Below are 57,671 nucleotides of genomic sequence, written 5' to 3' on the forward strand. Positions count from 1 at the left end.
GAACCGGCTTCGGGACCGGCTTGTGCGTCGGCGTCTCGACCGGCTTCGGGACCGGCTTGGGTGTCGGGGTCGGTGTGGACACCGGCTCCGACACCGAGGTCTTGGCCGGGGTCGGAACCGGCTCGGGCGTCGGGGTCTCGACCGGCTTGGGAACCGGCTTCGGGACCGGCTTGTGCGTCGGCGTCTCGACCGGCTTCGGGACCGGCTTGGGTGTCGGGGTCGGTGTGGACACCGGCTCCGACACCGGGGTCTTGGCCGGAGTCGGAACCGGTTCAGGCGTCGAGGCCGGTTCGGACGTCGGCGTCGGGACCGCCGGTGTGGGTGTGGGCGTCGGGGTCGAGACCGGCTCGGGTGTCGGGGTCGGTGTCGGAACGGGGGCCGACGGATCGGCGAGATGGGACAGCGCGGCCCGGTAGGCCTCGGCCGCCAGCGGGTTGTCCCGGCACTGCCACACACCGTGCGGGCAGTAGTCCGTGAGCGTGTTGTACAGCGCCTTGTGCTGGTCCATCCACGCGAGCATGTCCTTCATGTACGTCGCGTTGTCGCCGTTGCGGTAGAGGCCCCACTCGGGATAGGAGATCGACTTGCCGTGGGCCTTGGCGAAGTCCACCTGCTCCTGGAGCCCGTACGGCTCCTTCACCTGTTCGTCGAACGAGAGTCCCGACGGCTGGTCGTACGCGTCCATGCCGATGATGTCGACCGTCCCGTCCCCCGGATAGCACTCGGTCCAGGGAATGGCGTCCCGGCCGCGGTTCGGGGCGAAATCGAACCGGAACCTCTGGCCCGGCACCGACCGCATGGTGGTGACGATCCTGTTCCAGTACGTCTTCCAGGCCTCCGGGTCGGGACCGCAGCGATGGGTGTACGTGATGCCGTTCATCTCCCAGCCGAGCACGATGACGGTGTCGGGCACCTTCAGCTCGACGAGCCGCTCGGCGAGCGCGCGGAAATGGTGGTCGAAGGCGCCGGTCTCGGCCTCGCGCAGCAGTTGGCGTACCTGCCCGTCGGAGAAGCCGTCCTCGTTGCGCTCCATCATCGGGACGTTGAGGACGAGCATCCGGTCGGCCTGCCGACGGCGCCAGTCCGCCCAGGCGTCCAGGAATCCGGGAGCGCCCTCGATGTTGCTCCAGCGGTCGCCGGGCAGATACGTGTGTCCGACCCGCAGTTCGGTACCGCCCAGCCACTCGCTGAGCTGCTCGATACGGGCGATGCCCTCGGGACCGTAGTCGAGGTAGGCGCCGAACGCCGGCCGCTCGGGGCGGCCCTGTCCAGCGGGCCGCGCGGGCTTCGTGCCGCCCGCCACGGGCCGCGTGGACGCGGTACCGCCCCCGACGGGCCGCGTGGAAGGGGCGCCGCCCGCGACCGGTCTCGCGGACGGGGCGCCGCCCGCGACCGGTCTCGTGGACGCGGCGGCGGCCGGTGCCGACGCCCCGGTGGGACCCTGCACCGGCACCGCGACCGGTCTCGCACCCGTGGCCCGGGCGCCGGCGGCGGAGGAGTTCGTGGGCGGTTTCGCGGCCGCGGGTGCCGGAGCCGGCAGATCACCCGCGCCCACCGCCCCGGCGCCCACGGCGTGTACCGGACCGGACGTGAGGGCGACCGACGCGACGATGCCGGCCGCGATGAACGCCAGCCTTCCGCTCCGGGGCCGCTGCTGCTGTGGGGCCATGCCTGCTCCTCTCCCTGCTTGGTCCTCGGATTCACCTTCCGATTACTGACACTCAGTCATATGAATTCCGATTCAGCCAACCGGGGTTCCGCCCTTCCGTTCTGATGATCACTCGCAGGGGTGACTCGCCCGGTCACGGAGCCCGCCCGATGCCGAAGGAGAAGCCCGTGCACCGACTCGACGACCGGGTCCCCGCCGTGCTGCTGCGCATCGACCCGAATCCCTTTCACCACGGAACGCTGGGGGCCGTGCGCTCACTCGGCAGGGCCGGTGTGGAGGTGCACCTGGTCGCCGACTCCGAGGGAAGTCCCGTCCGCAGATCGCGCTTTGTCAGCCAGACGCACCCTCCGCCGCCGCCCGGCTCGTCCGTCGCGGACATCGCCGCGGTGTTGCGCCAAGTGGCCGCCCGGGTTTCCCGGCCCGCCGTACTGGTCCCGTTGGATGACGTGAGCGCCCTCGCGGTGAACGCTCCGGGCGGGGAACCCTGCGCCGGGTTCCTGCTGCCGCGTCAGCCCCGCGGTCTCGCCGAACGCGTCGCCGACAAGGCCGAACTGGCCGCCGTATGCGAGCGCGTGGGCGTTCCCCACCCGGTGACCCTGATCCCTCGGAGCCCGGCGCAGGCGGCCGCCGCGGCCTGGCAGCTGGGGCTGCCGCTGGTGGCCAAGTGGAGCCGGCCCTGGCTGATCCCGGCCGGGAGGAACCTGCGCAGCACGGTGCTGGTCCGCTCCGCGCGCGAGGCCGAGGCCCTGTATCTGCGCACCCCGGAGGCGGGCAGCCCGCTGCTGCTCCAGACCTATCTGCCGCCGGGGCCCGACCGCGACTGGTTCTTCCACGGGTACGTCGACGGGGCGGGCGTGACGCACGGCGGCGGCGCGGGCCGCAAGCACGGCGCCTGGCCTCGCGGGGCGGGCCTGACCACGGTGGGCCGCTGGACGCCCAACCCCCGGCTGGAGGACCTCGTCGGGCAGCTCACCCGGTCCCTCGGCTACCGCGGCATCTTCGACCTCGACTTCCGCAGGGACGACACGACGGGCCGCTACCACCTGCTCGACTTCAACCCGCGTCCTGGCGCCCAGTTCCGGCTCTTCGAGGACGCCGAGGGCCTGGACGTCGTACGCGCCCTGCATCTGGACCTGACGAACCGTCCGCTGCCCGCTCCCGCACCCGTGCCGGACCGCGTGTTCGTGGTGGAGAACTACGCGCCGCTCCACGCCCTGCGCCACGGCGGCCCGGAGCGCGAACTGGCCTGGCACGCGCCGGACGACCGCGCGCCGGGACGGGCGCTGTGGGGTCTGTGGGCCCGCCATGTGGCCCTGCGCCTGGCCCAGCGCGCCGGCCGTGTGCTGCGTGTACGGGCCGTCGTACCGAGGACGACCGGGATAACCGCCGACGCTTCTGGGGCTTCCGGTGCTCCCGGGGCTCCCAGTGCCTCCGGGGCTCCCAGTGCTTCCGGGGCTCCGGTGAAGGCGGCGCCCTGGGCTCCGGCGCCCGCGAGTGCGGCTGCGGCTGCGACCGTCATTGCGGCGATCGGAACGGGGACGGGCGGAACGACGGCGAGTGGAGCGGGGACGGGTGGAGCGGGAACGGGCGGAACGGCGGCGGGCGGGGTGGGGAGAGCGGGTGCCGGGGGCGGGGAGAAGGCCCTCGTACGACCGCGCTCCGGGCCAGGCACCGACCGCCCCCGCCCGCGTTCCCGCGCCGGCCGGACGCCCACCCCGGCTTCCGCCCCCGTGTCCGCGCCCGTGTCCGCCCGCCCGACCGCCCCACCGGCGGGCTCCCCGGCCCGCGCCGCCACCGACGACGAGAGAGCGAGCAGTTGCTGATGTACGACCTCCTGGTGGTGGGAGCCGGACCCTACGGCCTGTCCATCGCCTCCCACGCGGCGGCCGCCGGGCTGAACCTGCGCGTCCTCGGCCGCCCGATGGCGTCCTGGCGTGACCACATGCCCCGCGGCATGTTCCTGAAGTCGGAGCCGTGGGCGTCCAGTCTCTCCGACCCCGCGGGCCGCCGGCGCCTGGAGACGTACTGCGCGGGCCGGGGTGTGGCGGCCCGGCACGGCGAGCCGATCCCGGTCGAGATGTTCGCCTCGTACGGCCTGTGGTTCGCCCGCAACGCCGTGCCCGGCGTCGACGAACGCATGGTCGTCCGGGTCCGGGCCCGCCCCGGCTCCTTCGAGGTCCTGACCGGCGACGGGGAGACGCTGCGTGCCCGCACGGTCGCCCTGGCCGTCGGTGTGCTGCCCTTCGTCGAGATGCCGGCGGCGCTGAACGGCCTGGGTCCCGAGCTGGTGTCGCACAGCAGCCACCACAGCGACCTCTCCCGGTTCCGGGGCCGGGACGTCACGGTGATCGGGGGCGGCCAGGCCGCCCTGGAGACGGCCGCCCTGCTCGCCGAACAGGGCACCCGGACCAGGGTCCTGGCCCGCGCCCCCGGGCTGGCCTGGAACGACGTGCCGCCCCCGTGGGAGCGGCCGTGGTGGCGGTCCGCCCGCGCCCCGCACAGCGGTCTGGGCTGCGGCTGGCGCAACTGGTTCTACGCCGAGCACCCCGGCCTCTTCCGCAGGCTCCCGGAACCCACCCGGGTCCGGATCACGGCCGACGCGCTGGGCCCCGCGGGTGCCTGGTGGCTGCGCGACCGCGTCGAAGGGCCGGTCGATCTGATGCCGGGTCACGAGGTCGCGTCGGCCCGCGGCTCGGCCACCGGGGTACGGCTCGAAACGGTGGACCGGGACGGCACACGGGCCCGTCTGGAGACCTGCCATGTCATCGCGGCCACGGGGTTCAGGGCCCGGGGCGAACGGCTCGGCCTGCTGGACGACGAACTGCGCGAGGGACTGGCGGCCCTACCGGACGGTTCTCCCGCGCTCGGGCGGGACTTCGAGTCGTCGGTGCCGGGACTCTTCATGGCGGGCCTGATCACCGCCTCCGCCTTCGGCCCGGCCATGCGCTTCGTGCAAGGGGCGGGCTTCACGGCCGACACCCTGGTGCGCGGCGTGCGGCGGCGGCTGCGTACGGGTCCGGGCCCGGGCGACGGTCGGATCCCCGCGCCCGGAAGAGTCCTCCGGCAGGAATCCGCCCCCGGGCCGGGCACCGGCCGGTGACTCCGCCGACGCACCCGCCCCGGCGTTCCCGACGCCGGGGCGAATGCCCGGACCGCCTCCGGGGGCCGGACGCCTCACGGGTGGACGGACCGACGCCGGGCGCCGACCGCCAGGCGGGTCTACGGACCAGCCCCGGGTACCGACCACCAGCCGGACGGACGAACCGACTGCGAGTGCAGGACACCGGGCGGGAAGCGGCCCGGCTCCGGAGGCCGGACGCCTCACGGGTGGACAGACCGACCGGCCCCGAGTGCCGACCACCGGCCGGGTGGACGGACCAGCTCCGGGTGCCGGGCGCGTGGACGCGGGCGGCACCCGGAGTGGGGTGTCACGGGCGGGAAGCGGCCCGGCTCCGGCGGTACAGCAGGCTGCCGCCGGCCAGCAGGGCGGCACTGATCGCGGCGTTGGCGATCATTCCCTCACTGCCGGTCTCCGCCAGCGTGGGCGGGGTGTGCGCCGTGGGCGGCGCGGGAGGCTGCTCGTGGACCTGCACGGGCGGGGTGTGCACGACGGGCGTGTGCGGTGTGCGCGTCTTCGGCGGCTGCGGAACCGTCCGCGGGGGCGTGTGCGGAGGGGCCACCGGCGGGGTGCAGTGGTGCGGGGTCTTCACGTGGCCGTCGGGCGTGTGGTGGTGGGCGCACCCGTTGCCGAACACGGGGTTCAGCAGACCCACCACGTCCGCGGAGTTGCCGCAGAGCTCGACGGGGATGTCGATCGGGGCTCCGGCCTGGTCGCCCGAGAGAACACCGGGCGAGCCGTGCGTCACGCCGTGGGAGGAGGCGCCGCTCCAGCCGCCGTGGTGGGCGTCCGCGCCGCCGTGCCCCTGGCTCACATGACCCGGGTGACCGTGACGGGAGTCGCCGTACCCGGAGTCGCCGTACCCGGAGGGACCGTGACCCGAGTCGCCGTAGCCGGAGTGGTGGCCCGAGTCGCCGTAGCCACCGTGTTCACCGCCGTAGCCGCTCTCGCCGCCGTGGCCGCGGGCCGGGTGGCCGCCGTGCTCGGAGCCGTAGCCGCCGTCGGGGTGACCGCCGTAACCGGCGTGCCGGCCGCCGGAGTCGCCGCCGTAGCCGCCGTGCTCGGTGCTGTGGCCGCCGGGGTGGCCGCCGGGGCCGCGCGTGTGGTCGATGCCGCCGTGAGCGGCGCCGCGTCCGGGGTGGTGGGCGGAGCCGGTGTCGTGCTGGACGGGGTGGTGCGGCGCCGTGTGCCTGCCCTGCGAAACCGGGCCGTTGGCGCAGGAGTTGCCGAAGGCCGGGTTGAGGGCGGCGATGACGTCGACCGTGTTGCCGCAGACGTTCAGCGGCACGTTCACCGGAACCTGGACGTTGTTGCCCGACGCCACGCCGGGTGAGTCCGAAGCGGTCGCGGTCGAGTGGGAGTCCGCGAAGGCCGGACTGGCGTACAGGGACATGATGCCTGTCGCAGCCGCGGCCAGGACCACTCCCCTACTCAGGTTCTGTCGCACTCTTGTTGTCTTCCTGCTGGGAGAAGTGAGGAAGCCGGCCCTGGGGTCCGCGAGGCGGTCCAAGGCCGGCCGTGGCACAGCCGGAGGCGGCTGAAGTGCCGGAACGTCAGTGGTTGGCGCAGCCGTTGCCGATCGCCGGGTTCAGCAGGGCGAGCACGTTGACCGAGTTGCCGCACACGTTGACGGGGATGTGGATCGGAACCTGGATCACGTTGCCCGAGAGGACACCGGGGGAGTTGGCGGCGACGCCACCGGCACCCGAGTCCGCGAAGGCCGGGGCGGCCATGCCCAGTGCCATGATGGCGCCGACGACGACGGAAGCGCTCTTCTTGAGCTTCACGTGCTTTCCCTTCTCTGCGGTCATGCCCCTTTGTCGGCCGAAACCGAGCGAGCTCACTTGGGCGGCTCGCATCATGACCTGCCAGGCTGTAAACGAGGGACCGACCGCCGAAGAAACTGCGGAACCCGCACCCATCGGGAATTCACTCGAATCGCCCCGTCCGGAATCGGCACGGAAGCTTCACAACAGGAGAAACGCTCCTCCCGAAGAAGAAGCGTTTCACCCCGCGCGGGAATGTCAACACGACGGAACTGGAATTCATATATACGACGGGAAGACGCGCCTGGGCCCGGACCGCCCGCCTGAACCCGACGTGCGGCCCGGGCCCAGGACCGAGGGTCAGCCGCCGACGGCGCCGTTGCCCGAGAGGACCGGGATGTTGTCCACGACGTGCGAGAGCGGCTCGTCGCCCTTGGCCTGGGTGGAGTTCTCGGCGCACTGCTGGTTCTGCGGCGCGGACAGGACCGGAACGTCCTGGGCGCCGACCTGCGCCAGCAGGCCGAGGACGTTCTGGGCGTTGACCTTGGCCGGCAGACCGACGCAGAGCTTGTTCAGGGAACCCTGGGCGAGCGAGAGCTGGGGGCTCATGTCGCCCTTGGTCAGGGCGTTGCCGTACGACTGCTCGGCACCGTTCCCGTTGACCGTGGTGACGCCGTTGTCGTTGCCGATGGCCAGCGCCTGCGGGGCGAGCGCCGCCGAGACACCGACGACGGACGTCGCGATCGCGGCCATGGCCATTGCCTTCTTGAACATTTCTCCGGGTTCCTTTTCTGCGGGTGAAGCGTATTCCTGCCTCCCCTTCAACCGGGGCCGACGGGATTGGTTGCTCACCGTCACCCGAACGGATCGCTGAACCCTCCAGAATTCACCGGACCTATGGCCTGAGCATTTGCCCGCCACGCCGTTCACATGGGCCATTGGGGTGAATCGCAGCAACCATGCGGCCCGGGGCCAGTTGTCCAGATCGCTCCGGTGGACGGGGTTACTCCAGAAGGGATCAGCAAGTGATCAAGAAGGTTATGGCCGCTGCGGCGATCGCCGCTTCCGTCGTCGGAGCCTCGGCTGCGGCCGCGCCCCAGGCGCTGGCCATCGGCAACGACGGGGGTGTCACCACCGCCAACGGGAACGCCGCCTCGCAGATCTACGGCAACCAGGCCACGTACGGCAACATGAGCCCGCAGATGGCCCTGATCCAGGGGTCGCTGAACAAGCCCTGCATCGGCCTGCCGGCCAAGCTCAACGCCCAGAACGTCCTCGGCGCCGCGCAGATCGGCCTCCAGGACGTGCCGATCCTGTCCGCGCCGCAGAACCAACAGTGCACCGAGAACTCCACCCAGGCCAAGGGCGACGAGCCGCTCTCGCACATCCTGGACAACATCCCGGTCCTCTCGGGCAACGGCGCCACCCGCAGCTGATCCCCCCTCGCCGCGCGCGGCGGCCCGCCGGTTCGACCGGCGGGCCGCCGCCGCTGCCACGTCCTCGACGGCGGCGGCGAGCGCCGGCCCGGACGTCTCCCGGGCCATTCGGGGGACACCCCGCAACCACACCTTCCGCAGCACTGTTGATCATGGCGCGACTCCGCTCGGAGTCCGCTCTCCGAAAGGGCAATACGAACATGAAGAAGCTCTGGGCGACCGCAGCCATCGCCGCTTCCCTCGTCGGCGTCGCGGCCGCCGCCGCGCCCCAGGCGCTGGCCATCGGCAACGACGACGGTGTGACCACCGTCAACGGCAACGGAGCCGTCCAGAAGTACGGCAACCAGGCCACGTTCGGCGACATGAGCCCGCAGCTCTCGCTGGTCCAGGGCTCGCTGAACAAGCCCTGCGTCGGCCTGCCGGCCAAGCTCAACCTCCAGAACGTGGCCGGCCTGGCGCAGATCGGCCTCCAGGACGTGCCGATCCTGTCCGCGCCGCAGAACCAGCAGTGCACCGAGAACTCCACCCAGGCCAAGGGCGACGAGCCGCTCTCGCACATCCTGGACAACATCCCGGTCCTCTCGGGCAACGGCGCCACCCGCGGCTGATCTCCTCCGCGTCAAGGAAGGCGGGCCGCTCCTCGGAGCGGCCCGCTTTCGCGTGCCCGGCGGGTGACAGCAGGTCAGCGGGCCACGCAGCCCTCCGCACAGCAGGTCAGCGGGCCACGCAGTCCTCCGCACAGGTGTCCAGTTCGCGGGCCTGTCCGATCGCGGTGGCGAGGGCCGAGACGTCCTTGTCCTCGGTCACGTCCGCCAGGGAGCGGGCCCGCGAGGCGAGTTCGCCCAGCGACGGGATCCCGGGCAGCGGACGCCGGCGGGAGTCGCCGGAGTGCAGGGCGTCGGCGAAGTAGGCGGCCACGGCGGTGACCTGGAAGGAGTTCGGCGAACTCCAGACGCCGTCGCTCAGGTCGCCGGTCTCCAGGCTGCCGGTCTCCTCGTGCGGGGCGCGGGAGTCGGGGTCGAGCCAGCGGACGGTCGCGGTGGCCAGGTGTCCGGAGGCGCCGGGACGGGTGCGGACGGCGTACAGGGCGGTGACCGTGTGGCCGGGGCCCACCTCGCCGCCGTCCACCTTGTCGTCGCGGAAGTCCTGGTCGGCGACCTTGCGGTCGTCGTAGCCGATCAGCCGGAACTGTTCGACCGTCTCGGGGTCGAAGGCGACCTGCGCCTTGGCGTCGCGTGCGGTGAGGTCGATGTTCTGCGGGAGCTGGTCACAGAAGACGGTGAAGGCGTCGTCGCGGCCGGCGACGTACGTCGTGTGGCCGTCGCCCTTGTCGGCGAGGCGTTCCATGAGGGCGTCGCCGTAGTCGCTGCCGACACCGACGCCGAACAGGGTGATGCCGTGCTCGCGACGGGCGGCGGAGATCCGTTCGAGAATGGTGTCCGCGTCCGTGTCGCCGGTGTTGGCGAGGCCGTCGGAGATCAGGACGACGCGGTTGGTGGCCCCCTCGCGCAGCCCGTGGACGGCGGTCGCGTACCCGGTCCGCACGCCCGCTCCGAGGTTGGTCGAGTCGGTCGGCTCCAGGCCGCCGATCGCCCGGTGGACGCGGGCGCGATGGCCGCCGAGCCGGGTCATCGGCAGCACGGTCTCGGCCTCGTCGCTGAAGGTGACCAGGGCGACCGAGTCGTCGTCGCGCAGCCGGTCCGTCATGACGTCGAGGGACTCCCGGGCCAGGTCGAGGCGGCCCGGCTCCGCCATGGAACCCGAGATGTCGATGACGAAGGTGAGGGCGGCGGGCGGGCGTTCGCGCTCGCTGTCGGCGGGCCGGGTGGCCAGTCCGACCCGGACGAGGGACCAGCGTCCGTCGTCCGTGCGGGCGCCGTCGACGGACACCGAGAAGCCGTCACCGTCGGGCCGTCGGTAGTCCTGGCGGAAGCTGTTGACGAATTCCTCGGGGCGGATCGTCGCGGGGTCGGGGACCCGGTTGTTCGCGAGGGTGCGCCGGGCATAGCCGTACGACGCGGTGTCGACGTCGAGGGCGAAGGTGGAGAGGTAGTCGGGCGACGGCCGGACGTCCGGGGCGTCCGACCGCTCGCCCTCGGCATCGCGTCCGGCCGCGCCGCCGGTCGGCTGCGCGGGCGCCGGCAGCGGGAGGTTGTTGCGGCCGCCGGACTTGTCCGGGCCGTCCGTGGAGTTGCCGCCGCCGCCCGCGCCGCATCCGGTGAGCAGCAGCGCGCCCGCGACCGGCAGGGCGAGCAGCGCGGCGGCGGCCCTGCGGTGGGCGGTCGTCCGCGTGCCGCCGTGCGGGCGGCCCGCGCCGGCCGCCTTCCGTAGGTGCTTGATCCCCATCCGTACCCCCTCGGCGTACGGCCCTTGTGTGGGCCGACCTGTGTGACTGTGACGGCCGAGGGGGCCGTGATGTGCGCTCGGATGTGTTGCGGAAGGATTGCGAAGCGGCCACGGTGAGGTGCCGCCGAGACCGGTGGGTGATCTTCCGGAGACCTACGACACGATGTCCTTGCGCCGGAAGCCGCGGAAGGCCAGGGCGAACAGGACGAGCGCGTACGTCACGGAGATCGCGGCGCCCTGGATCATCCCGTCCCACTGCGGTGTCGGCTGGATGGCGTCGGCCCAGGCGAACTGCCAGTGGGCGGGCAGGAAGTCGCGCCAGTGGCCGAGGGCGGTGACGGCGTCCAGGACGTTGCCCACGATGGTCAGGCCGACCGCGCCGCCGACCGCGCCGAGCGGTGCGTCCGTCTTCGTCGACAGCCAGAAAGCGAGCCCCGCGGTGACCAGTTGGGACACGAAGATGTACGCGATCACGGCGAGCAGCCGCTGGGCGGCGGTGCCGGCGGCCAGCGCGCCGCCGGTGGGGATCTCCAGCGGGCCCCAGCCGTAGGCGGCGGTGCCGACGGCCAGCGCGACGACCGGCAGCAGGACCATGGCCGCGAGGCTGAGTCCGAGCGCGACGGTGAGTTTGGACCACAGCAGTCGGGCTCTGGGCACGGGTGCCGCCAGCAGATAGCGCAGGGAGGACCAGCTCGCCTCGGAGGCGACGGTGTCGCCGCAGAACAGCGCGACCGGGATCACCAGGAGGAAGCCCGCCGACACGAACAGGTTCACCGCGGCGAAGTTGGCGCCGGAGGCGGTGGCGGTGTCCATCAGGGTGATCCGGTCGTTGCGTCCGCCGGGCTGCCCGCCGATCGCGAACGCGACGAGCAGGACGAAGGGCAGGGCCGTGAGGACCGCGCCCATCACCAGGGTGCGGCGGCGCTTGAGCTGGCGGACGAGTTCGACGCGCAGCGGCAGGGTGCGGCGCGCCCGGTACCCGTCGGCCGTCCCGGTCCGCTCCAGGAGCGTGCTCATGCGGAGCCTCCGATCAGGGTGAGGAACGCGTCTTCCAGACGGCGGTGGGGTCCCACCGACGTCACCGGCACTTCGAGGCGTACGAGTTCCACGACCAGGCGTTGCGCGCTGCCGCCGGGGTCGAGGCGGACCAGGAGTCCGTCCTCGGTCGCGACGGCCGAGAGCACGCCGGGCAGTGCGTCCACCTTCTCGACGACCGGCGCGTCGAGAGGTGCCCCGGTGCCGACGAGCAGGGTGTCGCCGGAGCCGATGATCTCGGCCACCGGTCCTGCCTGGACGAGCCTGCCGCGGTCCATGACCACGAGGTGGGTGCAGGACTGCTCGACCTCGGCGAGGAGATGGCTGGAGACGATGACCGTGCGGCCGGCCGCGGCGTAGCGGATCATCACCTGGCGCATCTCGCGGATCTGCGGCGGGTCGAGGCCGTTGGTGGGTTCGTCGAGGATGAGCAGGTCCGGGAGGCCGAGCATGGCCTGGGCGATGGCGAGGCGCTGGCGCATGCCCTGGGAGTAGGTGCGCACCGCGCGGGCGAGGGCGTCGCCGAGGCCGGCGATCTCCAGTGCCTCCTCCAGGTGGGCGGCCTCGGGGGGCCGGCCGGTGGCCTGCCAGTACAGCTCCAGGTTCTCCCGGCCGGTCAGGTGCGGGAGGAAGCCCGCGCCCTCGACGAACGCCCCGACGCGGGAGAGGACGGGCGCGCCGGGCCGGATCGCGTGCCCGAAGACATGGATCTCGCCGGCGTCGGGGGTGATGAGGCCCATGAGCATGCGCAGGGTGGTGGTCTTGCCCGCGCCGTTGGGCCCGAGCAGTCCGAGGACCTGGCCCTTCTCCACCCGGAAGGACAGGTCCTGGACCGCGTACCGGTCGGCGGACTTGGCGTAGCGCTTGCTGAGGCCGGTGATCTGGAGGGGGACGTCGGCGCGTTCGGGGTCGGGGGCCGGGGCGCTCGTGCGGCGGCGGCCGGTCACCAGCAGGGCGAGGGCGGCGAGCGCTCCGGCGAGGGGCAGCCACCACACCCAGGAGGGCAGTGGCGTGGCGGCGGTCTTCACGGCGGGGGCCGTGGGCACCTGGAGGCTCCCGCTCCGCAGCGACACGGTGTACGTGGCCGGGGCGGCCGGGGAGGCGTAGCCGAGGTCGGTCGAGGCCAGGACCAGGCGCAGCCGGTGGCCCTTCTGGACCGCGTGGTCGATGGCGGGCAGCGTGAGGGTGACGTCCTTGCCCTTCTTCGCGCCCTCGACGCGGACCGGGGTGACGAGCTGGGAGGGCAGGACCTGCTGGGTGCCGCCGGGGCCGACGTCGTACACCTTCGCGAAGAGGACGGCGTCGTCGGTGCTGGAGCGGACGTGCACGGTGACGGTCGGCGAGCCGGTGATCCGCAGGTCGTCGCGCAGGGGCGCGGACTGGAAGCGGGCGTACTGGCCGGGGAAGTCGAGGGAGACGCCGACACCGAGACTGGAGAGCTGGGAGAGGCCGCCTGAGCCGCCGAGTCCCGGCAGGGCGGAGATGGCGGGCGGGCTGGCGCCCGCCGGGTTCTGGAAGCTCTGCTCGCGGCCGCTCAGCGCGACGGTGCGGCGGCCGCTGTCCAGTCCTGGGTAGGTGTCCGCGCTCGCGCCGCGCAGCAGGACGGCGCCGTCGGTGGAGTCGACGCCTCCGGTGCGGGTGACGCGGAAGGCGGGGCCGGTGGAGGCGTTCTTGTCGTCCTTGAGGTAGTGGTCGAACCACGAGACGACGCGGGAGGTGACGCGGTCGCTCTCCATGTCGCCGCCGTCGTGTCCGCCCGCGATCCAGTCGACGTCGACGGGAGCGCCGTTGGCCTTGATCGCCCTGGCCATCGCGTCGGCCTGGCCGAGCGGGAAGAGGGAGTCGGACTGGCCCTGGGTGATGAGGGTGGGGACCTTGACGCGGTCGCCGACGGCGGAGGGGCTGCGCTCCTCCAGCAGCTTCACCGCCGCCGCGTCCGGCTTCCCGGACTCCGCGACCCGGTTGTACATCGCGCACAGCTCGGGCTCGAAGTGGGCGCAGCCTCCGCCGGAGTTGATGAAGATGCCCGCCCAGAGCTTCTTGAACACGCCGTTCGGGAACAGGGCGTCCGCGAGGTTCCAGTACGTGATCGAGGGGGCGATGGCGTCAACGCGCGGGTCGTTCGCTGCGGCCAGCAGGGAGAGTGCCCCTCCGTACGAGGCGCCCGCGACGCCGACGCGGGGGTCGCCGCTCCCGTCCAGCCGGACCTCGGGGCGCCGGGCGAGCCAGTCGACGAGCCGGGAGACGTCGGCGACCTCGCCCTTGGGGTCGTTCAGCCCGATCCGGCCGGTGGACCTGCCGAAGCCGCGGGCCGACCAGGTCAGGACGGCGTATCCGTCGCGGGCGAGTTTCTCCGCCTCGTCGCGGACGTCGGCCTTGCTGCCGCCGAAGCCGTGCGCGAGCAGGACGGCGGGGCGGCGCCGTGTGGCGGGTCCCGCGGTGAAGTACGAGGTGTCGAGCCGCACTCCGTCCATGGTCATGACGCTGTCGGCGCGGTGCACGGCGGGCGTGTCGTCGGAGGCGACGGCCGTCCAGGTGCCCGCGCCGGCGAGCACGACGAGGGCCGCGGCGCCGGCCGCCCATCTCCCGCGGGCTCGCGCCGTCGTGCGGGCGGGGAGGTGCCCCCGGCGCGGCCCACGCGGCCGGGGCAGTCGAAGATCCATGCCTCAACGGTACGGGCGGGCACCGACAACGGGGGCAGCCGCCGGGCTGAACCGGCACCCCTCCCACGGGAGTACGGCGGGTGCCGCGTGTACCGCGTCCGTGGTACGAAGCGCCCATGGAGCTGCGCCGCGCCGCCACCGTCCGGGAACTGACCGCCGCCGAGTACCTCTTCGACCACCCCGTGCGTCCCGAGTGGGCCCGGCGGTTCCTGGAGGCGCAGGGTCACCATCTGTTCCTGGCCTACGAGGGCGAGGTGCCGGTGGGGTTCGTCAGCGGTGTGGAGACGGTCCACCCGGACAAGGGCGCCGAGATGTTCCTGTACGAACTGGCGGTGGCGGAGGCGTTCCGGCGGCGGGGCATCGGGCGGGCGCTGATCGGCGGACTCGCGGCCCTGGCCCGGGAACGCGGCTGTTACGGGATGTGGGTGGGGGTGGACGCCGGGAACGACGTCGCCCTTGCCACGTACCGCAGCGCGGGTGGCAAGGACGACGGGATGTGCACGGTGGTGACGTGGGACTTCGGCTGACGCTCCGCGGGGAGGCGGGGGGCGCCGGGGTGGCCCGGTCCGGTCAGACCTGCGCGTCCTCCGGGATCGACACCAGCCAGCGGGTGTCGCGGCGCGGGCGCAGGTAGAAGGCCCAGTACAGGGTGGCGACGGCGGTGATGCCGCCGGTCCACAGCAGGTACTGCGTCTCCTGCTGGGTGAGGACGTAGGCGAGGACGACGATCAGCAGGATCGGCATCGCGGGCCACAGCGGCATCCGCCAGGCGGGGGTGTGGCGGTGCTGGCCGCGCCGGGCGAGCAGGGCGGCGACGGCGACGAGCAGGTACATGGCGGTGACGGCCACGCCGGTGACGCCGTACAGGGTGTCGAGGTTGACGAAGCAGAGGGCCGCGCCGGGGACGCCGACCAGCAGGGTGGCGACCCAGGGGGAGCCGAACCGGCCGAGCCTGGACAGGCCGTTGTTGACCGGCTCGGGCCATGCCTTGTCACGGGCCGAGGCGAACAGGACGCGCGAGTTCTGGATGACCATGACGATGCCCGCGTTGATGATCGCGAGGGCGACGCAGAGGCTGACGAAGGTGCCGACGGCCGAGTTGGACCAGGCCGTGACCATGCTGCTGATGTCGCCGCCGGTGAGCTCCTTGAGGTCGGAGGCGCCCATGGTGATGGCGACGACCGGGACGAGGATGACGACCGTGGAGATGGCGAGGGTGGCCAGCACCGTGCGGGCGACGTTGCGCCGCGGGTTCTCCAGTTCCTCGGAGAGGTAGACGGCGGTGGAGAAGCCCTGGGTGGCGAAGAGGGCGATGGCGAGCCCGGAGATGACGAGCATGGCCGTCACGGGGTCGGTGTGCGCGCCGGTCCCGGCGACCTGCATGGAGGTGAGGCTGCCGAGGCCGCGGTGGGCGTGGGTGAAGCCGAGCAGGGCCACGACGCCGGCCGCGATGACCTCCAGGACCAGGAAGATGCCGGTGATCCAGGCGTTGGCGCGCAGGTCGAGCAGGCCCGCGACGGTGGCGAGGAGCATCACGCCCGCGCCGGTCATCGCCGGGTCGAGGTGCACCAGCGGGGCGAGGTAGTCGGCGGTGCCGATGGCGATCACCGGCGGGACGATCATGACCACCAGCAGCGACATCACGAAGACGAGCCAGCCCGCGAGCCGTCCGGCCATCGTGGAGACCATGGCGTACTCGCCGCCGGCGCTGGGGATGAGGGTGCCCAGCTCCGAGTAGCAGAACGCCACGGCGATGCAGAGCAGCGAGCCGATCGCGATCGTGAGGGCGGTCGCGGTGCCGAGTGAACCGAAGAGGTCGGGTATGACCACGAACAGCGTCGAGGCCGGGGTCACGCAGGACAGCGTCAGCAGGGTGCCGCCGACGACGCCGATGGAACGCTTGAGCGTCTTCGGGTTCCCGGTCGCCGTTGGGGCGGCGACCGGGACGGCGGTCTCGACGGGGCGGAGCGTGTCGGTCATGAAGCGTTTCCGATCAACGTGCATCTGAGGTTCGGGCGGGAGCGCTATCGCCTCCGGCGGCTCGCGTCGTACTTCGTTCTCGTCCGCTCCCGCGCTGATGGAACCTTGACGGAAACCGTTGCGTCAATGGCCGTTTACCTACGGAATCCGCAGGTGCGAAGCGATGCACGTCACATAACTTTCCCAGGCGGCAACGCCATCCTGTTGCAATCATCAATACGCGACAGACCGTGACCTTGCTTTCAAAGGGAACCAAGGCACTGCACCTGCACTACCCGTTTCGTCACCGTGTCACGAGAACCGCAGCCGGCGTCCCGAAAGTCACCGGAATTGGTCCGCATTCCGGACGCGGTAAATGCATGGACATGTCAGTCCCTCCCACTAGAGTCCTGGGGCAGGGACGAAGCACGGACAGGGGTGGGGAACATGCGGTACAAGCGGGGCGTGGTCTGGGCGGGGGTGGCCGCGGCGGCGCTGGCCGGGACGGCCGGATGCGGTGCGGAGACGACGAAGCAGGCCGCTCAGGCGGTCAGTCACGCCGACACGATCATGGCGGTGCTGGGGCGGGCCACCGACCGGACGGAGTCCCTGGGCTCCGCCGAGGTCAAGATGACCACCACGATCAACGGCGGCGCCCCCATTGCCATGGAGGGCACCTACTCCTGGGGCCACGGCTACGCGTACGACGTCCACCTGGACACCAGGGCCGCGCAGATGGAGACGCTGACGCACGACCCCTCGATCCACGCGCTCTTCGTGGACGGCGCCTACTACTACGACATCGACCCGCAGCCCTCCGGCCCGCTCAAGGGCAAGGAGTGGATGAAGGTCGACGGGTCGGCCGTCTTCGGCAGGGCGGGCGCCGAGGCGGTGCGCGGGGACTCGGGCGCCGGCAGCCCGGTGTCCGGCATGAAGAGCCTGAAGTACGCGAACGACGTCGAGGACCTCGGCAAGGAGACCGTCGACGGGAAGACCACGACCCACTACCGGGCCGTGATCGACAAGAACCGGCTGGGCAAGGTCAAGGACACCCTCGCGGGCGGGAACGACACGGTCTTCGGCTCGGTGGCCGGCACCGTCGACACGGTCACCATGGACGTCTGGGTCGGCCCCGAGGACCTGCCGGTCCGCTTCAAGGAGGTGCTCGGCACCATGACGGTGACCATGGACTTCGAGAGGTTCGGTGCCACCGCCGATGTGAAGGCCCCGCCCGCCGCACAGACAGGTGATGTCACCGAGCTCCTGAAGAAGGCCGCGGCGCGACAGCGGTAGGCCCGCGCACGACGGTGCCCCGTCCCTCGCGGCGAGGGACGGGGCACCGGTGGGCCCGAGGGCCTCAGTGGTTGCGCGGGAAGCCCAGGTCGACGCCTGTGGGCGCCTCGGACGGGTCCGGCCAGCGGGTGGTGACGACCTTGCCGCGGGTGTAGAAGTGCGTGCCGTCGTTGCCGTAGATGTGGTGGTCCCCGAAGAGGGAGTCCTTCCAGCCGCCGAAGGAGTGGTAGCCCACCGGCACCGGGATCGGCACGTTCACGCCGACCATGCCCGCCTCGATCTCCAGCTGGAAGCGCCGGGCGGCGCCGCCGTCGCGGGTGAAGATCGCGGTGCCGTTGCCGAAGGGGGACGCGTTGATCAGCGCCACGCCCTCGTCGTAGGTGTCCACGCGCAGCACGCACAGCACCGGACCGAAGATCTCGTCCTTGTACGCGTCCGCCGTCACCGGCACCCGGTCGAGGAGCGAGAGGCCGATCCAGTGGCCGTCCTCGTAGCCCTCGACCGTGTAGCCCGTGCCGTCGAGGACGACCTCGCAGCCCTGGTCGGCGGCGCCCTTCACGTACGAGGCCACCTTGTCGCGGTGGACGGCCGTGATGAGCGGGCCCATCTCCGAGGCCGGGTCGTTGCCGGGACCGATCTTGATCTTCTCGGCGCGCTCGCGGATCTTGGCCACCAGCTCGTCGCCGACGGAGCCGACCGCCACGACCGCGGAGATCGCCATGCAGCGCTCGCCGGCCGAGCCGTACGCGGCCGAGACGGCGGCGTCGGCCGCGGCGTCCAGGTCGGCGTCCGGCAGCACCAGCATGTGGTTCTTGGCGCCGCCCAGGGCCTGGACCCGCTTGTGGTTCGCGGCGGCGGTGGTGTGGATGTAGCGGGCGATCGGGGTCGAGCCGACGAAGGACACCGCCTTGACGTCCGGGTGCTCCAGGAGGCGGTCGACGGCCACCTTGTCACCGTGCACGACGTTGAAGACGCCGTCGGGCAGACCGGCCTCGGCCAGCAGCTCGGCCAGCTTCATGGCGGCCGACGGGTCCTTCTCCGACGGCTTGAGGACGAAGGTGTTGCCGCAGGCGATGGCGATCGGGAACATCCACATCGGGACCATGGCCGGGAAGTTGAACGGCGTGATGCCCGCGACGACACCCAGCGACTGGCGGATCGAGGACACGTCGACCCGGGAGGCCACCTCGGTCGACAGCTCGCCCTTCAGCTGCGTCGTGATACCGCAGGCCAGCTCGACGATCTCCAGACCGCGGGCGACCTCACCGAGCGCGTCCGAGTGCACCTTGCCGTGCTCGGCGGTGATCAGCGCGGCGATCTCGTCGCGGTGGGCGTCGAGCAGCGCACGGAACTTGAACAGGATCGTGGTGCGCCTGGCCAGCGACGAGGTCCCCCAGGTGGCGTACGCGTCCTTCGCGGCGGCGACCGCGGCGTCGACCTCCTCGACACTCGCGAACGCGACCCTCGTGGTCACGGCGCCGGTCGCCGGGTCGGTGACCGGCCCGTACGCACCCGAGGCACCTTCGACGGACTTGCCACCGATCCAGTGGTCGACGGTCTTCGTCATGGCCAATTACTCCTTCACAGATGGCGGCGTCGGGCGGCGACGTGCCGGTCGTACTGCTCACGGGCCCTGACCGCCGACTCTCGGGTCGCGGTCTCGGCCACAGGTACATCCCACCAGGCCTGGGCCGGGGGCGCGCCCGACACTGTGTCTGCCGTTTCGGTCTCCACGTAGACACAAGTGGGAGTGTCCGCCTCACGCGCCTCGGCCAGGGCCGCCCGCAGTTCACGCACGGTCCCCGCGCGCAGGACACGCATGCCCAGACTGGCCGCGTTGGCCGCCAGATCCACCGGCAGCGGCACTCCCGTGTACGTACGGTCCGCGGCCAGACGGCGGTACGCCGTGCCGTAGCGCTCGCCGCCCACGGACTCCGAGAGCCCGCCGATGGACGCGTACCCGTGGTTCTGGAGGAGGACCACCTTGATCGCGACGCCCTCCTGGACGGCGGTGACGATCTCGGTGGGCATCATCAGATACGTGCCGTCGCCGACCAGCGCCCACACCGGCCGGCCGGGCGCCGCCATCCGCACACCGATCGCCGCCGGGATCTCGTAGCCCATGCAGGAGTAGCCGTACTCGACGTGGTACTGGTCCCGCGACCGCGCCCGCCACAGTTTGTGCAGGTCGCCGGGGAGCGAGCCGGCCGCGTTGATCAGGATGTCGTCCTCGGTGACCAGCTCGTCCAGGGCGCCGAGGACCTGCGGCTGGGTGGGCGGAGCGTCGATGTCCTCCGCCTCGTAGGCCGCGTCGACCCGGTGCTCCCAGCGCTCCTTGTCCTCCGTGTACCCCGTGACGTACGCGGGCTCCGCTCGGTGCCGGCCGGTGAGCAGAGCCTCGGTGAGCGCGCTCAGAGCGGTGCGCGCGTCGGCGATCAGCGGCATGCCGGCGAGCTTGTGGCCGTCGTGCGGAGCGATGCTGAGGTTGAGGAAGCGGACGCCCGGGGCCGCGAACAGCGTGCCCGAGGCGGTGGTGAAGTCGGTGTAGCGGGTGCCGACGCCGATCACCAGGTCGGCGGTGCGGGCGAGTCCGTCGGCGGTCGCCGTGCCGGTGTGGCCGATGCCGCCGACGTCCTGCGGGTGGTCCCAGCGCAGCGAGCCCTTGCCGGCCTGGGTGCAGGCGACGGGGATACGGGTGGCCGAGGCGAAGTCGGCGAGTGCCTCCTCGGCACGGCTGTGGTGCACACCGCCGCCCGCGACGACCAGCGGACGCCTGGCCCCGCGGACCGCCTCGACGGCGCGGGCCAGCTCGCCGGGGTCGGGCGCCGGGCGCCGTACGTGCCAGGTCCGTTCGGCGAAGAACTCCTCGGGCCAGTCGTACGCCTCCGCCTGGACGTCCTGAGGCAGCGCGAGCGTGACGGCGCCGGTCTCGACCGGGTCGGTGAGCACGCGCATCGCCTGGAGGGCCGCCGGGATCAGGGCCTCCGGGCGGGTGACGCGGTCGAAGTACCGCGACACCGGGCGCAGACAGTCGTTGACCGACACGTCCCCGGCGAAGGGGACCTCCAGCTGCTGGAGCACCGGGTCGGCGGGGCGGGCCGCGAAGACGTCGCCGGGCAGGAGCAGCACCGGCAGATGGTTGACGGTGGCGAGGGCGGCGCCGGTGACGAGGTTGGTGGCACCGGGCCCGATGGAGGTGGTCACGGCGTGGGCGGAGAGCCGGCCGCACTGGCGCGCGTAGCCGACGGCCGCATGCACCATGGCCTGTTCGTTGCGCCCCTGGTGGAACGGCATCGCCGGGGCCTCGGAGGGGGTGCCCCCACCGGGCACGGTGGCATGTTCGAGGAGCGCCTGGCCGATGCCCGCGACGTTCCCGTGGCCGAAGATGCCCCACATGGCGCCGATCAGCCGGCGCCGGGCGCCGTCCCGTTCGGTGTACTGCGCGGCCAGGAACCGCACCAGCGCCTGCGCGACGGTCAGCCTCGTCGTCGAGGTCATCGGTATCCCCCCGTGCCGTTCGCGTGGTCCGGGTGGAAGCGGATCCGCCACTCCCGGTCCCCCGGCCCGGCCATCACGTTCAGGTAGTACATGGCGTGTCCGGGCTGGGCGATGGACGGACCGTGCCAGCCGTCGGGGACGAGGACGGCATCTCCGGTGCGGACCTCGGCGAGGACGTCCGCTCCGCCCTCGCGGGAGGGGAAGACGCGCTGGTAGCCGAACCCGTCCGGCCCCTCGATCTCGAAGTAGTAGATCTCCTCCAGCCGGGACTCGACGCCGGGCAGGTGTTCGTCGTGCTTGTGCGGCGGATACGAGGACCAGTTGCCGCCGGGGGTGAGGACCTCCACGGCGATGAGCCGGTCGCACGCGAAGACGTCGGCGGCGGCGAAATTGCGCACCTCGCGGGCGCAGTCGCCGCTGCCGCGGGCCTCGACGGGAACCTCCGGCGCGGGGCCGTAGCGGGCGGGGAGTCGGCGCTCGCACTTCGCTCCTGCCAGGGCGAAGCGGCCTCCCGCGCCGGAGGCGATCTGGGCCCGGGCCTCACGGGGAACGTACGCGAAGTCGGAGACTCCGTCGAACACGCTCCGCCTGCCCAGGAGTTGGAACTCCTCCTCTTCCGTTCCGTCCTTGGTGCGCACCGTGCAGCCGCCTCCGAGCGGGAGCACGATCCATTCGCTGTCCCCGGTGGTGAACGTGTGGGTGCCGCCGGGGGCCAGCTCCACGACGCGCAGGCTGCTGTGGGTCCAGCCGGCCCGTTCGGGGTCGATGTCGAGGGCGTAGTGGGCGTCGGAGGCGCTGCCTCTGGGCACGTACAGCCCGCTGTCCGGACGTCTCATGCGGCCCTCACAGAAGTCCTACGGCGGTGTCCACGGCCGCGGCGACATCGCCGTCCGCGGGGTACAGCAGCGAACGGCCCACCACCAGGCCCTGCACGGTGGGGAGTTGGAGCGCCCCGCGCCACTTCTCGTACGCACCCTCCTGATCCTCGCCGACGTCGCCGCCGAGCAGGACGGCGGGCAGCGTGGAGGTCTCCATGACCCGGGCCATGTCGTCGGGGTTCTCGGTGACGGGGACCTTCAGCCAGGTGTACGCCGAACTGCCGCCCAGGCCGCCGGCGATGGCGATGGACTTGGTGACGGCCTCGGCGCTCAGATCGTTGCGCAGGGTGCCGTCCGCCCGGCGACGGCAGAGGAACGGTTCGACGAAGACCGGGAGTCGGCGTTCGGCCATGTCGTCGATCACGCGGGCGGTGGACTCCAGGGTGCGCAGCGATCCGGGGTCGTCGTAGTCGATGCGCAGCAGCAGTTTCCCGGCGTCGAACCCGAGCCGTTCGATGTCCTCGGGGCGGTGGCCGGTGAACCGGTCGTCCAGTTCGAAGGCGGAGCCCGCGAGCCCGCCGCGGTTCATGGACCCGATGACCACCTTGCCGTCGAGGACGCCGAGCAGCAGCAGGTCGTCGAGTATGTCGGCGGTGGCGAGCACGCCGTCGACGCCGGGGCGGGAGAGCGCGACGCACAGGCGCTCCAGCAGCCCGGCGCGGTCCGCCATGGCCAGGCTCCGGTCACCGACGGCGAGCATGCCGCGGGCCGGGTGGTCCGCCGCGACGATCATCAGCCGGCCGGGGCCGTCGAGCAGCGGCCGCCGCACCCGCCGGGCGGCGGCCTCGGCGATCGCCTCCGGGTGCCGGGCCCGGGTCCGCACGAGGGCGGAGACGTCGACACTGCGGAGGGTGCGCGCGTCGCCGCCCTGCTCGGGGCGGGCGCCGCCGACATGCCCCGCCCTCATGGCACCGCCCCGGCGGCGAGGGCCTGTTCGATCTCGTGCGCGGTGGGCATCGCGGAGGAGCACTCCAGCCGGGAGGCGACGATGGCGCCGGCCGCGTTCGCGTGGCGCGTGATCTTCTCCAGGTCCCAGCCGGCGAGCAGTCCGTGGCAGAGGGAGCCGCCGAACGCGTCGCCCGCGCCGAGGCCGTTGAGGACGTCGACCGGCAGGGGCGGGACCTCGGCGGTCGTGCCGTCGCGGTGGACGGCGAGGACACCCTTGGGGCCCTGTTTCACCACGGCGAGCTCGGCACCGGCCGCGAGGAGGGCCGCGGCGGCGGTGTGCGGCTCGCGCTCCCCGGTGGCGATCTCGACCTCGTCGATGTTGCCGACGGCGACGGTGGCGTGGCGCAGGGCCTCGGCGTAGAAGGGGCGCGCGGAGGCCGGGTCCTCCCAGAACATGGGACGCCAGTCGAGGTCGAAGACCGTCGTGCCGGAACGGGCGCGGTGGGCCAGCGCGGTCAGGGTGGCCGTCCGGCTGGGTTCCGCGCTGAGTCCCGTGCCGGTCATCCAGAAGACGCCGGCCTCGCGCAGGGCGTCGAGGTCGAGTTCACCGGCGCCGATCTCCAGGTCGGGGGCCTTGGGCTGCCGGTAGAAGTACAGCGGGAAGTCGTCCGGCGGGAAGATCTCGCAGAAGGTGACCGGGGTCGGCAGTCCCGGGACCGCGGTGACCCAGCGATCGTCGACGCCGAACGCGCGCAGCGCCTCGTGCAGATAGGTCCCGAAGGGGTCGGCGCCCGTTCGGGTGACGACCGCCGTACGCCGTCCGAGCCGCGCGGCCGCCACCGCGACATTGGTCGCCGAGCCGCCGAGGAACTTGCCGAAGGAGGTCACCCGGGACAGCGGGACGCCCGTCTGCAACGGGTAGAGGTCCACGCCGATCCGCCCCATGGTGATCAGCTCGTACGCCATCGCGTTCCCTTCCGCGGTCCCTGCGGCTGCCCCCAGGTCTAGTGCCGCACGGGAAGCCTGTCAACGTTTTGTCCAGACATTCGGACCAGGGCTTGACACCTCCACGGAGCCGCCGGAAGCTGACGCCCATGACGTCGTCGCAGCCGCAGTCATCGCCGCAGCCGTCCCCCGGGCCCTCGCAGAAGTCGTCACCGCGGTCGTCACCTCCGTCCTCACTGTCGCGCATCCGGATCGGTTCGGCTCCCGATTCCTGGGGCGTCTGGTTCCCCGAGGATCCCCTACAGGTCCCCTGGCGGCGCTTCCTCGACGAGGTCTCCGGATCCGGCTACGAGTGGATCGAGCTCGGCCCGTACGGCTATCTGCCCACCGATCCGGACGTCCTGCGCGAGGAGACCTCCCGGCGCGGGCTCAGCGTGTCGGCGGGCACGGTCTTCACCGGACTGCACCGGGGCCCCGACGTCTGGGAGTCCACCTGGGCACACGTCTCGGACATCGCGGCGCTCGCCCAGGCGATGGGGGCCGGGCATCTCGTAGTCATCCCGGCCTTCTGGCGGGACGACAAGACCGGCGCGGTGCTGGAGGACAGCGTGCTGACGCCGGCCCAGTGGCGCGATCTGGCGTCGCAGACCGAGCGGCTCGCCCATGAGGTGCGCGAGCGCTACGGGCTGCGGATCGTCGTCCATCCGCACGCCGACACCCACATCGACAGCGAGGAGAACGTCACCCGTTTCCTCGACGCGACCGACTCCTCGCTGGTGTCGCTCTGCCTGGACACGGGCCACTACGCCTACTGCGGCGGCGACAGCGTCAAGCTCATCGAGACGTACGGCGAGCGCGTCGGCTATCTCCACCTCAAGCAGGTGGACCCCGCGGTGCTGGCCGGGGTGCGGGCCGAGGAACTGCCGTTCGGGCCCGCCGTCGCCCGCGGCGTGATGTGCGAACCGCCCTCCGGCGTGCCGGCGCTGGAACCCGTCCTCGCCGCCGCGCAGGATCTGGGCATCGAGCTCTTCGCGATCGTCGAGCAGGACATGTACCCGTGCCCGCCGGACAAGCCGCTGCCGATCGCCCGGCGCACCCGGGCGTTCCTGAGGTCCTGCGGGGCATGAGACCCGCGCCCCGGGGCACCCGGAGTCCCGGCCCGCCGGGCGCTCGGGGCCCGGTGGGCCTTCCGGTCCCCGCGGTGGCGGCCGAAGGCCCCGGCGGGCGTGCCTCACCGCCACTCATGCGTCACTCGTGTCACCTGTGTCACAAAAAACACCGCCGCGTCACACATGTCGCGTATACGCGGGTCTTGTGTCACGCCCGGTCGACAGTCAGGGCCCGGCACCCACCCCGCGTCGTTCACCGGGCACACGCTTTGTGATCACCAGCGCAGCGCCCGGCTCCCCCGACGACCGTCCCAGGCCGCCGCCGCGGTGCGCGCGGGGAGGTGCCGCACATGACCGACCGCCGGCTCTGGTCGTACAAGGAGATCGCCGCGCACATCAAGGTGCAGCCGGACACCGTCCGCTCCTACCGCAAGCACGGACTGCTGCCGCCGCCCGACCACGTCGAGGCCGGAAGGCCCTACTGGTACGCCGACACCGTCCGCGCCTGGGTCGCCTCCCGGCCGGGGAACCGGGGCCGCAAGGGCGGCTGACCCGTCCGGCCGGGGTCGGGCACTCTCCTGAGTGCCCTGCCCACGGCCGGATCCGGCCCGGGCCCGTCACGCCCACGGCTCGATGACCGTCACCCCCACTCCCGGAGCCGATCCCAACGCGGCCAGAGCGGCGGGAGCCGCGTCCAGTGCGATGGCGGAGGTCACGAGGAGATCGGGGCGCAGCACTCCGGAGCGGACCAGTTCCAGCAGGGGCGGGTAGGCGTGGGCCGCCATTCCGTGGCTGCCGAGCAGTTCGAGTTCGAGGGCGATCACCCGGGCCATCGGCACCGGGGTGGCGCCGGTCGGCGAGGGCAGCAGGCCGACCTGGACGTGCCGGCCGCGACGGCGCAGTCCCTCGACCGAGGCCGCGCAGGTGCCGGGGGACCCGAGAGCGTCCAGCGAGACGTGCGCACCGCCGCCGGTCAGTTCACGGACCGCCTCGGCCGGGTCCGCCACGGCGGAGGCGTCCACGCACTCCGCCGCCCCGAACCTCCGGGCCAGATCGAGCGCTGTGGGTGACACGTCCACGGCCACGACCCGCGCCCCGGAGGCCGCCGCGATCATGACCGCCGAGAGGCCGACGCCGCCGCAGCCGTGTACCGCCACCCACTCCCCCGGGGCCGTTCTCCCCTGCGCGACGACCGCCCGGAACGCCGTGGCGAACCGGCAGCCAAGCGAGGCCGCCGTGGCGAAGGACAGCTCCGGCGGCAGCGGGATCAGGTTCACGTCGGCGTGGTCGAGCGCCACGTACTGGGCGAAGGAGCCCCAGTGCGTGAACCCCGGCTGGGTCTGCCGCTCGCACACCTGCTGGTCGCCGGCCGCGCAGGCGGGACAGCTTCCGCAGGCGCAGACGAACGGGACGGTGACCCGGTCGCCGGGGCGATGCCCGCTCACCCGGGCACCCACCGCCTCGATCACCCCGGCGAGTTCATGGCCGGGCACGTGCGGCAGCGTGATGTCGGGGTCGTGGCCCATCCAGCCGTGCCAGTCGCTCCGGCACAGCCCGGTGGCCTCGACCCGCACCACCACCCCGTGCTCCGCGGGCGCCGGGTCCGCCACCTCCCGCACCCCGGCCGGCTCCCCGTACCGCTCGAACACCACTGCCCGCATCGGCTCCCGCCCTCCACTCGGAGATCAACTCCCGCGCAACGCTAGGGGATGCGGTCCGGTGCGGCTTCGGTCCGGTGGGCGGGTCGGGGCCGTGCCGGTGCATCAGCCCGTCGCCGTCGGGTGAGGAGTGGGGCGTCGGTGGCGACGGGCATCGATGTACCCCTCACGCCGGATCCCGGCTGCGGGAGGGCGATGGCTTGGGTACGGGCGGGAGTTTCAGCCCCGGCCCGTCCACATCTCAGCCCCGGCCGGGGAAAATTCAGCCCCTCCGGCGTTCGAGGACCGGGGCTGGGGCGGGTCGGGTCGGGTCGGGGGGCGATCGAGGTCCGCTAGCCGCGTGCCTCGGCCTTGTCCCGGTCGGGCTTCGGCTTCGGCTCCGGTATCGGCTCCGCGACGGGTGCCGTGTCAGGGGCCGGGGTCGAGTCGGCGGCCGGTGTCGAGCCGGGAGCCGGGGGCGTGTCCGAGGCCGGTGCCTCTCCCTCGCTCAGGCCGAACCGGTCGTGGAAGCGCCGCAGGGGGCCCGGAGCCCACCAGGTGGCCGTGCCCGTCAGCCGCATGACCGCCGGGACCAGCAGGCTGCGGACGACCATCGCGTCCATCAGGACGGCGAGCGCGACCCCCAGTCCGAGCATCTTCGTGTTGGCCACCCGGGAGGTGCCGATGGCGACCATCACCACCGCGAGGATGACGGCGGCCGCGGTGATCAGACCCCCGGTGCGCTGGAGCCCGAAGCGGACCGCCTCCCGGTGGTCGCCGGTGTGGTCGTACTCCTCCTTGATGCGGGAGAGGAGGAACACTCCGTAGTCCATGGAGAGGCCGAAGGCGACGCAGAACATCAGGACCGGGAGGGTCGTCTCGATCGAGCCGGAGCTGGTGAAGTCGAGGAGACCGGAGAGATGGCCGTCCTGGAAGACCCAGACCACGGCGCCGAACATCGCGCTCAGGCTGAGCGCGTTGAGCAGGACCGCCTGGAGCGGGATCAGCACGCTGCCCGTCAGCAGAAACACCAGGAACAGGGTGACGATCGCGATGAACGCGGCCGCCCACGGGAGCCGCTCGGCTATCGCGTGCTTGGAGTCGACCAGGACGGCCGCCGTGCCGGTCACGGAGGTGTCGAACGGGGCGTCCGTGGAACGGAGTTCACCCACCAGTCGCTGGGCCCCCTCGTCCACGGCCTCGCCCTTGGGCAACACCGAGAAGTACGCGGTGTCGCCCTTGACCAGCGGGCCGTCCACCCGCAGGACCTCGGGCAGCGCGGCGATCCGCTCCTTGTACCCGGCGTACTCGGCCTCGGTGGCAGGCCCTTCGGCCAGAACGTCCAGCGCGCCGCCGGGGCTGCCCGGGAAACCGTCGCGGATGTGCTGCTGGACGACGTGCGACTCGGCCCCCGAGGGCAGCTGCCGGTCGTCGGCCGTACCGAACTTCACGCCCAGGAAGGGCAGTCCGAGGACGATGAGGCCGGCCGTGGTGGCCACGGCGAAGAGCGGTGCCCTGCGCATGACGAGGGCGGCCATACGGCCCCAGAGGGCCCCGGCGGCGGCCGGGTCGGGCCGTCCGCGCCGGAACAGACGCCTCAGATCGAGGGAGTTCACCCGGTCGCCGAGGAGCATCAGCGCGGCGGGGAGCAGGATCAGGGCGGCGGCCGCGGCGAGCAGCACGACGGCGATGCCCGCGTAGGCGAAGGAGCGCAGGAAATACTGCGGGAAGACCAGCATCGCGGCCAGCGACACGGCGACCGTGAGCGAGGAGAAGAGAACGGTCCGGCCCGCGGTGCGCAGGGTGACCCCGATCGCGGAGCGCGGCGGGGCACCGGTGGCCAGTTCCTCGCGGAACCTGCGGACGATGAACAGGGCGTAGTCGATGGCGAGTCCGAGGCCGAGGGCCGTCGTCAGGTTCATCGCGAAGACCGAGACGTCCGTGACCTCGGTGAGTCCGCGCAGCACGGCGTTCGTGCCGAGGATCGCGATGATCCCGACCCCGAGCGGGAGCAGGGCCGCGACGGCGCTCCCGAAGACCATGACCAGCAGCAGGAGCGTCACCGGAAGGGCGATCATCTCGGCCCGGGTGAGGTCCTCCTTGATGGTCGTCTGCATCTCGTGCCGTACGGCGACCGGTCCGCCGATCTCGACCTCGACGGGACCGCTCCCGCCTCGGTAGGAGGGGGCGAGGCGGTCCAGGGTGCGGGCCGCGGCCGTCTCGTCGCCGGTGATCCGGGCGGCGATCAGCGCCTCGTGGCCGTCGCTCGCCTTCAGCGCGGGTGAACCGGTCTGCCAGTACGAACCGACGCCGGTGACACCGTGCTCGGCGGCGAGGCGCGCGGCGATCCGCCTGGCCTCGGCGGCGACGGCGGGGTCGTCGACCGAGGAGCGTCCCGCGTCGAGGAGGAGCAGCAGGTTGGGCTGCGAGGCGGGGAACTCCCGTTCCAGCGCCTTGGTGGCGTACGTGGACTGCGCGGTCGGGTCCTCCCAGCCGCCGCTGCCCAGCCGGTCCGCGACCCCGCTGCCGGCGACCACGGCGAGCGCGGTCAGCAGGAGGGCGACCAGCAGGGAGAGCCGTGGCCGCGCGGTCACGAACCGGGTCCAGCCGCCCAGACGGGCACCCCCGTCCGCGTCCCCGTCCGAGCCCGTACGAGCGCCCCCGCCCGAACCCGAGACCGTACGAGCAGCATCCCTCTTCGCGTCCCCGCGCGAGGCACCCCCGCTCTCGCTCCGGCCTCCGCCGGGCCTCGCCCCGGGCCCGTCGTCCGCGCCGTCGACTTCGGACATGATGCGGCGTCCCCTCACCGTGACCCGATGACCCGCTTCCGTGCAGGCATCATGGATCGCCCATTGCCATAGACTGGCAAACACGAGACGTCGCTCGCGTTTCTCAAGAATGCGAGTGACCACTCGTGTTTGTCAATCGCGTCCGGAGAAGCTGGGGATCATCCGTGCCCGAGAAGCAGCAGACCGAGGAACCGTCGGAGAGACAGCAGCAGGCCGACGACAGGCCGCGCCGCCGTCAGGCCCGCGGCGAGCGCCGCGTCGCCCAGCTCCTGGAAGCGGCGGCCTCGGTGTTCTGCCGGACCGGCTACACCGCGGCGAGCACCAACGCCATCGCCCGCGAGGCCGGCGTCTCGCCCGGCACGCTCTACCAGTTCTTCCCGAACAAGGAGGCCATCGCGGTCGGCCTGAGCGACCAGCTCCTCGACGACTGGGCCCGCTCGCACGGACAGGCGCTCGCCCAGGAGAACGCCGGCCTCCCGCTGGACCGGATGCTCGACGCGGTCCTCGACCCGCTGATCGAGTTCAACGTCGAGCACCCGGCCTTCGCCGTCCTGATGCACGGCGCCGACACCCCGGGAGTGATCGTCGAGGAGATCGGCACCCTGCACGGCACGCTCCTCGCCCGCGTCGAGGAGATGATCGGGGCCCGCCTGCCGGATCTGCCGGCCGACGAGCGCGCCCGCACCGCGAACATGGCGGTCCACCTGTTCAAGGCCGGTCTCACCCTGGTCATGTCCCACGAGGGCACCGAACGGGACGGCTACATCGCGGAACTCAAGACGGTCATGCACCGCTATCTGGAGCCCCTGCTCGCCGGCGGATCACCCGCCGCCCGCTGAGCCGCACCGGACCGGCCGGAGGGGCGGGCGGAAACGCGGCGGAACGGCGCCGACCGAGACGGCACGGCACCAGCGTTCCGGTCCGCGACATGAGGGACATCTGTCATAAGGTTCGGACAAATCGATCAGTGACCCGCGGCACCGATCCGTCCGCGCACCCCCGCCTCACCCGCCCGGGGGCCGCTCCGGCGCACCGGAACGCGGGCCCCGTCCGAGCCCGCGGGCCGCCCCCGGGGGACAGAGGGATGGCCGTGACGCAGAATCCGCCGCCCGGCGCACCCCGGGCCCGCATTCCCGGGCCGCAGCAGCCCCCGCCGCAGCACCCCCGGTTCCCCGCCGACCTCTGGAAGCGCTGCCTGGGCGGCGGTCTCGCCCTCTGGGCGCTGACCGCGGTCGTCACGTACGCCACGTACGACGTCACGCCGCTGCCGACCCTGATCCTGCTCGGCGGCTTCCTCGTGCCCGTCGCCTTCATGCTCTGGGCGTACGAGCGGCACGGCCGCGACCTGGGCACCACCCTCCTGCTCGGCTGTTTCCTGACCGGCGGGGCACTGGGCGCGCTCGGCGCCTCGGTGACGGAGTACGAGCTGACGCGCCCCTCACCGTGGCTGTACGTCGGCGCCGGGATGGCCGAGGAGGCCGTGAAGCTCGGCGCGCTGATGTTCCTGCTGCGCCGGAACCCCCGGATCCGCGGACCGCGGGCCGGTCTGGTGCTCGGCGCGGTGCTCGGGTTCGGCTTCGCGGCCCTGGAGGGCGCGGGGCACGCCTTCGACGCGGCCGTGTCCTTGCAGGGCGCCGATCTGCGCACCCTCCTGGAGACCGAGATCCTGCGCGGGGCGCTCACCCCGTTCGGGCAGGGCCTGTGGACCGCGGTCGCGGGTGCGGCCCTGCTGGCGCGGCGCCGCCCGGACGGGCGGTTCCGCCTCACCTCCCGGGTGGCCGGCGTCTGGGTCGGCGTCTCCCTGCTGCACGCCCTGGGGGACTCCACGCGCGGTATCGCGCTGTGGCTGGTGGCCCGGCTCGGCCGCTCCGGGCTCGGCGGGGCGCTGCCGGCGCCGGACCGGACACCGCGGCCGACGGGTGGACAGGACCATCTCTTCACCCTGTTCTCGGTGGGCGCCCTGCTCCTCGTCACGCTCGCGGGAGCCGCCTGGGCGCGCTCCCTGGCGCACCGCGACCCTGCTTGGAGAAATACCCCCTAGGGGTATAGTGTGGTGAACATCGAGGGGAACCCTGGGTTCCCAGGGATCCCTCCCGCGCACGCACGCCCCAGAACGCCTCGACGAGGAGTAACGCCATGACCGCCCAGACCGGCACCCAGGGTTCCGTCACCACCGTCTACCAGGTGAGCGGTATGAGCTGCGGACACTGTGAAGGCTCCGTCAGCGGCGAGATCTCCGCGATCCCGGGCGTGAGCTCGGTCAAGGCCGTCGCCTCGACCGGCGAGGTCACCGTCGTCTCGGCCGCCGCGCTCGACGAGAGCGCCGTGCGCGCCGCGGTCGACGAGGCGGGCTTCGAGCTCGTCGACCCGGCCTGAACGGACCCGGGCAGCTCTCCCTCTCCGCACCGGGCCGTGCCGACCGGCTGATACCGGCTCCGCGCGGCCCGGCACATTCCTGGAGCCGCACCATGACCACCGCAGCACCCGAGACACCGATAGGCACGACCTCGGAGATCGAACTCTCCATCGGCGGGATGACCTGCGCCTCCTGCGCGGCCCGCGTCGAGAAGAAGCTCAACCGGATGGACGGCGTCACCGCCACGGTCAACTACGCGACGGAGAAGGCCAAGGTCTCCTACCCCGAGGGGGTACGGGTCGCCGATCTGATCGCCACCGTGGTGAAGACGGGCTACACCGCCGAGGAGCCCCCGCCGCCCGCGCCTCCCACGCAGGACGCGCCCCCCGCCGCCGACGATCCCGAGACCGCCGCCCTGCGCGAACGGCTGATCGTCTCCGCGGTCCTCGCCCTGCCCGTCGTCCTGCTGTCGATGATCCCGGCGCTCCAGTTCGACAACTGGCAGTGGCTCGCGCTGACGCTCGCCGCGCCGGTCGTGGTCTGGGGCGCGCTGCCCTTCCACCGGGCCGCCCTGACGAACGCGCGGCACGGCGCGGCCACCATGGACACCCTGGTCTCGGTCGGCACCCTCGCCGCGTTCGGCTGGTCCCTGTGGGCGCTGTTCTTCGGCGACGCGGGGATGCCGGGCATGCGGCACGGCTTCGAGTTCACCGTCTCCCGTACGGACGGGGCCTCGGCGCTCTATCTGGAGGTCGCCGCGGGGGTCACCGCGTTCATCCTGCTCGGGCGCTTCCTGGAGGCCCGCTCCAAGCGGCGCGCGGGAGCGGCGCTGCGGGCACTGCTGGAGCTCGGCGCCAAGGACGTCGGCGTCCTGCGGGACGGCCGCGAGGTCCGTGTGCCGGTGGCACGACTGGTGGTCGGGGACCGCTTCGTCGTCCGGCCCGGCGAGAAGATCGCCACCGACGGGACCGTCGTCGAGGGCTCCTCGGCCGTGGACGCGTCCATGCTGACCGGTGAATCGGTGCCCGTGGACGTGGGCGTCGGGGACGCCGTCACCGGTGCGACCGTGAACGCCGGGGGCCGCCTCGTCGTCGAGGCCACGCGGATCGGCGCGGACACCCAGCTCGCGCGGATGGCCCGGCTCGTCGAGGACGCGCAGAACGGCAAGGCCGAGGTGCAGCGGCTCGCCGACCGGATCTCCGGGGTCTTCGTACCCGTCGTCCTGCTCATCGCGGTCGGCACCTTCGCTGTCTGGATCGCGGTCACCGGGGACACGGTCGCGGCCTTCACCGCCGCCGTCGCGGTGCTGATCATCGCCTGCCCGTGCGCGCTCGGCCTGGCCACCCCGACCGCCCTGATGGTCGGCACGGGCCGCGGCGCCCAGCTCGGCATCCTGATCAAGGGACCCGAGGTCCTGGAGTCCACGCGCCGTGTCGACACCGTCCTCCTGGACAAGACCGGCACCGTGACGACGGGCCGGATGAGTCTGCACGAGGTGTACGTCGCCGAGGGACGGGCCGGGGAAGACGTCCTGCGGCTCGCGGGAGCCCTGGAGAACGCCTCCGAGCATCCGGTTGCCCGAGCGATCGCGGCAGGCGCTCAGGAGCGCGCCGGCGGCCTTCCCGCGCCGGAGCGTTTCGAGAACGTGCCGGGGCTGGGCGTGCGCGGGCGGGTGGAGGGTCGTGAGGTCACCGTCGGCCGGTTCCCGGGCGCGCTCCCGGGAACGCTTGCGGACGCGAAGAACGCGGCCGAGGCCGCGGGCCGTACGGCCGTCGTGGTCGCCCTGGACGGCGCGGCGGCCGGCGTGCTGGCCGTCGCCGACACCGTCAAGGAGAGCAGTGCCGAGGCCGTGCGCGAACTGCGCGCCCTGGGGCTCACCCCGATGCTGCTGACCGGGGACAACCGGGCGGTCGCGGAGGCCGTGGCACGGGAGGTCGGCATCGGCCCGGACGACGTGATCGCCGAGGTGCTGCCCGAGGACAAGGTCGCCGTGGTCCGGCGGCTTCAGGGCCAGGGGCGCACGGTCGCGATGGTCGGCGACGGGGTGAACGACGCGGCGGCCCTCGCCACCGCGGACCTGGGGCTCGCGATGGGCACCGGGACGGACGCGGCGATCGAGGCGAGCGATCTGACGCTCGTGCGCGGGGATCTGCGGGTGGCCGCGGACGCGATCCGGCTGTCCCGCCGTACCCTGTCGACGATCAAGGGGAACCTGGTCTGGGCCTTCGGCTACAACGTGGCGGCGCTTCCGCTGGCCGCCGCGGGACTGCTGAACCCGATGATCGCGGGAGCGGCGATGGCCTTCTCGTCCGTTTTCGTGGTCACGAACAGCCTTCGACTGCGAGCATTCGCGTGACGACAGAGCCTGAGTCCCCCTAGAGTCCAACGAGAGCCTCACATAAGCTCTTCACAAGGCTCGCGCATCTTCCTTACGCTTGGTCCTCGATTCCCATACCGGGTCTCTTGCCTATCTTCAGGACATATGCAAGAGATCCAGATCACAGTGATGTGAACGTAACCACCGAAGGGGTTCGTCAGTCTAAGTTGGCGATGTCAGAAGCGTCTTGGGGGGCGTGACTGGCATCTGGGGATGTCTTGGGGGACGTTCCCGGAAATTGCGTCGCCGGGGCACGTACAGCGGGGAGCTTTGAGCGGCCCTCCCGATCCGTACGCGTCCCGGCAGATCGCACACGCACCACCGCAGTACGGCGAGCTCAGCTCGCCCGGCTCACCGCCGGCATCGCGCCGGCACGCAGCGATTCAGGCGCTGTCCACAGACGCCCGGCCGGATCCCGTGGGGGGAATCCGCACCGGGACAAGGAAAGCGCCCTGACTGCCGGCCCGTGGGGGGACCGGTAGCAGGGCGCTTTCCGTTTGTCCGCGTACTGGTTCCGCGCGTACTGGTTCTTCTGCGCGTACGACGGGTTCGCCGGGCCCCGTACACGGAGCCCGGCGGTCACGTCACGAGCCTCAGCGGGCCTCGACCGGCACGAAGTCGCGCTCGACGACACCCGTGTAGATCTGGCGCGGGCGGCCGATGCGGGAGCCGGGCTCCTTGATCATCTCGTGCCACTGGGCGATCCAGCCCGGCAGCCGGCCGAGGGCGAACAGGACCGTGAACATCTCGGTCGGGAAGCCCATGGCGCGGTAGATCAGGCCGGTGTAGAAGTCGACGTTGGGGTAGAGGTTGCGCGAGACGAAGTAGTCGTCGGAGAGCGCGTGCTCCTCCAGCTTGAGGGCGATGTCCAGCAGCTCGTCGGACTTGCCGAGAGCGGACAGCACGTCGTGCGCGGCGGCCTTGATGATCTTCGCGCGCGGGTCGAAGGACTTGTACACCCGGTGGCCGAAGCCCATCAGGCGGACGCCGTCCTCCTTGTTCTTCACCTTGCGGATGAAGGCGTCGACGTCGCCGCCGTTGGCCTGGATGCCCTCCAGCATCTCCAGGACGGACTGGTTGGCGCCGCCGTGCAGCGGGCCCCACAACGCGGAGATGCCGGCGGAGATCGAGGCGAACATGTTCGCCTGCGAGGAGCCGACCAGACGCACGGTGGAGGTCGAACAGTTCTGCTCGTGGTCCGCGTGCAGGATCAGCAGCTTGTCGAGCGCCGAGACGACGACCGGGTCGAGCTCGTAGTCCTGCGCGGGGACCGAGAAGGTCATGCGCAGGAAGTTCTCGACGTACCCGAGGTTGTTGCGCGGGTAGACGAAGGGGTGGCCGACCGACTTCTTGTACGCGTAGGCCGCGATCGTCGGAAGCTTGGCGAGCAACCGGATGGTGGAGAGGTTGCGCTGCTTCTCGTCGAACGGGTTGTGGCTGTCCTGGTAGAAGGTCGACAGCGCCGAGACGACCGAGGAGAGCATCGCCATCGGGTGGGCGTCGCGCGGGAAGCCCCTGTAGAAGTTCTTGACGTCCTCGTGCAGCAGGGTGTGCTGCGTGATTTCGTTCTTGAAGGTGGAGAGCTCGTCGACGTTCGGGAGCTCACCGTTGATCAGCAGGTAGGCCACCTCAAGGAAGGTGGAACGCTCGGCCAGCTGCTCGATCGGGTAGCCGCGGTAGCGGAGGATGCCCTGCTCACCGTCGAGATAGGTGATCGCGGATTTATACGCGGCGGTGTTGCCGTACCCGCTGTCCAGCGTCACCAGACCGGTCTGGGCGCGGAGCTTGCCGATGTCGAAGCCCTTGTCGCCGACGGTGCTGTCGATCACCGGGTAGGTGTACTCGCCATCGCCGAACCGCAGTACTACAGAGTTGTCGCTCACGTCATCCCTCACCGACGTTGTGCCTCTTCTTCGAGGTGCCCTGACTGTCTCTACCATCCCCCATTTGGCCCTGGAGAGTGCACTCGGGGTCGACCATTGGGCCTATCGGCGGCACTGAGTGCCGCCAACCTGCTCATCCTGCCGCGTCCGTGGCGCGACCGGAAGTGTTCTGTGACCTTCGTGACTCGTTTGATCGATCATTTTTTGTGATCGACCCCGTCCCGCGTCCGAAAGGCCCCGTTCCGCGCTCGGAAGTGCCTCGGTCCGCCGCGGGGAGAGGCGGTGGATCACTGACCGGAGAGCCGGAAGTCCAGGGCCGTGCACCGGCGTCCCGCGGACACCGTACGCACCGCCTGGCCTATCGCCTTGCGCGAACCGACGAGAACGACCAGCTTCTTGGCCCGGGTGACCGCCGTGTAGAGCAGATTGCGCTGGAGCATCATCCAGGCGCCCGTGGTCACCGGGATCACCACCGCCGGGTACTCGCTGCCCTGGGAGCGGTGGATGGTCACCGCGTAGGCGTGGGCCAGCTCGTCCAGCTCGTCGAATTCGTACGGCACCTCCTCGTCCTCGTCGGTGCGCACCGTCAGCCGCTGTTCGACCTGATCGAGGGAGGTGACGACACCCACCGTGCCGTTGAAGACGCCGTTCTCGCCCTTGTCGTAGTTGTTGCGGATCTGGGTGACCTTGTCGCCGACCCGGAAGACCCGGCCACCGAACCGCTTCTCGGCGAGGTCCGGGCGCCCGGGGGTGATGGCCTGCTGGAGCAGTCCGTTCAGGTGGCCCGCGCCCGCCGGGCCCCGGTGCATGGGGGCGAGGACCTGGATGTCCCGGCGGGGGTCGAGGCCGAACTTGGCCGGAATCCGCCGCGCCGCCACGTCCACGGTGAGCCGCCCGGCCTCCTCGGTGTCGTCCTCGACGAAGAGGAAGAAGTCCTTCATACCGTCGGTGACCGGGTGCTGCCCGGAGTTGATCCGGTGCGCGTTGGTCACCACCCCGGACTGCTGGGCCTGGCGGAAGACCTTGGTCAGGCGCACCGCCGGGACGGGCCCGCGCTCGGCGAGCAGGTCGCGCAGCACCTCTCCGGCGCCGACGCTCGGCAGCTGGTCGACGTCGCCGACGAAGAGCAGATGGGCGCCCGGCGGCACCGCCTTGACCAGCTTGTTGGCGAGCAGGAGGTCGAGCATGGAGGCCTCGTCCACGACGACCAGGTCGGCGTCCAGCGGGCGGTCCCGGTCGTAGGCCGCGTCACCGCCGGGCTTGAGCTCCAGCAGCCGGTGCACGGTGGAGGCCTCGGACCCCGTCAGCTCCGCAAGGCGCTTGGCGGCTCGGCCGGTGGGCGCGGCGAGCAGCACCTTGGCGCCCTTGGCGCGGGCCAGCTCCACGATCGAGCGGACCGTGAACGACTTGCCGCAGCCGGGACCTCCGGTCAGGACCGCGACCTTCTCGGTGAGCGCGAGCCGGACGGCAGCCTCCTGCTCGGGGGCCAGCTCCGCGCCCGTACGCCCCTTCAGCCAGGCCAGCGCCCTGTCCCAGACCACGTCCCGGAAGCCGGGCATCCGGTCCTGGCCGGGGCGCAGCAGGCGCAGCAGCTGCGCGGACAGGGAGAGTTCGGCGCGGTGGAAGGGGACCAGATAGACGGCCGTGACCGGGTCGCCGCCGTCCGGGCCCGGCACCTTCTCCCGTACGACCCCGGGGTCCTCGCCCTCCTCCGCGGGGGCCGCCAGTTCGGTCAGGCACTCGATGACCAGGCCGGTGTCGACCTGGAGCAGCTTGACCGCGTCCGCGATCAGCCGTTCCTCGGGGAGATAGCAGTGGCCCTGGTCGGTGGACTGGGACAGGGCGTACTGGAGGCCGGCCTTGACGCGCTCCGGGCTGTCGTGCGGGATGCCGACGGAGCGGGCGATCTTGTCGGCGGTGAGGAAGCCGATGCCCCAGACGTCGGACGCCAGGCGGTAGGGCTGGTTCTTCACGACCGAGATCGACGCGTCGCCGTACTTCTTGTAGATGCGGACCGCGATGGAGGTGGACACCTCCACGGTCTGGAGGAAGAGCATGACCTCCTTGATCGCCTTCTGCTCCTCCCAGGCGTCGGCGATCCTCCCCGTGCGCTTGGGGCCGAGCCCGGGGACCTCGATGAGCCGTTTCGGCTCCTCCTCGATGATCCGCAGGGTGTCCAGGCCGAAGTGCACGGTGATGCGGTCGGCGAAGACCGGTCCGATGCCTTTGACCAGGCCCGATCCGAGATAGCGGCGGATGCCCTGGACGGTGGCGGGGAGGACCGTCGTGTAGTTCTCCACGGTGAACTGCTTGCCGTACTGGGGGTGGGAGCCCCAGCGGCCCTCCATGCGCAGGGACTCGCCGACCTGGGCGCCGAGCAGGGAACCGACGACGGTGAGCAGATCGGCCGCGCCGCGTCCTGTGTCGACCCGGGCGACCGTGTATCCGTTCTCCTCGTTGGCGTACGTGATGCGTTCGAGCACGCCTTCGAGCGTGGCCGGCCGTCGCTCGCCCGTCTGCGCGGCCCCCGCCTGATCGGTCATGAGCCGACCGTACCGCCCGTCACCGACAGTGCTCCGGCGCCGTGGGCCCGGAAGACTTCGAGGGGCCCGGTCCGTCGACCGGGCCCCTCGGTTTCCCCTCCCGTGCCAGAACCCCCCGCGATCCCCCCGGATCCCCCTCCAAAGGTCCTGACTCCCCGTACGACCGACCAGGTCCCGGAACGGTTGTACGCACTTCCGAAGATTTTTTCCGGGGATCCCGGGAGCAGGGGAGCTCGGGTGAGAACAGGAAGAAGCCGGCGTCCGCGCGACGGTGCGGACAAGACCACCGCGAAGGCGAGTTGTTCGAGGGGGCGAACAACAAAGGCCAATGGCCGTAGGGTCTGCACGGACCCTGCCCACAGAAAGCGGCGCGCCCGGCCTTCGGCTCCGTGTTCGACGCCGTACGAAGAGACATGACCAGGCACGACGGCGTACGAGACGTACGACCCGAACGACGTGGTACGACAAGGCGCGACCGGAGGACGACGAGATGACGGTGACCCTGGCGGACGTGGCGGCCCGCGCGCAGGTCTCTCCCGCGACGGTGTCGCGTGTGCTGAACGGGAACTACCCCGTGGCCTCCTCGACGCGCGAGCGGGTGCTGCGCGCGGTGGACGAGCTGGACTACGTGCTGAACGGGCCGGCGAGTTCGCTGGCCGCGGCGACCTCCGACCTCGTCGGCATCCTGGTCAACGACATCGCCGACCCCTTCTTCGGGATCATGGCGGCGGCGATCCAGTCGGAGATCGGCGGGCCCGGCGGGCGCGCGGGCGGTGAGCGGCTCGGGGTCGTCTGCAACACCGGAGGCTCCCCCGAGCGCGAACTCACCTACCTCACGCTCCTTCAGCGCCAGCGCGCCGCAGCGGTCGTGCTCACCGGCGGCGCGATAGAGGACACCGCCCACGCGGACGCGGTCGCCGCCAAGCTGCGCAGGCTGACGGAGGCGGGCACCCGGGTCGTGCTGTGCGGACGGCCGCCCGCGCCCCAGGCGCCCGGGGCGATCGCGCTCACCTTCGACAACCGCGGTGGCGGCAGGCAGCTGACCGAGCATCTGATCGGTCTCGGCCACCGGCGGCTCGGCTACATCGCGGGCCCCGAGGAGCGCACGACGACCCGCCACCGGCTGGAGGGGCACCGGGCGGCCCTCGGCGCCCACGGCGTCGAGGACGATCCGCGGCACACCGTGCACGGCCGCTACGACCGCCGGTCCGGTTACGAGGCGGCGCTCGAACTCCTGCGCCGCGACCCGTCGTTGACGGCGGTCATCGCCGCGAACGACACCGTGGCGCTGGGCGCCTGCGCCGCCCTGCGGGACTCCGGGCTGCGCATCCCCCACGACGTGTCCGTCGCGGGCTTCGACGATCTGCCGTTCAGCATCGACGCGGTGCCCGCCCTCACGACCGTACGGCTGCCGCTCTCCGAGGCGGGCTCCCGCGCCGGCCGGATCGCCATGGGCCGCGAGGAGCCGCCGCCGGGCGGGATCGCGACGGTGCGGGGTGAGCTGATGGTCCGGGGGTCCACCGCGGGTCCCCGGGGCTGACCTCTCCCCCGCCGCTCCGCCTGGGCGCGACGGCCCGGGCGGCCTATGCTCGGGCGCATCCCTGACCGCCTCGGACATCCGGGCCGAGCAGGCCATCGCGACCGTGTGCAGCCGACCTCCGGGACCGATCATGACCGTGCAGGACATCCGCTCCTTCACCCGCTTCTGCGCGGACGTCGTCGGCGCTCTCGACCACGACGGCCACCCGTGCGCGCCGTACACGCCGGCCGAGTCCCGTGTCCTGCTCGAACTGGCACACGCGCCCGAGACCCGCGCAGCCGGCCTCTCTGCCGAACTCGCGCTGGAACCAGGCTGCTTGACCCGGATTCTGAACCGGTTCGAGCAGAACGGGCTGGTGGAGCGCGCCGCCCCCGAGGAGGACCCGCGGCGCCGCCGGATCACGCTCACCGCGCGCGGCCGGGACGCCGCCGCGGTGCTGGACGAGCGGGAGCGCGAGAGCGCGGGCACGCTGCTGGCGAAGGTGCCGCCCGCCGACCGGCCCCGGCTGGCGGAGGCGATGCGCACGGTGCGCGCCCTCCTCGGCGACGGGCGGACCGCACCGCGTCCCGAGGACGTCCTGCTGCGCGAGCCGGGCCCCGGCGACCTCGGCTGGATCGTGCAGCGCAACGCGGCGCTGTACGCGGCCGAGTACGGCTGGAACACCGACTACGAGGGCCTGGTCGCACGGATCGTCGCCGACTTCGCCGAGGACCACGACCCGCACCTGGAGCGGGTGTGGATCGCCGAGCTCGACGGGCGGCCCGTCGGGTGCGTGATGTGCGTGAGGGACGACGCTCCGGGTACCGCCCGCCTGCGGCTGCTGCTCGTGGAGCCCGAGGCGCGGGGTCTCGGGGTCGGCGACCGGCTCGTCGGGGCGGTCACCGGCTTCGCCCGCGGCGTCGGCTATCACGATCTCGTCCTGTGGACCAACGACATCCTGACCGCCGCCGGGCGGATCTACCGGCGTCACGGATTCACCCTGGTCGGCGAGAAGCCGCACCGGTCCTTCGGCGCGGATCTGACCGGCCAGGACTGGCGTCTCGACCTGCGCGCCGGGCCGGACTGACGCGGGCGCCGACGGCTCGCGCCGGGACCCTCAGGACCCGGACGGACGTCCAGGTGTCCGGAGTCCGGACAACGCGTCCGCGCGCTGAACGAAGCCGCTGCGCAGAGTTAACGCAAACACCTACCGTAAGGGACCGCTCACGCAACCTGGGCGCGAGACCGTACTCCCCCAAGTAACCCGTTCTCAGGGGGAGTTGGCATATATGCAAGGCACAGTGGAGGGCTTCGCTTTCGGGGTGGTGACTCCGGCGGCCTCCTACCTCGTCGCCTGTGTCGGCAGCGCTCTGGGGCTGCGTTGTGTCGTCCGTTCCCTGAGCAACCGGCAGTCGTGGAAGCCCGGTTGGCTGGCCCTCGGGGCCGCGACCATCGGCTGCGGCATCTGGACGATGCACTTCGTCGCGATGGTCGGCTTCAAGATCCAGGGGATCCCGATCGACTACGACGCCCGCCTGACCGCGCTCAGCCTCCTCGTGGCGATCGTGACGGCCGGCTTCGGCGTCTTCGCCGTGGGCTACCGGGGAGCGACCCCCGTCACCCTGACCGCCGCCGGGATCCTCACCGGGCTCGCCGTGGTGGCCACCCACTACACCGGCATGGCCGCGCTGAAGCTGAACGGGTCCCTGGAGTACGACTCGCTCACGGTCGCGGCCTCCGTCCTGATCGCGGTCACCGCCGCGACCGCAGGACTGTGGACCGCCGCCTCCTTCCGGGGCTTCCCGGCCGCCCTCGGCGCGGGACTGCTCATGGGCGTCGCCCTGACCGGCACGCACTACACCGGCATGGCCGCCCTCTCGGTGCATCTGCGCGGCGCGACGGACGCCTCGTACATGACCGGGATGTACGGCAGCAGTTCGTCGGCCTCGATCCTGCTCCCCCTGCTCGTCGGACCGGTCGTCTTCCTGATCCTGGCCGGGGTGGTGGTGATGTTCGACCCCCAGCTCGTCCTCGGCGACGGGGACTGGAGCCGGGCCACCCCGCGGCGGCGCCGGGGCACGGCCGTCGTGCCCGAGCGCCCCGTGCGGCCTCCGCGGAACGCCTCGCTCTTCGAGCCCCGCGACCAGCCGGTGGACCGGCGTACTAGCCCGCGCGGACGGTGATCGGCGCCGCCCCGTCCAGACACCACTCCAGCACGGCGGGCCAGGGACCGTAACCGGCGTCCATGCCGAGGTGCCCGGCCCCGGGCAGCATCAGCGTCGGCACGCCCAGGGGGTCGCCGTAGACGGTCCCGGCGCCCTCCGGGCAGTAGGGGTCGTCGTCACCGGCGACCAGGCGGGTGGCCCGGGGGACGGTGAAGTCCCCTTCCCTCAGCGTGAATCCGGCGATCTCCGGCAGTCCCGCGAGGACCGAGGCGGACGGCGGGGCGACGAGCAGCACACGGTCGACGCCCGCCGTGCCCGGCAGCCCGCGGGCCACGGCGTGCAGCCACAGCACGACCGAGAGGCTGTGGGCCACGACCACGCGCTCGGGCCCGCGCAGGGCGTCCAGGTGACGGGCCAGCTCCGCCAGCCACACCTCCAGATCCGGGTCGTCGGGATCGGGGAGCTGCGGGTAGACGACGTGCTGCCCCCGCTCCGCGAGCCGGCCCGCGAGCCAGTGCTGCCAGTGGCCCGGCGGGCGGTGGTTCTGCCAGCCGTGCAGGATCAGGAAGGACCGCGCGGCCGGCGCGGGCCCGCCGTCGGCGGGGCCGGCTCCCGCTGGCCCGTCGTCCGCGGAGCCGCCCTTCGCGAGGCCGCCGTCCGCGGGGCTGTCCTTCGCGGGCCCGTCGCCCGCGGGGCTGTCGGTGTCGTGCGTGTTCATGGCGTGATCGTTGCCGATCCCCTGCTCCCCGGTCCAGAGGCCGCGGCGGCGCATCGCGGTCTCCTGACCGCCCGCGAAGGTCTCCGGGCCGGCGCGCCCGGCGTCCCCGCGGTCTTCGGTCACACGGCCTCCACGGTGCCCGCGTGGCGGGCGCGTTCGGCGGCCAGGACGGTGAGGTGACTGGTGAGGGACTCCCGCGGGCCGGACTTCACGAGGCCCGGGTCGCCGGTGGCGACGGCGGCGACGAACGCGTCCATCAGGCCGGCGTCGCCCCCGCCGTGGCCGCCCGCCGCGTCCATGGCCCCCGGGGCGGTGAGACCGACGGCCTCCTCGGTCCGGGTCAGGAAGTCGTAGACGCTCAGGCTCTCGCCGTCGCCGCGCAGTTCGCCGCGGGTCCCGAAGATCCGGGTCCGGCGGTCGGCCTGTTCGGTGAACGCGGTCATGGTGAAGGTGGCGGTGGCCCCGGAGGCGAACTCCATCGACACGACCTGGTGGTCGACCACGTCGTTGTCGCAGGCGTACACGCACCGCCCGTACGGGCCCTCGCGCAGGGCGGTCTCCAGGGCCTCGGGGGTGAAGTCGTCGACCACCACGGCGAGCGGCCAGTGGTGTTCGCCGCGGGCGAGCCGGTCGCCGTACTCGCGCCGGGCGGAATAGGGGCAGCTGTGCTCCACCGCGCAGTCGAGGCAGCGGTCCGCGGCGCCCTCGGGCCGGTTCTCCGGCCGGAAGTGCGAGAGGCGTCCGAAACTGGAGACACGGACGGGGGGTTGCCCGAGGACGTACTGCAACCAGTCGATGTCGTGGCAGGACTTGGCCATCAGCATCGTCGTGGCTCGGTCCGTACGCCCCCAGTTGCCGCGCACGAAGGAGTGGGCCTGGTGCCAGAAGCCGACGGGCTCCAGGTGCTGGACGTTGACCACGTCACCGATCCGGCCGGAGTCCACCACCTCCTTCACGGCCCGGGTGTACGGGGTGTAGCGCAGGACGTGCCCGACCGCGAGGATCACCCCTGCCTTCTCCACCGCGTCGACGATCCGCCGGCACTCGTCCTCGGTCAGGGCCATCGGCTTCTCCAGCAGGATGTGGTAGCCGAGGGCCGCGAACTCCAGGACTGGTTCCAGGTGTTCGCGGTCGAGGGTGCAGATCAGCACGGCGTCCGCGATCCGGCCGCGAGCGGCCAGCGCCCGCCAGTCGTCCACCGCGGCCTCCGGTCCCAGGCCGTGGGCGCCCGCGAACCTCTCTCGCCTGGTCTCCCGGGGTTCGGCGACGGCCACCACCCGGGCCCGTTCCGGGTGCTTCAGGGCCCAGCGCGCGTGACCGGTCCCCCGGTCCCCGGCACCGACGACGGCGAGTGTGACAACGGAGGCACCGGAGGACATCTGTTCACCGCTTCCCGGTCGGGTCTCCGGCGCGGTCGGCGCCGTCCGTCGCGAAGCTAGCCTCCCCAGATCTTCCCGACAAGACGCGGGCGGCGGACGCCGGGCCCGCTCAGCGGTCCTCTGTGGCCGCGGCCCAGGCGCCGAACACCTCGTGGAAGGCCGGGAACGTCTTGCGTACGCACCCGGGGTCGTCGAAGACCATGCCCGGGGCGCGCAGCGAGGTCACCGCGAAGGCCATGGCGATGCGGTGGTCCCCGTACGTCCTGATCCCGGTGGCGACGGGGACGCCCGGGTGGATCTCGATCCACGCGGGGCCGGTCTCCACCCGGACACCGAGGGCCCGGAGGTTCTCCGCGCAGGCTTCCAGGCGGTCGCACTCCTTGACCCGGGTGTTGGCGACGTCCTCGATGCGGACCGGTTCTGAGGCGAAGGGCGCGATCGCGGCGAGCGTCGGCATCGTGTCGGAGATGTCGCGCATGTTCACGGTGAGGCCGCGCAGTTCGCCGGTGCCGCGCACGGTCGTGCGGTCGGGCCCGCTCTCCACGTGCGCGCCCATCCGGCGCAGCACGTCCACGAAGGCAAGGTCGCCCTGGAGCGCCTCCGTGCCGAGGCCGTGGACGGTGACCTCGCGGCCGGTCAGGGCGGCCGCGGCGAAGAAGTAGCTCGCGGTGGAGGCGTCGGGCTCGACGGGGTAGGTGGTGGCCCGGTAGCCGCCGGGTGCCACCTCGAAGACGTCGCCGGCCACCGTCACGTCCGCCCCGAACGCGCGCATCATCGCGAGCGTGATGCCGATGTACGGGGCGGAGACCAGGTCGGTGACCTCGATGCGCAGGCCGGTGCGGGTCAGCGGGCCGAGCAGGAGCAGGGCGGTGAGGTACTGGGAGGACTGGCCGGCGTCGAGGGTGACCCTGCCGCCCTCCACCCCGCGGGCCGTGATGCTCAGCGGGTGGTGGCCCTCCGCCTCCTCGTGCCGCAGGTCCACGCCCAGGTCGCGCAGTGCCCGCGTCAGGGGGGCGAGGGGGCGGCGGCGCATCTGGGCGGAGGCGTCGAAGCGGTAGGTGCCGTGTCCGGCGGCGGCCAGGGTCGGCAGGAAGCGGGCCGTGGTCGCGCCGTCCCGGCAGTACACGTCGGCCCGCTCCGCCGCCGGACCCTGCGGGCGTCCGTCGATGTGCCAGCTGTCCGGGGTCCGGCCGACGCGGTAGCCGAGCCGGGTCAGGCCCTCCGCGAAGCCCTCGGTGTCGTCCGAGCGGAGCGGGCGGACGAGCCGGGTGACCCCGTCGGCCGCCGCGGCCAGGAACAGCGCGCGGGCGGTGATGGACTTGGAACCGGGGATGTCGACGACGGCCATGGGGTCATGCTGGCGCCCCGGCGCGCTCCGGCGCCGGAACGTCCGCCGACTGGACCTTTCGTGGTGTGCGCGAGGCGAGCGCCACCTCGCCCACCGGCAGGGCCGCCGCCCCCCGTCCCGGCGGACCGATCGCCGGGCGGCACGCCGTCACCGGCGCGCCCCCCTCCAACCGCGCCGGTGGCGGCCCCTTCCCCGATACTGTGCACACCCTTGACTGGAAGAAACTTCCCGGATAATCGTGATTCCTCGGAAGTTTCCTTCACGAGGTAAGGAGCGCTTGTGCGCGACTCCAGCACGGGAAGCACCTCACGACCGACCGGGCCGGCCGAGCCGGACAGACCGTCAGCGCCCTCCCGGCGTACGGTGCTCGCCGCCACGGCGGGCATCACCGCCGCGCTGGCCGCGGCGCCCCGCGCCCACGCGGCCGGGGCCGGGACCCGCCCGGGCGACGACAAGGCCCTGCGCGCCCTGATCTCCCGTATGACCCTGGAGGAGAAGGTCGGCCAGGTCTTCGTCATGCGGGTGTACGGCCATTCGGCCACCGCGCCCGACCAGGCCGACATCGACGCCAACCTCGGCGAGATCGGCGTCCGCACGGCCGCCGAGCTGATCGCCAAGTACCGCGTCGGCGGGATCATCTACTTCGCCTGGGCGCACAACACCCGTGATCCGCACCAGATCGCCGCCCTGTCGAACGGGATCCAGCGGGCCTCGCTCGAACAGCCGCGCGGGCTTCCGCTGCTGATCTCCACCGACCAGGAACACGGGATAGTGGCCAGGGTGGGCAAGCCCGCGACGCTGTTCCCGGGCGCGATGGCGCTGGGCGCGGGCGGTTCGCGGGCCGACGCCCGGACGGTGGGCCGCATCGGCGGCGCCGAGCTGCGCGCGATCGGTGTCAACCAGGACTACTCCCCCGACGCCGACGTGAACGTCAACCCGGCCAACCCGGTGATCGGCGTGCGGTCCTTCGGCGCCGATCCGGACGCGGTGGCGGGCCTGGTGGCGGCCGAGGTGAAGGGGTACCAGGGCTCGGGGGTCGCGGCGACGGCCAAGCACTTCCCCGGCCACGGCGACACCGCCGTGGACAGCCACTTCGGCTTCCCCGTGATCACCCACAGCCGCGAGCTGTGGTCGGAGCTCGACGCGGTGCCCTTCCGGGCCGCGATCCGCGCCGGGATCGACTCGATCATGACCGCGCACATCATGGTCCCGGCGCTCGATCCCGCCGGTGACCCCGCCACGCTCTCCCACCCGATCGTCACCGGCATCCTGCGCGGCGAACTGGGCTACGACGGTGTCGTGGTGACGGACGCGCTGGGTATGGAGGGCGTCCGGACGAAGTACGGCGACGACCGCGTCCCCGTCCTCGCGCTCAAGGCCGGGGTCGACCAGCTCCTCAACCCGCCGGACCTGGCCGTCGCGTGGAACGCGGTGCTGAACGCCGTGCGCGGCGGCGAGCTGACCGAGGCCCGGCTCGACGAGTCGATCCTGCGCATCCTGCGGCTCAAGGCGAAGCACGGGGTGCTGAGCGACCCGTACGTCTCCGAGGAGGACGTCGACCGGGTGGTCGGCATCCCGGGGCACCTGCGGGCGGCCGACCGGATCGCCGAGCGGACCACCACGCTGCTGGTCAACAAGGAGGGGCTGCTCCCGCTCGCGCGGCGGCGCACTCCGAGGGTGCTGGTGGTGGGCGCCGATCCGGCCTCGCCCTCGCTGTCCGACGGGCCGCCCACCACCGTGGCCGCCGCCACGCTGACCGGTCTGGGCTTCACGGCGACCGCCCTGTCCACGGGGACGGCGCCGTCGGCCGCCACGATCGACCGGGCCGTCGCCGCGGCGGCCGGCGCCGACGCGGTGGTCGCCCTGACGTACAACCTGACGGCGGCCGGGTCCCAGAGGACCCTGGTCGAACGACTGGTCGCCACGGGCGTGCCGGTGACCGCCGTCGGCATCCGCAACCCGTACGACATCGCCCAGATCCCGGGGGTCGGCGCCTTCCTGGCCTCGTACTCCTGGACCGATGTCGAGGTGCGCGCCGCCGCCCGGGTGATCGCGGGACGGGTGCACCCGCGCGGCCGGCTCCCGGTGGCGGTGCAGCGGGCGGACGATCCGGCACAGGTGCTCTATCCGATCGGGTACGGGCTCAGGTACTAGCCCCCTACCGAGGCCGTACGGCCCTGCTCCGGGTGTCCGGTGCAGGGCCGTGTCCGGCTACGGGCGCGGGAGCGTGTCCCGTTCGGTGTCCCGGCGGTCCAGCTTCGCGTCGTAGCGGGCGAGCGGCCGGGCCGCCGACGGGTCGGCCCGGACCGACGCGGAGGCGACCCCGGCCCAGTCGAGGACGCGGGCGGTGGCGAGCGCCTTCTCGTCGGCGGCGAGCCCGGCCACGTTCGCGCCGTGGTTCAGTCCCGGTGCCGTGAAGACGTAGGAGTCGCGCGCCCCGGACCCCGGACGGAACCGCTCGGCCCCCCAGGGGTCGTTCTGGCCGTAGACGAACAGCATGTGGTGCGCGTGCCGGCGGACCCAGCCGTCCACGTCACGCATCGCCGACGGCTGGAACCTCATCGGGATGGAACGCGGCACGAAGTTGCGCGGGGGCTGGTAGCCGTAGCGGAGGTACTTCTTCTCGATGTACGGGAAGTGGATGGTGGGCGCGCCCAGTTGGGTGCCCGCCTGGTAGTAGTACGGGGTGTACGTCTCCAGGCCTTGGTCGGTGTAGGCGGAGAAGCCCGAGATGGTGTCGACGGAGTTCCAGATGTCGTCGTCGCTCGCGTGGTCGGCGTCGGCCGGAATCGTGTCGCAGTCCTTCAGCAGGCTGTACTGCCAGAAACCCCACACGTAGTCGAGCACGACCGCCTCGTACGCCTTGTCGATGCCGCCGATCGTGGTGAAGGTGTAGCCGTTGTCGGCGGCGTACGCGGCGTACTTCCGCTCCAGCGGCTCCCGGCGCACCAGGGCCTCGCGCTGCACGGCGTTCAGCCGGTCGCGGCACTCCTTGGTGCCGACCCGTGCGAAGAAGCGGTCGTAGGCCGAGTCCTCGTCGTTCACGACGTCGTTCGGCGCGACGTAGGCGACGACGCCGTCCATGTCACGCGGGTAGAAGCGCTCGTAGTACGTGGCGGTCATACCGCCCTTGGAGCCTCCGGTGGCGATCCACTTCCGGTCGTAGAGCGGCTTCAGCGCCTGGAAGACACGGTGCTGGTCACTGGCCGCCTGCCAGATGTCGAGCTTGGACCAGTCGGCCGGGTCGGGCCGGGACGGGGTGAAGAAGCGGTACTCCATCGACACCTGGTTGCCGTCCACGATCTGGGTGGGTTCGCGCCGGCTCGGGGTGGTGGAGACGTTGTAGCCGCCGGTGTAGAAGACCGTCGGACGCGCGGTGTCCTTGTGCAGCACGGTGATCCGCTGCTGGAACGTGCCCCTGGACGGGTGCCGGTGGTCGATGGGCTGGGTGTAGTTCAGGACGAAGAACCGGTAGCCGGTGTACGGCTTCTCCTGGACGAGGCTCATGCCCGGGATCGCGAGCAGCCGGTCCAGGATGTCCTTGCCGTCGTCGGCCGTACGCGCCGTGCCGGTCGTTCCTGTGGTGCCGTGGGCCTCCGGCGGGCCGGCGGTGGCCGTCCCGGCCGTGCTCAGCGTGCCGATGAGCACCGTGAGCACGAGCAGCCCTCTGAGCGCCTTGCGCATGCACCCTCCCCTGGGAATACGCAGCTGTCCGCCGGAACCTAACGGAGCAACTCCCGTGACACCAGGTGGTCTTGGGTCATACGTGGGTCATACGCGACTCAGCACAGGATCCAGCCGGAGCTCACCGACCCCGAGCCGACCGAGCCCGTGATCCGCACGCAGCGGTGGCCCGCGTACAGGGTCACCGGGCCCGCGTGATGCGCGAAGTGCCCGGCGTCCTTCACCGGTCGGCCGCCGCGCGCCTGCACGCTGACGGACATCCGCTTGCGCGCTCCGCGCGGCCCGGGGAAGGTCACGGCGCAGACATAGCCGCTGCGCTTGAAGACCTGCACGGAACCGGTCGTGAAGGGCAGGGTGCGGACCTTGCGTCCTGAGCAGAAGGCGGGGGCGGCCTGGGCGCTGCCCGGGCTCATCAAGGCGAGCAGTCCGGCCGCGGCCAGCACGGCCATGCCGAGCGCCAGGCGTCGGCGTATCGCACCACTGTCCACTGTCGTCCCTCCCGCAGCAATCAGCGTACTGGTGTACGGACGCGGAACACGCGGCGGACGGTTGCGTACCGCTACGGCTTTCACGGCCCGGCCCGCGTCACCCGTGCGAGGTTTTTTCCTTTTCGGACACAACCGTGCCTGTTTCTCCTTGGTCCAACGAAGCAGGAAACGAAAGGCGGTTACTCATGTCCGACCTCAAGTCACCCCTCAAGTCGTCCCTCACGTCATCGCTCACGACCGGTCGCGCGCTCGTCGCCGCGGCCCTGCTGATCGCCGCGGGCGCCTCGGTGCCGGCCGTCGCGAGTTCCACCGCGGCGCCGCCCGCCCGCAGCGGCAGCAACGGTCCCGCCTACGACCGCGTGGCCGACTTCTACGGCGCCTACGTCGACGCCGTCACCGACGGGGGCTCCGGCACCCTGAGCACCCGGCTGCGGACCTTCTATCTGACTCCGGCCCTGCGCACCCGACTGACCGGCTGGGAGCGCCGGCAGCACGCCGACGGGGTGCTGCGCGCCCAGGACGTGCCGAGCGCCTGGAGGGTGACGGCGGGCGACAGCGGCGCCGGGCACACCTGGTCGACGGTCCGGCTGACCTGGGGCTCCCCGCGGCACCCGACGTACACCTATCTGACGGTGCAGTCGGATCTGGCCACCAAGAAGATCTCCGGCATCGAGCCGAGGAGCTGACGGCTCAGGCCGAGGAGCAGACGGCTCAGGCCGAGGAGCCGACCGGCTCCTCGGGTTCCGGGGACCCCACGAAGGTCCGCCAGAGCGCCGCGTAACGGCCGTCGAGGAGGAGCAGTTCCTCGTGGGTGCCGTCCTCGGCGACCCGGCCGTGGTCCATCACGACGACCCGGTCAGCGCGGGCGGCCGTCGTCAGCCGGTGGGCGACCACCAGCGTCGTGCGGCGGCCCGCCAGCCGGTCGGTGGCCTGGTTGACCAGGGCCTCGGTCGCCAGGTCGAGCGCCGCCGTCGCCTCGTCGAGCAACAGCACGTCCGGGTCGACCAGTTCGGCGCGGGCCAGCGCGATCAGCTGACGCTGCCCGGCGGAGAGGTTGCGGCCGCGCTCGGCGACCTCGTGGAGGTAGCCGCCGTCCAGCGTGGCGATCATGTCGTGCGCTCCGACCGCGCGGGCGGCGGCCTCCACCTCGGCGTCGCCGGCGCCGGGACGCCCGTAGGCGATGGCGTCGCGGACGGTCCCCTGGAAGAGATAGGCCTCCTGGGGGACGACGCCGAGCCGGTGCCGGTAGGTGGTGATGTCCAGGTCGCGCAGATCCATGCCGTCGACCGTCACCCGCCCGGCCGTCGGGTCGTAGAACCGGGCGACCAGCTTCACGAGCGTCGACTTGCCCGCGCCGGTCTCGCCGACGAAGGCGACCGTCTGCCCGGCGGGGATGCGCAGCGACACCGCGCTGAGCGCCTCCTCGGCGCCGTCCGCGCGGCCGTACGCGAAGCCGACGTCCTCGAAGGCGATCTCGCCGCGCAGCGAGGTGACGTCCAGCGGCCGGACGGCGGACCGGGTCGAGGCCGGTTCGCGGAGCAGTTCCTGGATGCGGCCGAGCGAGACGGTGGCCTGCTGGTAGCCGTCGAACACCTGGGACAGCTGCTGCACGGGCGCGAAGAACAGGTCGATGTACAGGAGGTAGGCGACCAGGGCGCCGGTGGTGAGCGTGCCGGATTCGATCCGGTGGGCGCCGACGACCAGCACGGCCGCGGCCGCCCCCGAGGCCAGCAGCTGGACGAAGGGGAAGTAGACGGAGATCAGCCACTGTCCGCGGATGCGCGCCCTGCGGTAGCTGTCGCTGCCCTCCGCGAACCGCCGCCCGCTCGTCTCCTCGCGCCGGAACGCCTGGAGGATCCGCAGCCCGGACACCGACTCCTGGAGGTCGGCGTTGACCACCGACACGCGCTCGCGGGCCAGTTCGTACGCCTTCACGCTCGCCCTGCGGAAGAAGAACGTGCCGACGACCAGGGGCGGCAGCGTCACGAAGACGACCAGCGCGAGCTGTACGTCGATCACCAGCAGGGCGGCCATGATGCCGAAGAAGGTGACGACGGAGACGAACGCGGTGACGAGCCCGGTCTGGAGGAACGTCGACAGGGCGTCGACGTCCGTCGTCATCCGGGTCATGATGCGGCCGGTGAGCTCACGCTCGTAGTAGTCGAGTCCCAGGCGCTGGAGCTGCGCGAAGATCTTCAGGCGCAGCGCGTACAGGACCCGCTCGCCGGTGCGGCCGGTCTTCCGGGTCTCGCCGATCTGCGCGGCCCACTGGACGAGCACGGTGACCAGCCCGAGGGCGGCGGCGGCCCAGACCGCTCCCAGCGCGAGCCGGGTGACGCCCTGGTCGATGCCGTGCCGGATCAGGATCGGCAGCAGCAGGGTCATCACCGCGTCGACGGCGACCAGCGCGAGGCTGACGAGCAGCGGGGCGCCGAAGCCGCGCAGCAGTCGGCGCAGTCCGTAGGAGTCCTCGGGCGTGACCGCGCGGACCTCGTCGACGTCCGGGACGTCGGTGGCCGGGGGCAGCGCCTCGACCTGGGCGAGGAGTCCGGGGGTGGCGGGCATGCCTTCGAGCGCGTTGTCACGGGGTTCGCGGTCACCGGTCCACAGGCGCGGTGTCACACCGCGCTCGGCGTCGTACTCGGCGTCCAGCTCCGCGCGTACGGAGGTGTCCTCCCTCGGCGCGGCCGGCGGGAGGTGTCCGGGGGAGACCCCGCCCAGCTCGTCCGGGTCGGTGAGCAGCCGCCGGTAGAGCGCGGAGCGGGCCTGGAGCTCCTCGTGGGTGCCGATGTCGGCGAGCTTGCCGCCGTCCAGGACGGCGATGCGGTCGGCGAGGTTGAGGGTGGAGCGACGGTGCGCGATCAGCAGGGTGGTGCGGCCCCGCATGACCTGGGCGAGCGCCTCGTGGATCTCGTGCTCGACCTGGGCGTCGACGGCGGAGGTGGCGTCGTCGAGGACGAGCAGCCGCGGGTCGGTGAGGATGGCGCGGGCGAGCGCGACGCGCTGGCGCTGGCCTCCGGAGAGGGTGAGGCCCTGCTCGCCGACCTCGGTGTCGTAGCCGCCGGGCAGTTCGGCGATGAAACGGTGGGCCTGGGCGGCGCGGGCGGCGGTCTCTATCTCGTCCTGGGTGGCGCCGGGGCGGCCGTAGGCGATGTTGGCGCGCACGGTGTCGGAGAAGAGGAAGGAGTCCTCGGGGACGAGCCCGATCGCGGCGCGCAGGGACTCGGTCGTCAGCTCGCGGACGTCGTGCCCGCCGATGAGGACGGCGCCGTGCGTCACGTCGTAGAAGCGGGGCAGCAGCAGCGAGACCGTCGACTTGCCCGAGCCGGAGGAGCCGACGACGGCGAGGGTCTCGCCGGGCCGGATCTCGAAACTCAGCCCGTCCAGGACGGGCCGGTCCTCGGTGTACCCGAAGGACACGTCGTCGAACTCGACGGTGGCGGGCGCGTCGGCCGGCAGGGTCTTGGTGCCGTCCTTGATCGACGGCTCGGTGTCGATGAGCTCCAGCACGCGCTCGGCGCCCGCGCGGGCCTGCTGCCCGACGGTCAGCACGACGGCCAGCATCCGCACGGGTCCCACGAGCTGCGCGAGGTAGGTGGAGAACGCCACGAAGGTGCCCAGCGTGATCTGGCCGCGCACGGCGAGCCAGCCGCCGAGCGCGAGCATCGCGACCTGGCCGAGGGCGGGCACGGCCTGGAGGGCCGGGGTGTACTTGGCGTTGAGCCGGATGGTCCGCAGCCGGCCGGCGAACAGCCGGCGCCCGACCTCGCGCAGTTTGCCGGTCTCCTGCTCCTCCTGGCCGAAGCCCTTCACCACGCGGACGCCGCTGACGGCGCCGTCGACGACACCGGCCACGGCGGCGGCCTGCGCCTGGGAGTACCAGGTGGCGGGGTGCAGCCGGGAGCGGCTGCGCTTGGCGACGAACCACAGGGCGGGGGCGACGGCCAGCGCGACCAGGGTGAGCGGCAGGGACAGCGCGGCCATGATCGCGAGGGAGATCAGGAAGAGCAGGACGTTCCCGATGGTCATCGGGAGCATGAAGAGCAGGCCCTGGATCAGCTGGAGGTCGCTGGTCGCGCGGCCCACGACCTGGCCGGTGGACAGCTCGTCCTGGCGCCGCCCGTCGAGCCGGGTGATCGTCCCGTACATGTCGGTACGCAGGTCGTGCTGGACGTCGAGGGCGAGTCTGCCGCCGTAGTAGCGGCGGACGAAGGTGAGGGCGTAGACGAGGACGGCGGCGCCGAGCAGCGCGCCCGCCCAGGGGGCCATGCCCCGGCTGTGGTCGCCGATGACGTCGTCGATGATCACCTTGGTGATCAGCGGGACCACCGCCATCAGGGCCATGCCACCCAGCGAGGAGCCGAGCGCGAGCACCACGTCCTTCGGGTACCGCCAGGCGTACCCGGCGAGTCGCCGCGCCCATCCCCGTTCCGTCGCCACTCCGGCACCTTCCGTAGATCTCACTCCGCCGGAAGGCTCCAACACCGAACGAAGCGGATTTCATCCCTCCGCAACAATTCGCCCGCCCGTCCCCGCGACAGCGGTCCGCCCGCCCGGCACGGTGGCCGGGCGGGCGGACGGGAGAGTACGGGCGTCGCGACGCGGGAGGAAGGTCCCGGTCAGCTCGCCGGGACGGCCGGGAAGGCCTCCGTGGGCTGCGAGGTCGGCGTGAAGCGCTGCGCGGCGGCGGCGGTCGGCACGAGGTCCTTGTGGATGACCTTGGCGACCCCCTGGATGGTGGCCACTCCGTAGTCCATGGTGCTGCTCCCGACGGTGAGCACCGACATCATGTAGTCGTGCCCGCCGCCGTTGAAGGTGCCGAGGCTGTGCACCCGCCACGCGTTCGTGGAGCGCGAGAGCCAGCCGTTCTTGACGTGCACGGCGACCGTCGAGGGCGCTCCGGCCGGTGTCCCCCAGCGCTGCGAGGAGACGACCTGGCCCATGAGCTTCAGGATGTAGGCGCGCGAGGCGTCGCTCAGCACCGTGTTCTTGGCGGTGACGAGCTTGAGCAGCTTCTGCTCGTCGGTGACGTTGATCTGCGTCAGGCCCCAGTAGCCGCCGGTGCCCGGTGTGGTCTTCGTCATCCCCGCGGCGGTCAGGAAGCCCTTGATCTTCGTCAGGCCGAGCTGGTTCCACAGCTTGGTCGTCGAGGCGTTGTCCGACTGGGTGATCATCTTGGTGGCGAGCGAGGTCTCGGTGCTCGTCAGATAGCGGTTGTGCTTCTTCGCGTCCCACAGCAGCGTGGCGAGGACGGTGACCTTCACCGTGCTGGCCGAGTCGAACGAGGTGGTGGCGCGGAGCGTGCAGGTCGTATTGGTCGAGCGGTCGTACAGGCCGATCGCGACAGTGCCCCTGCGGTTGGCGAGCGCCGCGGTGATGTCCGTCGTGAGCTTGGCGGCCAGACCCGCCTTGCCCGACGTACAGCTGACCGTCGGCGCCGGCGCGGCGCCGGCCGGGGCCGCGGCGATCGCGATCGGCACGATCACCGCGGCGCCGAGGCTCGTCGCGAGCACACGGGCAGCCCGGGATATCCGGTGAGTCATGGAGGCTTCCCATCCCCTTGAAGCGATACGGGCGCGCCACGGGCGCGCCCGTATCGAATGACTCACGAGGGCGTACGAAAGTTGTACGCGTGTTCTGGGTACGGAGGTTCGAGCACGGGAGCGCGAACGCACAGGTCATCCCCAGGCGGGCCACAGTCCGCGCCCATCGGCGCGCGACAGGGTGCGACGGTGACGTCTGCCACCGACCCATCGCCCGACGCCCCCGCGACTCCCCCCGCGCCGCCACCGGTTCCCGCGCCGGCGGGGTCCCCGGAGCGCGCGCCGGCCGCCCCCCGCTGGTCGCTTCCCGCCCTGCTCGCGATCCTCCTCCTGGCCGCGGTCCTGTACTCCTGGAACCTGTCGGCCGCCGATCTCAACAGCTTCTACAGCGCCGCGGTGCTCAGCGGCACCCAGAGCTGGAAGGCCTGGTTCTTCGGCTCGCTCGACGCGGGCAACTTCATCACCGTCGACAAGCCGCCGTTCGCGCTCATGGTCATGAGTCTGTCCTGCCGGGTGTTCGGCTTCGGGACCTGGCAGATGATGGCGCCGACGGTCGCCGCCGCGCTCGGCACGATCTGGATCCTGCACGCGAGCGTGAAGCGGTACTTCGGCCACGCGGCCGCCGCCGTCGCCGCTCTCGTCCTCGCCCTCACCCCGATCACGGTGGCCATCGACCGCGACAACAACCCGGACACCATCCTCGTCCTGCTCATGGTCGCGGGAGCGGCGCTGGGCCTGCGGGCCACCCGCGAGGGCAGACTGCTCGCGCTGCTCGGCTCGGCGGTGTGCTTCGGGCTCGCGTTCAACACCAAGATGCTCCAGGGATACATCGCCCTGCCGGCCGTCTTCGCCGTGTACGTCTGCACCTCCCGGCCCGGCTGGGCGAGGAAGGTCCGCGATCTGGCGCTCGCCGCCGTGGCGCTGGCCGTCGCGAGCCTGTGGTGGGCGGCCGCCGTCTCCCTCGTACCGGCCGCCGACCGCCCCTACATCGGCGGCTCGACGGACGGCTCGGCCTGGGACCTGATCATGGGCTACAACGGCCTGGGCCGGGTACTGGGCGGCGAGGGCAACGGCGGCGGGGGCGGCATGGGCGGCGGCGGCTTCTCCGGAACCGCGGGCCTCGGCCGGATGTTCAACGACGTCCTCGGCGGCCAGATCTCCTGGCTGCTCCCCTTCGCCGGCATCGCGCTCGCGGGCGGCCTGGTGCTGTGCGGACGCGCTCCGCGCACCGACCCGACGCGCGCCGCGCTGCTGCTGTGGGGCGGCTGGACCGTCCTGCACCACCTGACGTTCAGCATGGCCGAGGGAACCATGCACCCCTACTACACGACCGCGCTCGCGCCCGGCATCGCGGCGCTGACCGGCGGGGGCGGTGTCCTGCTGCTGCGCGCCTTCCGCGGCGGGGACGCCCGCTGGAGGTGGGTGCTGCCCGCCGGGCTCGCGGTCACCGCGATCTGGGCCGTCGTCCTGCTGCGCCGGGCCGCCGACTGGAACGGCTGGCTGTGGCCGGCCGTCGCGGTGGTCATGGCGCTGGCCGTGGCGGGCCTGTTCGTCTCCCGCTCCGGACACCGTGCCCGGCTGTTCGCCGCCTCCGTGGCCGCGGCGGTCGTCGCGGCGCTCGCCGGTCCGGCCGCGTACGCGGCCGCCGAACCGCTGGCCTCCGGCGGCGGTGCGGGTGGCGGCGGAATGGGCGGCAGCAACCCGACCGCGGGTCCGAGCACCGGTGGCGGTGGCTTCGGCGGCGGCCGGGGAGGCTTCCCGGGAGGCGGCCGGGCACCGGGCGGCACCGGTGAACTGCCCGGGGGAGGATTCCCCGGGGGCGGCCGGGCGCCGGGCGGGAACGGTGAACTGCCCCAGGGCGGCGTCCCCGGAGGCGGCCGGAGCACGGGTGAACCGGGCGGCGCGAACGGGGAGTTCCCCGGCGGCGGCCAGGCGCCCGGCGGCGGCGAACCGCCTCAGAGCGGTACGGGCGGCGCGCGCGGCTTCGGCGGAGGCGGCATGGGCGGCACGGCCGACAGCGCCCTGGTCTCCTATCTGGAGAAGCACCAGGGCGGCGCCGAGTGGCTGCTGGCGGTGTCCGATTCACAGAGTGCGGCCCAGCTGATCGTGAGCACCGGCAAGCCCGTCATCTCCATGTTCGGCTTCACCGGTTCGGACCGGGCCATGACCCTCGCCAAGCTCAAGGACCTCGTGCGCAAGGGCGAGTTGCACTACATCCAGCTCGGCGGCGGCATGGGCGGCGGCGGAATGGGCGGGAACAACACGCTCAGCTCGCGGATCACGGCCTGGGTGGAGAGGAACGGCACGGTGGTGAAGGAGAGCGCGTACGACAAGTCCGCCTCCTCCGGCTCCACTTCGACGTCCGGACCGACCACCGGGTCCGCGCCCGGCACCACGTCCGGCTCCGCGTCCGGGTCCGCGCCCGGCACCACGTCCGGCTCCGCGTCCTCCGCGCAGAACGGCGGCCGGTCCTCGACGCTCTACCGCCTGGACCCCTCCGACCTCGGCTGATCGCGCGTTCCCCGCGCAACCCGACGGACGGTCCCCGACCCTTTTGGCCGGGGGCCGTCCGTTCCGTCATGTCCCGCGAAGAACAACCGAGTTGTTGAATCCCGACACAGAACCAACACCTCTCCTTA

General features: G+C 72.2%; 42 protein-coding genes. 18 read left to right on the plus strand and 24 right to left on the minus strand.

Features of this window, described 5'->3' with window-relative positions; translation table 11 throughout:
* Nucleotides 1-1,669, minus strand: a 1,669-nt coding sequence (locus ACZ4AA_RS03095) for a glycoside hydrolase family 26 protein (RefSeq protein ID WP_467594275.1), incomplete at its 3' end; no start/stop codon positions are given.
* A gap of 167 nt (nt 1,670-1,836) precedes the next feature.
* Between ACZ4AA_RS03095 and ACZ4AA_RS03100 the strand changes: the two genes are divergently transcribed.
* Nucleotides 1,837-3,492, plus strand: a complete 1,656-nt coding sequence (locus tag ACZ4AA_RS03100; protein ID WP_467594279.1) for a carboxylate--amine ligase — start codon at nt 1,837-1,839, stop codon at nt 3,490-3,492.
* A complete protein-coding gene (locus tag ACZ4AA_RS03105; protein WP_467594282.1) occupies nt 3,492-4,769 on the plus strand; it encodes an NAD(P)-binding domain-containing protein in 1,278 nt (425 codons plus the stop codon). Before ACZ4AA_RS03100 ends, ACZ4AA_RS03105 begins: the two co-directional genes overlap by 1 nt.
* Before the next feature lie 328 nt (nt 4,770-5,097).
* Here ACZ4AA_RS03105 and ACZ4AA_RS03110 read toward each other — a convergent pair whose 3' ends face one another.
* The 3 genes from ACZ4AA_RS03110 to ACZ4AA_RS03120 all read right to left on the minus strand — a co-directional run bounded on the left by ACZ4AA_RS03110 (nt 5,098) and on the right by ACZ4AA_RS03120 (nt 7,327).
* On the minus strand, nt 5,098-6,234 hold the full coding sequence (locus tag ACZ4AA_RS03110; protein WP_467594285.1) for a chaplin: 1,137 nt from the start codon (nt 6,232-6,234) through the stop codon (nt 5,098-5,100).
* A 106-nt stretch (nt 6,235-6,340) separates the two neighbouring features.
* Nucleotides 6,341-6,598, minus strand: a complete 258-nt coding sequence (locus ACZ4AA_RS03115) for a chaplin (RefSeq protein WP_467594289.1) — start codon at nt 6,596-6,598, stop codon at nt 6,341-6,343.
* 315 nt (nt 6,599-6,913) lie between these two features.
* Nucleotides 6,914-7,327, minus strand: a complete 414-nt coding sequence (locus ACZ4AA_RS03120) for a rodlin (protein WP_467594292.1) — start codon at nt 7,325-7,327, stop codon at nt 6,914-6,916.
* A 251-nt stretch (nt 7,328-7,578) separates the two neighbouring features.
* On the opposite strand from ACZ4AA_RS03120, the gene ACZ4AA_RS03125 reads away from it, so the two are divergent.
* On the plus strand, nt 7,579-7,989 hold the full coding sequence (locus ACZ4AA_RS03125) for a rodlin (RefSeq protein ID WP_467594295.1): 411 nt from the start codon (nt 7,579-7,581) through the stop codon (nt 7,987-7,989).
* Between the two features lie 200 nt (nt 7,990-8,189).
* Entirely contained in the window at nt 8,190-8,597 is a 408-nt protein-coding gene (locus ACZ4AA_RS03130; protein WP_467594298.1) for a rodlin, read from the plus strand.
* Nucleotides 8,598-8,703: 106 nt separating this feature from the next.
* Here ACZ4AA_RS03130 and ACZ4AA_RS03135 read toward each other — a convergent pair whose 3' ends face one another.
* From ACZ4AA_RS03135 to ACZ4AA_RS03145, 3 genes are all read right to left on the minus strand, one after another.
* Complete coding sequence (locus ACZ4AA_RS03135) at nt 8,704-10,335, minus strand: vWA domain-containing protein (protein ID WP_467594301.1); 1,632 nt, start codon at nt 10,333-10,335, stop codon at nt 8,704-8,706.
* A 153-nt stretch (nt 10,336-10,488) separates the two neighbouring features.
* Nucleotides 10,489-11,352 (minus strand): ABC transporter permease, encoded by an 864-nt coding sequence (locus ACZ4AA_RS03140; protein ID WP_467594304.1) that lies wholly within the window; start codon nt 11,350-11,352, stop codon nt 10,489-10,491.
* A complete protein-coding gene (locus ACZ4AA_RS03145; protein WP_467594307.1) occupies nt 11,349-14,033 on the minus strand; it encodes an alpha/beta fold hydrolase in 2,685 nt (894 codons plus the stop codon). The genes ACZ4AA_RS03140 and ACZ4AA_RS03145 overlap by 4 nt, the downstream gene beginning before the upstream one ends.
* 116 nt (nt 14,034-14,149) lie before the next feature.
* Between ACZ4AA_RS03145 and ACZ4AA_RS03150 the strand changes: the two genes are divergently transcribed.
* Nucleotides 14,150-14,560 (plus strand): GNAT family N-acetyltransferase, encoded by a 411-nt coding sequence (locus tag ACZ4AA_RS03150; RefSeq protein ID WP_467594310.1) that lies wholly within the window; start codon nt 14,150-14,152, stop codon nt 14,558-14,560.
* A gap of 43 nt (nt 14,561-14,603) precedes the next feature.
* On the opposite strand, the gene ACZ4AA_RS03155 is transcribed toward ACZ4AA_RS03150, so the two are convergent.
* On the minus strand, nt 14,604-16,013 hold the full coding sequence (locus ACZ4AA_RS03155; RefSeq protein WP_467594313.1) for an APC family permease: 1,410 nt from the start codon (nt 16,011-16,013) through the stop codon (nt 14,604-14,606).
* Between the two features lie 426 nt (nt 16,014-16,439).
* On the opposite strand from ACZ4AA_RS03155, the gene ACZ4AA_RS03160 reads away from it, so the two are divergent.
* A complete protein-coding gene (locus ACZ4AA_RS03160) occupies nt 16,440-17,285 on the plus strand; it encodes an SCO4651 family lipoprotein (RefSeq protein ID WP_467594317.1) in 846 nt (281 codons plus the stop codon).
* 64 nt (nt 17,286-17,349) lie between these two features.
* Here ACZ4AA_RS03160 and mmsA read toward each other — a convergent pair whose 3' ends face one another.
* The 5 genes from mmsA to iolC are packed head-to-tail and all read right to left on the minus strand — an operon-like array spanning nt 17,350 to nt 23,515.
* Nucleotides 17,350-18,852 (minus strand): CoA-acylating methylmalonate-semialdehyde dehydrogenase, encoded by a 1,503-nt coding sequence (gene mmsA, locus ACZ4AA_RS03165; protein WP_467594320.1) that lies wholly within the window; start codon nt 18,850-18,852, stop codon nt 17,350-17,352.
* 14 nt (nt 18,853-18,866) lie between these two features.
* Nucleotides 18,867-20,783: a 3D-(3,5/4)-trihydroxycyclohexane-1,2-dione acylhydrolase (decyclizing) gene (gene iolD / locus ACZ4AA_RS03170; RefSeq protein WP_467594324.1), complete on the minus strand. Its 1,917-nt coding sequence runs from the start codon at nt 20,781-20,783 to the stop codon at nt 18,867-18,869.
* The gene (gene iolB / locus ACZ4AA_RS03175) at nt 20,780-21,619 is read right to left on the minus strand and encodes a 5-deoxy-glucuronate isomerase (protein WP_467594327.1); all 840 of its coding nucleotides are present in this window, start codon (nt 21,617-21,619) and stop codon (nt 20,780-20,782) included. Before iolB ends, iolD begins: the two co-directional genes overlap by 4 nt.
* Before the next feature lie 7 nt (nt 21,620-21,626).
* Nucleotides 21,627-22,568: a Cgl0159 family (beta/alpha)8-fold protein gene (locus tag ACZ4AA_RS03180; protein WP_467594330.1), complete on the minus strand. Its 942-nt coding sequence runs from the start codon at nt 22,566-22,568 to the stop codon at nt 21,627-21,629.
* Nucleotides 22,565-23,515, minus strand: coding sequence for a 5-dehydro-2-deoxygluconokinase (iolC, locus tag ACZ4AA_RS03185; RefSeq protein WP_467594333.1), 951 nt, complete (start codon nt 23,513-23,515; stop codon nt 22,565-22,567). Before iolC ends, ACZ4AA_RS03180 begins: the two co-directional genes overlap by 4 nt.
* Before the next feature lie 128 nt (nt 23,516-23,643).
* On the opposite strand from iolC, the gene ACZ4AA_RS03190 reads away from it, so the two are divergent.
* Both ACZ4AA_RS03190 and ACZ4AA_RS03195 read left to right on the plus strand, forming a co-directional pair.
* Nucleotides 23,644-24,621, plus strand: coding sequence for a sugar phosphate isomerase/epimerase family protein (locus ACZ4AA_RS03190; protein WP_467594336.1), 978 nt, complete (start codon nt 23,644-23,646; stop codon nt 24,619-24,621).
* Between the two features lie 332 nt (nt 24,622-24,953).
* Nucleotides 24,954-25,154 (plus strand): helix-turn-helix transcriptional regulator, encoded by a 201-nt coding sequence (locus ACZ4AA_RS03195; RefSeq protein ID WP_467594339.1) that lies wholly within the window; start codon nt 24,954-24,956, stop codon nt 25,152-25,154.
* A gap of 66 nt (nt 25,155-25,220) precedes the next feature.
* On the opposite strand, the gene ACZ4AA_RS03200 is transcribed toward ACZ4AA_RS03195, so the two are convergent.
* Nucleotides 25,221-26,264 carry a zinc-dependent alcohol dehydrogenase family protein gene (locus tag ACZ4AA_RS03200; protein WP_467594342.1) on the minus strand — a complete coding sequence of 348 codons (1,044 nt, stop codon included), beginning with the start codon at nt 26,262-26,264 and terminating at the stop codon, nt 25,221-25,223.
* Nucleotides 26,265-26,593: 329 nt separating this feature from the next.
* Complete coding sequence (locus ACZ4AA_RS03205; RefSeq protein ID WP_467594346.1) at nt 26,594-29,029, minus strand: MMPL family transporter; 2,436 nt, start codon at nt 29,027-29,029, stop codon at nt 26,594-26,596.
* A gap of 164 nt (nt 29,030-29,193) precedes the next feature.
* Between ACZ4AA_RS03205 and ACZ4AA_RS03210 the strand changes: the two genes are divergently transcribed.
* The 4 genes from ACZ4AA_RS03210 (at nt 29,194) to ACZ4AA_RS03225 (ending at nt 33,741) form a co-directional block, all read left to right on the plus strand.
* Nucleotides 29,194-29,868: a TetR family transcriptional regulator gene (locus ACZ4AA_RS03210; protein ID WP_467594349.1), complete on the plus strand. Its 675-nt coding sequence runs from the start codon at nt 29,194-29,196 to the stop codon at nt 29,866-29,868.
* 251 nt (nt 29,869-30,119) lie between these two features.
* The gene (locus ACZ4AA_RS03215) at nt 30,120-31,070 is read left to right on the plus strand and encodes a PrsW family glutamic-type intramembrane protease (RefSeq protein WP_467595115.1); all 951 of its coding nucleotides are present in this window, start codon (nt 30,120-30,122) and stop codon (nt 31,068-31,070) included.
* 95 nt (nt 31,071-31,165) lie between these two features.
* Entirely contained in the window at nt 31,166-31,405 is a 240-nt protein-coding gene (locus ACZ4AA_RS03220) for a heavy-metal-associated domain-containing protein (RefSeq protein ID WP_467594353.1), read from the plus strand.
* 92 nt (nt 31,406-31,497) lie between these two features.
* The gene (locus ACZ4AA_RS03225; protein WP_467594357.1) at nt 31,498-33,741 is read left to right on the plus strand and encodes a heavy metal translocating P-type ATPase; all 2,244 of its coding nucleotides are present in this window, start codon (nt 31,498-31,500) and stop codon (nt 33,739-33,741) included.
* Between the two features lie 614 nt (nt 33,742-34,355).
* Here ACZ4AA_RS03225 and ACZ4AA_RS03230 read toward each other — a convergent pair.
* Nucleotides 34,356-35,645, minus strand: coding sequence for a citrate synthase (locus ACZ4AA_RS03230; protein WP_339129456.1), 1,290 nt, complete (start codon nt 35,643-35,645; stop codon nt 34,356-34,358).
* Nucleotides 35,646-35,932: 287 nt separating this feature from the next.
* Entirely contained in the window at nt 35,933-38,188 is a 2,256-nt protein-coding gene (gene recD2, locus ACZ4AA_RS03235; RefSeq protein ID WP_467594360.1) for an SF1B family DNA helicase RecD2, read from the minus strand.
* Nucleotides 38,189-38,678: 490 nt separating this feature from the next.
* On the opposite strand from recD2, the gene ACZ4AA_RS03240 reads away from it, so the two are divergent.
* The 3 genes from ACZ4AA_RS03240 to ACZ4AA_RS03250 all read left to right on the plus strand — a co-directional run bounded on the left by ACZ4AA_RS03240 (nt 38,679) and on the right by ACZ4AA_RS03250 (nt 41,890).
* Complete coding sequence (locus ACZ4AA_RS03240) at nt 38,679-39,728, plus strand: LacI family DNA-binding transcriptional regulator (protein ID WP_467594363.1); 1,050 nt, start codon at nt 38,679-38,681, stop codon at nt 39,726-39,728.
* Nucleotides 39,729-39,858: 130 nt separating this feature from the next.
* Nucleotides 39,859-40,794, plus strand: coding sequence for a bifunctional helix-turn-helix transcriptional regulator/GNAT family N-acetyltransferase (locus tag ACZ4AA_RS03245; protein WP_467594366.1), 936 nt, complete (start codon nt 39,859-39,861; stop codon nt 40,792-40,794).
* 202 nt (nt 40,795-40,996) lie between these two features.
* A complete protein-coding gene (locus ACZ4AA_RS03250) occupies nt 40,997-41,890 on the plus strand; it encodes an MHYT domain-containing protein (protein ID WP_467594369.1) in 894 nt (297 codons plus the stop codon).
* On the opposite strand, the gene ACZ4AA_RS03255 is transcribed toward ACZ4AA_RS03250, so the two are convergent.
* The 3 genes from ACZ4AA_RS03255 to aroA form a co-directional block, all read right to left on the minus strand.
* Nucleotides 41,871-42,713 carry an RBBP9/YdeN family alpha/beta hydrolase gene (locus ACZ4AA_RS03255; protein WP_467594373.1) on the minus strand — a complete coding sequence of 281 codons (843 nt, stop codon included), beginning with the start codon at nt 42,711-42,713 and terminating at the stop codon, nt 41,871-41,873. The two genes, ACZ4AA_RS03250 and ACZ4AA_RS03255, sit on opposite strands and share 20 nt — an antisense overlap.
* Nucleotides 42,710-43,969, minus strand: a complete 1,260-nt coding sequence (locus tag ACZ4AA_RS03260) for a Gfo/Idh/MocA family protein (RefSeq protein WP_467594376.1) — start codon at nt 43,967-43,969, stop codon at nt 42,710-42,712. Before ACZ4AA_RS03260 ends, ACZ4AA_RS03255 begins: the two co-directional genes overlap by 4 nt.
* Nucleotides 43,970-44,078: 109 nt before the next feature.
* Complete coding sequence (gene aroA / locus ACZ4AA_RS03265; RefSeq protein ID WP_467594380.1) at nt 44,079-45,317, minus strand: 3-phosphoshikimate 1-carboxyvinyltransferase; 1,239 nt, start codon at nt 45,315-45,317, stop codon at nt 44,079-44,081.
* 279 nt (nt 45,318-45,596) lie between these two features.
* On the opposite strand from aroA, the gene ACZ4AA_RS03270 reads away from it, so the two are divergent.
* Entirely contained in the window at nt 45,597-47,471 is a 1,875-nt protein-coding gene (locus tag ACZ4AA_RS03270; protein WP_467594383.1) for a glycoside hydrolase family 3 protein, read from the plus strand.
* Between the two features lie 57 nt (nt 47,472-47,528).
* On the opposite strand, the gene ACZ4AA_RS03275 is transcribed toward ACZ4AA_RS03270, so the two are convergent.
* Complete coding sequence (locus ACZ4AA_RS03275; RefSeq protein ID WP_467594386.1) at nt 47,529-49,001, minus strand: S28 family serine protease; 1,473 nt, start codon at nt 48,999-49,001, stop codon at nt 47,529-47,531.
* Between the two features lie 98 nt (nt 49,002-49,099).
* The gene (locus ACZ4AA_RS03280) at nt 49,100-49,489 is read right to left on the minus strand and encodes a hypothetical protein (RefSeq protein WP_467594390.1); all 390 of its coding nucleotides are present in this window, start codon (nt 49,487-49,489) and stop codon (nt 49,100-49,102) included.
* Between the two features lie 185 nt (nt 49,490-49,674).
* Between ACZ4AA_RS03280 and ACZ4AA_RS03285 the strand changes: the two genes are divergently transcribed.
* A complete protein-coding gene (locus ACZ4AA_RS03285; RefSeq protein ID WP_467594392.1) occupies nt 49,675-50,175 on the plus strand; it encodes a hypothetical protein in 501 nt (166 codons plus the stop codon).
* A 25-nt stretch (nt 50,176-50,200) separates the two neighbouring features.
* Here the strand turns inward: ACZ4AA_RS03285 and ACZ4AA_RS03290 are convergent, their stop codons facing one another.
* A complete protein-coding gene (locus ACZ4AA_RS03290; RefSeq protein ID WP_467594395.1) occupies nt 50,201-53,929 on the minus strand; it encodes an ABC transporter ATP-binding protein in 3,729 nt (1,242 codons plus the stop codon).
* 179 nt (nt 53,930-54,108) lie between these two features.
* A complete protein-coding gene (locus tag ACZ4AA_RS03295) occupies nt 54,109-55,032 on the minus strand; it encodes a serine hydrolase (RefSeq protein WP_467594398.1) in 924 nt (307 codons plus the stop codon).
* 189 nt (nt 55,033-55,221) lie between these two features.
* Here ACZ4AA_RS03295 and ACZ4AA_RS03300 point away from each other — a divergent pair, with 189 nt between their 5' ends.
* The gene (locus ACZ4AA_RS03300) at nt 55,222-57,543 is read left to right on the plus strand and encodes a glycosyltransferase family 39 protein (protein WP_467594401.1); all 2,322 of its coding nucleotides are present in this window, start codon (nt 55,222-55,224) and stop codon (nt 57,541-57,543) included.
* Nucleotides 57,544-57,671 lie beyond the last annotated feature (128 nt).

This window comes from Streptomyces sp. NPDC024698, from assembly GCF_055559015.1.

Coding starts and splice junctions, on each gene's coding strand:
- ACZ4AA_RS03105 (WP_467594282.1), top strand. CDS start 3,492: ATGTACGACCTCCTGGTGGTGGGAGCCGGACCCTACGGCCTGTCCATC.
- ACZ4AA_RS03115 (WP_467594289.1), bottom strand. CDS start 6,598: ATGACCGCAGAGAAGGGAAAGCACGTGAAGCTCAAGAAGAGCGCTTCC.
- ACZ4AA_RS03120 (WP_467594292.1), bottom strand. CDS start 7,327: ATGTTCAAGAAGGCAATGGCCATGGCCGCGATCGCGACGTCCGTCGTC.
- ACZ4AA_RS03130 (WP_467594298.1), top strand. CDS start 8,190: ATGAAGAAGCTCTGGGCGACCGCAGCCATCGCCGCTTCCCTCGTCGGC.
- ACZ4AA_RS03135 (WP_467594301.1), bottom strand. CDS start 10,335: ATGGGGATCAAGCACCTACGGAAGGCGGCCGGCGCGGGCCGCCCGCAC.
- ACZ4AA_RS03140 (WP_467594304.1), bottom strand. CDS start 11,352: ATGAGCACGCTCCTGGAGCGGACCGGGACGGCCGACGGGTACCGGGCG.
- ACZ4AA_RS03145 (WP_467594307.1), bottom strand. CDS start 14,033: ATGGATCTTCGACTGCCCCGGCCGCGTGGGCCGCGCCGGGGGCACCTC.
- ACZ4AA_RS03150 (WP_467594310.1), top strand. CDS start 14,150: ATGGAGCTGCGCCGCGCCGCCACCGTCCGGGAACTGACCGCCGCCGAG.
- ACZ4AA_RS03155 (WP_467594313.1), bottom strand. CDS start 16,013: ATGACCGACACGCTCCGCCCCGTCGAGACCGCCGTCCCGGTCGCCGCC.
- ACZ4AA_RS03160 (WP_467594317.1), top strand. CDS start 16,440: ATGCGGTACAAGCGGGGCGTGGTCTGGGCGGGGGTGGCCGCGGCGGCG.
- mmsA (WP_467594320.1), bottom strand. CDS start 18,852: ATGACGAAGACCGTCGACCACTGGATCGGTGGCAAGTCCGTCGAAGGT.
- iolD (WP_467594324.1), bottom strand. CDS start 20,783: ATGACCTCGACGACGAGGCTGACCGTCGCGCAGGCGCTGGTGCGGTTC.
- iolB (WP_467594327.1), bottom strand. CDS start 21,619: ATGAGACGTCCGGACAGCGGGCTGTACGTGCCCAGAGGCAGCGCCTCC.
- ACZ4AA_RS03180 (WP_467594330.1), bottom strand. CDS start 22,568: ATGAGGGCGGGGCATGTCGGCGGCGCCCGCCCCGAGCAGGGCGGCGAC.
- iolC (WP_467594333.1), bottom strand. CDS start 23,515: ATGGCGTACGAGCTGATCACCATGGGGCGGATCGGCGTGGACCTCTAC.
- ACZ4AA_RS03190 (WP_467594336.1), top strand. CDS start 23,644: ATGACGTCGTCGCAGCCGCAGTCATCGCCGCAGCCGTCCCCCGGGCCC.
- ACZ4AA_RS03195 (WP_467594339.1), top strand. CDS start 24,954: ATGACCGACCGCCGGCTCTGGTCGTACAAGGAGATCGCCGCGCACATC.
- ACZ4AA_RS03200 (WP_467594342.1), bottom strand. CDS start 26,264: ATGCGGGCAGTGGTGTTCGAGCGGTACGGGGAGCCGGCCGGGGTGCGG.
- ACZ4AA_RS03205 (WP_467594346.1), bottom strand. CDS start 29,029: ATGTCCGAAGTCGACGGCGCGGACGACGGGCCCGGGGCGAGGCCCGGC.
- ACZ4AA_RS03220 (WP_467594353.1), top strand. CDS start 31,166: ATGACCGCCCAGACCGGCACCCAGGGTTCCGTCACCACCGTCTACCAG.
- ACZ4AA_RS03225 (WP_467594357.1), top strand. CDS start 31,498: ATGACCACCGCAGCACCCGAGACACCGATAGGCACGACCTCGGAGATC.
- recD2 (WP_467594360.1), bottom strand. CDS start 38,188: ATGACCGATCAGGCGGGGGCCGCGCAGACGGGCGAGCGACGGCCGGCC.
- ACZ4AA_RS03240 (WP_467594363.1), top strand. CDS start 38,679: ATGACGGTGACCCTGGCGGACGTGGCGGCCCGCGCGCAGGTCTCTCCC.
- ACZ4AA_RS03245 (WP_467594366.1), top strand. CDS start 39,859: ATGACCGTGCAGGACATCCGCTCCTTCACCCGCTTCTGCGCGGACGTC.
- ACZ4AA_RS03250 (WP_467594369.1), top strand. CDS start 40,997: ATGCAAGGCACAGTGGAGGGCTTCGCTTTCGGGGTGGTGACTCCGGCG.
- ACZ4AA_RS03260 (WP_467594376.1), bottom strand. CDS start 43,969: ATGTCCTCCGGTGCCTCCGTTGTCACACTCGCCGTCGTCGGTGCCGGG.
- aroA (WP_467594380.1), bottom strand. CDS start 45,317: ATGGCCGTCGTCGACATCCCCGGTTCCAAGTCCATCACCGCCCGCGCG.
- ACZ4AA_RS03275 (WP_467594386.1), bottom strand. CDS start 49,001: ATGCGCAAGGCGCTCAGAGGGCTGCTCGTGCTCACGGTGCTCATCGGC.
- ACZ4AA_RS03285 (WP_467594392.1), top strand. CDS start 49,675: ATGTCCGACCTCAAGTCACCCCTCAAGTCGTCCCTCACGTCATCGCTC.
- ACZ4AA_RS03295 (WP_467594398.1), bottom strand. CDS start 55,032: ATGACTCACCGGATATCCCGGGCTGCCCGTGTGCTCGCGACGAGCCTC.